Annotated in this window: 38 protein-coding genes and 3 riboswitches (1 of these 41 running past the window's edge); of the genes, 17 read left to right on the top strand and 21 right to left on the bottom strand. The window is 56.0% G+C overall.

Annotated features, from left to right (window positions below):
• Positions 1 to 264, top strand: a 264-nt coding sequence (locus ACE6ED_RS06715; protein WP_410826329.1) for a hypothetical protein, incomplete at its 5' end; no start/stop codon positions are given.
• A gap of 338 nt (positions 265 to 602) precedes the next feature.
• Here ACE6ED_RS06715 and ACE6ED_RS06710 read toward each other — a convergent pair.
• From ACE6ED_RS06710 to ACE6ED_RS06675, 8 genes are all read right to left on the bottom strand, one after another.
• A complete protein-coding gene (locus tag ACE6ED_RS06710) occupies positions 603 to 1205 on the bottom strand; it encodes a response regulator transcription factor (RefSeq protein WP_410826328.1) in 603 nt (200 codons plus the stop codon).
• Positions 1202 to 2368 (bottom strand): sensor histidine kinase, encoded by a 1167-nt coding sequence (locus ACE6ED_RS06705; protein ID WP_410826327.1) that lies wholly within the window; start codon positions 2366 to 2368, stop codon positions 1202 to 1204. Before ACE6ED_RS06705 ends, ACE6ED_RS06710 begins: the two co-directional genes overlap by 4 nt.
• A 3-nt stretch (positions 2369 to 2371) precedes the next feature.
• Positions 2372 to 3112 (bottom strand): ABC transporter permease, encoded by a 741-nt coding sequence (locus tag ACE6ED_RS06700; protein ID WP_410826326.1) that lies wholly within the window; start codon positions 3110 to 3112, stop codon positions 2372 to 2374.
• A 1-nt stretch (position 3113) separates the two neighbouring features.
• Positions 3114 to 4019 carry an ABC transporter ATP-binding protein gene (locus ACE6ED_RS06695; protein WP_410826325.1) on the bottom strand — a complete coding sequence of 302 codons (906 nt, stop codon included), beginning with the start codon at positions 4017 to 4019 and terminating at the stop codon, positions 3114 to 3116.
• 425 nt (positions 4020 to 4444) lie between these two features.
• Positions 4445 to 6457, bottom strand: coding sequence for a methyl-accepting chemotaxis protein (locus ACE6ED_RS06690; RefSeq protein WP_410826324.1), 2013 nt, complete (start codon positions 6455 to 6457; stop codon positions 4445 to 4447).
• A gap of 248 nt (positions 6458 to 6705) precedes the next feature.
• Positions 6706 to 9171, bottom strand: a complete 2466-nt coding sequence (locus ACE6ED_RS06685) for a heavy metal translocating P-type ATPase (RefSeq protein ID WP_410826323.1) — start codon at positions 9169 to 9171, stop codon at positions 6706 to 6708.
• Between the two features lie 113 nt (positions 9172 to 9284).
• Positions 9285 to 9485, bottom strand: coding sequence for a copper chaperone CopZ (copZ, locus tag ACE6ED_RS06680; RefSeq protein ID WP_410826322.1), 201 nt, complete (start codon positions 9483 to 9485; stop codon positions 9285 to 9287).
• Between the two features lie 41 nt (positions 9486 to 9526).
• Positions 9527 to 9868 carry a metal-sensitive transcriptional regulator gene (locus ACE6ED_RS06675; protein ID WP_410826321.1) on the bottom strand — a complete coding sequence of 114 codons (342 nt, stop codon included), beginning with the start codon at positions 9866 to 9868 and terminating at the stop codon, positions 9527 to 9529.
• A gap of 261 nt (positions 9869 to 10129) precedes the next feature.
• Here ACE6ED_RS06675 and ACE6ED_RS06670 point away from each other — a divergent pair, with 261 nt between their 5' ends.
• From ACE6ED_RS06670 to ACE6ED_RS06630, 9 genes are all read left to right on the top strand, one after another.
• A complete protein-coding gene (locus ACE6ED_RS06670) occupies positions 10130 to 10717 on the top strand; it encodes a DUF5317 domain-containing protein (RefSeq protein ID WP_410826336.1) in 588 nt (195 codons plus the stop codon).
• Between the two features lie 364 nt (positions 10718 to 11081).
• Complete coding sequence (locus ACE6ED_RS06665) at positions 11082 to 12953, top strand: bifunctional diguanylate cyclase/phosphohydrolase (protein WP_410826320.1); 1872 nt, start codon at positions 11082 to 11084, stop codon at positions 12951 to 12953.
• Between the two features lie 257 nt (positions 12954 to 13210).
• Positions 13211 to 14734: an MDR family MFS transporter gene (locus ACE6ED_RS06660; protein ID WP_410826319.1), complete on the top strand. Its 1524-nt coding sequence runs from the start codon at positions 13211 to 13213 to the stop codon at positions 14732 to 14734.
• 3 nt (positions 14735 to 14737) lie between these two features.
• Positions 14738 to 15298, top strand: a complete 561-nt coding sequence (locus tag ACE6ED_RS06655) for a PadR family transcriptional regulator (protein WP_410826318.1) — start codon at positions 14738 to 14740, stop codon at positions 15296 to 15298.
• Positions 15299 to 15413: 115 nt separating this feature from the next.
• Positions 15414 to 15629: a hypothetical protein gene (locus tag ACE6ED_RS06650; protein WP_410826317.1), complete on the top strand. Its 216-nt coding sequence runs from the start codon at positions 15414 to 15416 to the stop codon at positions 15627 to 15629.
• A gap of 363 nt (positions 15630 to 15992) precedes the next feature.
• Complete coding sequence (locus ACE6ED_RS06645) at positions 15993 to 17564, top strand: hypothetical protein (RefSeq protein ID WP_410826316.1); 1572 nt, start codon at positions 15993 to 15995, stop codon at positions 17562 to 17564.
• A complete protein-coding gene (sipW, locus tag ACE6ED_RS06640; RefSeq protein ID WP_410826315.1) occupies positions 17564 to 18148 on the top strand; it encodes a signal peptidase I SipW in 585 nt (194 codons plus the stop codon). Before ACE6ED_RS06645 ends, sipW begins: the two co-directional genes overlap by 1 nt.
• Before the next feature lie 96 nt (positions 18149 to 18244).
• Positions 18245 to 18862 carry a TasA family protein gene (locus ACE6ED_RS06635; protein WP_410826314.1) on the top strand — a complete coding sequence of 206 codons (618 nt, stop codon included), beginning with the start codon at positions 18245 to 18247 and terminating at the stop codon, positions 18860 to 18862.
• A gap of 191 nt (positions 18863 to 19053) precedes the next feature.
• A complete protein-coding gene (locus tag ACE6ED_RS06630) occupies positions 19054 to 19383 on the top strand; it encodes a helix-turn-helix domain-containing protein (protein ID WP_410826335.1) in 330 nt (109 codons plus the stop codon).
• Between the two features lie 113 nt (positions 19384 to 19496).
• Here ACE6ED_RS06630 and ACE6ED_RS06625 read toward each other — a convergent pair whose 3' ends face one another.
• Positions 19497 to 19649, bottom strand: coding sequence for an anti-repressor SinI family protein (locus ACE6ED_RS06625; RefSeq protein WP_410826313.1), 153 nt, complete (start codon positions 19647 to 19649; stop codon positions 19497 to 19499).
• Between the two features lie 27 nt (positions 19650 to 19676).
• Positions 19677 to 19762: riboswitch (cyclic di-GMP riboswitch) on the bottom strand.
• A 516-nt stretch (positions 19763 to 20278) separates the two neighbouring features.
• On the opposite strand from ACE6ED_RS06625, the gene ACE6ED_RS06620 reads away from it, so the two are divergent.
• Both ACE6ED_RS06620 and odhB read left to right on the top strand, forming a co-directional pair.
• A complete protein-coding gene (locus ACE6ED_RS06620) occupies positions 20279 to 23152 on the top strand; it encodes a 2-oxoglutarate dehydrogenase E1 component (RefSeq protein WP_410826312.1) in 2874 nt (957 codons plus the stop codon).
• Between the two features lie 54 nt (positions 23153 to 23206).
• Positions 23207 to 24541 carry a 2-oxoglutarate dehydrogenase complex dihydrolipoyllysine-residue succinyltransferase gene (gene odhB, locus ACE6ED_RS06615; RefSeq protein WP_410826311.1) on the top strand — a complete coding sequence of 445 codons (1335 nt, stop codon included), beginning with the start codon at positions 23207 to 23209 and terminating at the stop codon, positions 24539 to 24541.
• 167 nt (positions 24542 to 24708) lie between these two features.
• Here the strand turns inward: odhB and ACE6ED_RS06610 are convergent, their stop codons facing one another.
• The gene (locus tag ACE6ED_RS06610) at positions 24709 to 25875 is read right to left on the bottom strand and encodes a GGDEF domain-containing protein (protein WP_410826310.1); all 1167 of its coding nucleotides are present in this window, start codon (positions 25873 to 25875) and stop codon (positions 24709 to 24711) included.
• A 98-nt stretch (positions 25876 to 25973) separates the two neighbouring features.
• Complete coding sequence (locus ACE6ED_RS06605; RefSeq protein ID WP_410826309.1) at positions 25974 to 27407, bottom strand: NAD(P)/FAD-dependent oxidoreductase; 1434 nt, start codon at positions 27405 to 27407, stop codon at positions 25974 to 25976.
• 59 nt (positions 27408 to 27466) lie between these two features.
• Positions 27467 to 27566, bottom strand: a riboswitch (purine riboswitch).
• 298 nt (positions 27567 to 27864) lie between these two features.
• Between ACE6ED_RS06605 and ACE6ED_RS06600 the strand changes: the two genes are divergently transcribed.
• Complete coding sequence (locus ACE6ED_RS06600) at positions 27865 to 28944, top strand: GGDEF domain-containing protein (protein ID WP_410826308.1); 1080 nt, start codon at positions 27865 to 27867, stop codon at positions 28942 to 28944.
• Between the two features lie 131 nt (positions 28945 to 29075).
• On the opposite strand, the gene ACE6ED_RS06595 is transcribed toward ACE6ED_RS06600, so the two are convergent.
• The gene (locus ACE6ED_RS06595; RefSeq protein WP_410826307.1) at positions 29076 to 31751 is read right to left on the bottom strand and encodes an EAL domain-containing protein; all 2676 of its coding nucleotides are present in this window, start codon (positions 31749 to 31751) and stop codon (positions 29076 to 29078) included.
• 279 nt (positions 31752 to 32030) lie between these two features.
• Between ACE6ED_RS06595 and ACE6ED_RS06590 the strand changes: the two genes are divergently transcribed.
• The 4 genes from ACE6ED_RS06590 (at position 32031) to ACE6ED_RS06575 (ending at position 36153) form a co-directional block, all read left to right on the top strand.
• On the top strand, positions 32031 to 32171 hold the full coding sequence (locus ACE6ED_RS06590; RefSeq protein WP_410826306.1) for a hypothetical protein: 141 nt from the start codon (positions 32031 to 32033) through the stop codon (positions 32169 to 32171).
• A gap of 242 nt (positions 32172 to 32413) precedes the next feature.
• A complete protein-coding gene (locus ACE6ED_RS06585; RefSeq protein ID WP_410826305.1) occupies positions 32414 to 34642 on the top strand; it encodes a septation ring formation regulator EzrA in 2229 nt (742 codons plus the stop codon).
• Positions 34643 to 34793: 151 nt separating this feature from the next.
• Positions 34794 to 35159: a PadR family transcriptional regulator gene (locus ACE6ED_RS06580; protein WP_410826304.1), complete on the top strand. Its 366-nt coding sequence runs from the start codon at positions 34794 to 34796 to the stop codon at positions 35157 to 35159.
• Positions 35143 to 36153, top strand: coding sequence for an HAAS signaling domain-containing protein (locus ACE6ED_RS06575; RefSeq protein WP_410826303.1), 1011 nt, complete (start codon positions 35143 to 35145; stop codon positions 36151 to 36153). Before ACE6ED_RS06580 ends, ACE6ED_RS06575 begins: the two co-directional genes overlap by 17 nt.
• 133 nt (positions 36154 to 36286) lie before the next feature.
• Here ACE6ED_RS06575 and ACE6ED_RS06570 read toward each other — a convergent pair whose 3' ends face one another.
• The 9 genes from ACE6ED_RS06570 to ACE6ED_RS06530 form a co-directional block, all read right to left on the bottom strand.
• Positions 36287 to 36838 (bottom strand): VUT family protein, encoded by a 552-nt coding sequence (locus ACE6ED_RS06570; protein ID WP_410826302.1) that lies wholly within the window; start codon positions 36836 to 36838, stop codon positions 36287 to 36289.
• 19 nt (positions 36839 to 36857) lie between these two features.
• A complete protein-coding gene (gene queF / locus ACE6ED_RS06565) occupies positions 36858 to 37358 on the bottom strand; it encodes a preQ(1) synthase (protein WP_410826301.1) in 501 nt (166 codons plus the stop codon).
• A gap of 114 nt (positions 37359 to 37472) precedes the next feature.
• A riboswitch (PreQ1 riboswitch) is annotated at positions 37473 to 37516 on the bottom strand.
• A 211-nt stretch (positions 37517 to 37727) separates the two neighbouring features.
• Positions 37728 to 38516: a formate/nitrite transporter family protein gene (locus tag ACE6ED_RS06560; RefSeq protein ID WP_410826300.1), complete on the bottom strand. Its 789-nt coding sequence runs from the start codon at positions 38514 to 38516 to the stop codon at positions 37728 to 37730.
• 120 nt (positions 38517 to 38636) lie between these two features.
• Positions 38637 to 39728: a toxic anion resistance protein gene (locus ACE6ED_RS06555; RefSeq protein ID WP_410826299.1), complete on the bottom strand. Its 1092-nt coding sequence runs from the start codon at positions 39726 to 39728 to the stop codon at positions 38637 to 38639.
• Between the two features lie 13 nt (positions 39729 to 39741).
• Positions 39742 to 40419, bottom strand: coding sequence for a hypothetical protein (locus ACE6ED_RS06550; protein WP_410826334.1), 678 nt, complete (start codon positions 40417 to 40419; stop codon positions 39742 to 39744).
• A 79-nt stretch (positions 40420 to 40498) separates the two neighbouring features.
• Positions 40499 to 41539, bottom strand: a complete 1041-nt coding sequence (locus tag ACE6ED_RS06545; protein ID WP_410826298.1) for an ATP-grasp domain-containing protein — start codon at positions 41537 to 41539, stop codon at positions 40499 to 40501.
• A complete protein-coding gene (locus tag ACE6ED_RS06540) occupies positions 41536 to 42384 on the bottom strand; it encodes an HAD family hydrolase (RefSeq protein ID WP_410826297.1) in 849 nt (282 codons plus the stop codon). The genes ACE6ED_RS06545 and ACE6ED_RS06540 overlap by 4 nt, the downstream gene beginning before the upstream one ends.
• Positions 42381 to 43532 (bottom strand): cysteine protease StiP family protein, encoded by a 1152-nt coding sequence (locus ACE6ED_RS06535; protein WP_410826296.1) that lies wholly within the window; start codon positions 43530 to 43532, stop codon positions 42381 to 42383. Before ACE6ED_RS06535 ends, ACE6ED_RS06540 begins: the two co-directional genes overlap by 4 nt.
• Positions 43529 to 43772 carry the final stretch of a phosphoribosyltransferase family protein gene (locus ACE6ED_RS06530; protein ID WP_410826295.1) on the bottom strand. It continues 1226 nt past the right edge of the window, so only the last 244 of its 1470 coding nucleotides appear in the window; the start codon falls outside the window, past its right edge; the stop codon is at positions 43529 to 43531. Before ACE6ED_RS06530 ends, ACE6ED_RS06535 begins: the two co-directional genes overlap by 4 nt.

Below are 43772 nucleotides of genomic sequence, written 5' to 3'. Positions count from 1 at the left end.
ATAACGGATCTGGAGTCCGCAAGGCAACCGAAAAGCCCAGGAATTTCAGAAATAAAGTCCTCTGGGTCCGGAAAGACCTACGTATCGCGTACTGCGGTAATCCGCTGCGGGTCTGTTACAGGAGAGGGTTCGTTCCAGTTCGTTCAACGACAACAGCGGCAGTCCAAGACATTGGTTATCAAGTCTTGGTTCACGCTGCTTTTATTAACTCAACTTTCGCAGCCTGAGCGGCAGCGCAACCTGAGATCGGCGGATACGCCTTGAGATCACTGGACAAACCGGAGATCCAGTGCTGGAGTTGACTTTGAATTAGGGTGGAGCATTTCTTCCCAACCTGAGTCGTAATTTCGTTCAGCCGTTCTATGAGTTGCGCCAAGGCAACTGCCCGGTCTAACGTGCTAACTTCATTGCACCGTAATATTAGCACGCCGAGCGTGCTAACTTCATCGCACCGTAAATAAAATAGCACACCGAGCGGTGCGTTCGCCGCGGGCGAAGCGGTGTTCTTCTATTTTTTCAAGACGCATTACTTTATTGCGGTTAAATCCGCGCCAGGACTGGAGCTAAGTTGATTTTCGCTCTGTGAAAGTTGAGTAAGGAAATTAAATCCAGCCCTTCTCCTCCGCCAGCCGCACCGCCTCGATCCGGCTCTTCACCTCAAGCTTCGCAAGGATCTCGGAGATATAATTCCGGACCGTCCCGTACGAAAGGTACAGCGCGCTGGCAATTTCGCCGGCGGTCATTCCGCCGCCCGCCAGTTTCAGAATCTCCCTTTCGCGTTCGCTCAGCGGGTTCTCCTCCCGCAGACTGCCGAAAGCCAGCTCCGGCGAAATTTCCCGATGCCCGGACATCACCCGGCGGATCGCGTCCGCCAGTTTGTCCACCGGCTCGTCCTTCAGCAGATAACCCTGGACGCCCGCTTTGGCGCCGCGCTCAAAATAACCCGGCCGCGCAAAGGTCGTCAAAATAATCACCCGGGTGCCGATCCCCTTGCTCCTAAGCGCCTCGGCAACCTCCAGTCCGCTCATGAGCGGCATTTCGATGTCCAGAAGGCACAGGTCGGGCTGCAGCGCTTCGATCAGCCGCAGCGCTTCTGCGCCGTCCCCGGCCTCCCCGACCACCTCCAGATCATCCTCCAGCCCCAGCAGCGATGCCATCGCATCGCGCAGCAGCCGCTGATCTTCCGCAATTACTATCCGGATCATGCCGTACCTTCCTTTCTGTCCTTGACGATGGACGGAACCCGGGCCGTCAGACGCGTTCCCCGCCCTGGAACGGTCTCAAACTCCAGCGAGCCGTCCATGAGAGAAAGGCGCTCCGCCATTCCTTTCAGGCCGTTGCCGCCCCGTCCCCGGTTTTCCTCCGGTTCCTGTTCCCGCTTCCGGGCCGGATTCGCCGTTCCGTCGTCCTCAACGATCAGGGCGACCTCGGAATCGGACAGCTGCACGCGAATGACGCAGCGCTGTCCTCCGCTGTGCTTCACAATATTGGTCGCCGCTTCGGTAATGCACAAACCCAAAATATTTTGAACCAATGCGGATACGCCCTCCAGCTGAATATCGCCCTCTACATCCAGCACAATATCCGCCGCGCGCAGCATTTCCCTTGCATCCGCAATCGCTTCGGCCACCGTCACCGCGCGCATGTCCGATACCAGCTCCCGGACCTGGCGCAGCGCCGCCCGGGAAATCCGCTGGATTTCCGCTGCTTCCTCCTGGGCACGGTCCGGCTTCACGGCGGCCATCCGCTCTACCAGCTGGCTTTTCAGCGTAATAAGCGACAAGGTATGCCCCAAGGTGTCGTGCAGATCTCTTGCGATCCGCATCCGTTCCTCCCGTTTGACCAGCTCCCGGATTTGGGCATGTGCCTGGTCCAGCTCCTTCTCAAGCTGCTGGCGCCGGGCAATGGACCTCACCCCGAAAGGACAAATCAGCATGATTACCGCAAATGGTACCATAAAAAAGATGCTTTCCAGATCCAAAAACAGCATGGCCCGGCCCAGCGGGAATGCAAGAGTGATCACAAAGACCGCGTATGCCCGCCGGAATTCCGTCCGGCTTTTGTACCAGCCAATGAAGTTGCCGGCAAAAAAGCCCATATAGATGTTAAAGGGATTGTAAAACAAGCTGAGCACCGTAATAATGGTGAGCTGGGTACCCAGCCATACGTGGTAAGCCTGGTCGCCGGACCAATACATCTGACGGTAGGCTACCACAAACACCGCCAGCATCAGATAACCCGCGGCCAGCTTCCAACCCGTTTCGGATTGGAGATTGGCCACGGGCATAATCAGATAGAGCATCCACATGTAGGGAAAAATCCCAAGGTTGTGCGGAAACATCCGAAACCGCCGCTTGTCTTGCTGCATGCTTTACACCGCTTCCTGCTTCTTTCGAATATAGCTGGATAATACCATAAACATCAGCAGATAGCCCAGCAGGATCAGCACATTGGTCCAGTCAGGCGAAGCGCCCCGGGCGATTTCCCACGCCCCGTTTCCATAGTTATAGGATGGGAGCCATTCCCCGATACGCTGCATCAGCTTCGGCATGACTTCCAGCGGCATCCACAATCCCCCGCTTACTGCCAGCGCCATATACAGCACATTGCTCACGCCGCTCGCCGTGTCGACCCGTTTCATAGTTCCCACCAGCGTACCGATCGCCAGGAAAGGAAGCGAACCCGCAATAATCCACAAACCGCACAATATCCACTGGAACGCGCTTAAGTGTACCCCGTTAATCAGATAACCCGCTATAAAAATCAGAATGACTGAAAACAAATGCATCATCGTTTGGCCGAACATTTTACCCGCAAAATAAACCGGCCCGCTCACCGGCGTCAGCCGCATAAACGTTGACCACCCGTTTCGGCGCTCCTCTACCATCCGGATGCCGAAGGTCATGATCGCCGAGCCCATAACACTGAACGAAGCCATCGACATCAGGTAATGCGCCTGCCATTCCGCTTCATTGGCCGCCCCCGTGTTAACCACTTTGGTAAAGATGAAGTAGAACAGAATCGGCATCATCAAAGACCAGAACACATAATAGGGATTCCGGAAAATGCGGAGCAGCTCCGCTTTGCACTGCGCTTTTAACATATTGCTCATCTTACGCACCCTCCTGCTCGCTAATTAGTTGCTCAAACGCTTCTTCCAGCCGTCCTTGATGGGTCTGCACATCCCGGACCTTGTACCCTCCGGCAAGCAGCGCCGCCAGCGTCTTGTCCGTATCGTCGGACATAATGTAGGCCCGGCCGTCCTTTAGCTCACACTGCGTTACCCCCGGAAGTCCGCCAAGCCGGCTGCGCAGCGCGTCGAAGCCCTCCAGCGGGATACACGAGACCGACCGCTTGAGAAGACGCGCCTTGATTTGCTCCGGCGAGCCGTCGGCAGCCAGAGCGCCGCGGTTGAACAGCAGCACCCGGTCCGCAATATCCTCCGCTTCCTGCAGATAATGGGTGGTGAAGACAACCGTTTTGCCTTGGGCAGCCAGTTGCCGGACCTGATCCCAAAACCTTTTGCGTGCGGTTACGTCCAGGCCGACAGTCGGTTCGTCGAAAAACAGCAGCTCCGGGTCTCCAGCCAGCGCCAGCGCAAATCCGAGGCTGCGCTTTTGTCCGCCGGACAGCTTTTCGGCGTAGCGGTTCAGGTCTCCGGCTGCAAGGCCTGTGAGCGCATAAAGCTTGTCTTCCGCCATCGGGTTCGGGTAGTAGCTGCGGAACAAAGCAATGATTTCCTTTACCTTCAGCTTATCCATGACGCTGACTTCCTGCAGCATCGCTCCGGTCTTGACACGGGTCTCCGGGCTCGCCGGCCGTTGTCCGAACAGCAACACGCTTCCGTTTGTAGGTTCCATCAATCCAAGCATCATCGACAGCGAGGTGGTTTTTCCGGCTCCGTTAGGGCCCAGAATCGCGGTGATCGAGCCTTTGGCGATCCGGAAGCTGACGTCGTCCACCGCCCTTTTATCCTTAAATACTTTGCTGACCTGTTTCATTTCCACGATATATTCCATTGCAGGTTCCCTCCGCATGTGTTCTTGTTTCTTGTTGAATCAAGCATACACCCGGGAGAAGAGGTGACATCAGTAAGGACTGTCATCCCTCGCGCATGACAACTGTCACCTTACAGCAAAAAAAGCCGGCTCTCCGGAGTTCCCGGAAAGCCAGCCTGTTTGTTATCGCGGTAAAAGTCCATTGCGGGCGCGGCAGAAGCCGGATGCGTTCCCGCGTCCTGCGTTCCTGTGCTTCTAAAATACCTCCTGCAATAGGAATAGGGATAAGGCGGCGTATTCTCCGCCGTTTAAAGAAGTCTGGAGAACGCGCGCCGGGGCATGCTGCTCAAAAAGAGGCCCAGCCTCCCGGCCGGACCTCCGCTGTGTATTCAAGTATACTATGCCCGCTGTTCCCGCTCCAAATCCTTGTCCTGCCTTCGGCTGATTTAGACCTTGAACCGGGAGACCATCTGCTGCAGGTCTGCCGCCATCCCGGCAAGATCCTGGGAAGAAGTTGCGATCTCTTCCATCGCGGCCAACTGCTGCTGCGCCGCAGCCGATGTCGATTCCGCGCCTTCCGCGGACTGCTTGGAGGCATTCGCCAGCTCCGAGACGGTAGCCGCCACTTCCTCCGTGCTTGCTGAAATCTGCTCCGCAACGGCGGAGATTCCCTGGATCTGGTCCACAATCTGAGCCGTTGACCGCTCGATATTGTCAAATGCCGCAGACGCTTCCTGGCTGGTGCGCATGCCTTCGTCCACCCGCCCCTGAACCTCTGTGGTCATAAATTCCGCAGTCCGCGCGATAAGCTTCAGCATCTGCTCAATTGCCCCGCCGATGTCTTCAGCCGTTTGCTTTGACTGCTCGGACAGCTTGCGCACCTCGCCGGCGACTACCGCAAACCCCCGGCCGTGTTCACCCGCCCGCGACGCTTCAATGGCGGCGTTAAGCGACAGCAGATTCGTCTGTTTGGCAATTTCCGCAATCGCGCTGTTCATCCGTGCCGCATCATCCGATAGCCGCGTCAGCTCGCTCATCAGCTGGCCCGATTCCGCAACCGATTCGAGGATGCGTTCCATCTGGCTTTGCACCCTCCGGATGGTCTGGCTTCCTTTTGCTACGTCCTGCTCCGTGCGGCCCGCCGAGTCGACGATCGTACCTGCGGATTCCGCAATGGACGACACGCCGCGCGCCATCTCTTCCATTGCCGTGGCCGCCTGCTCGGAAGAGGCGGCGCCTGCTGCAGCCGCTTCGGCCGTCATCTGCGTCGTCTCCGCTACATGCTTGACCGATTCGGCAGTTTGCTCGGTGCTTACCTTTATGACTTCCGAAAACTCGGTCAGCTGTTTGGACGTCGAGCCGATGCCCGACACCATGGTATGCAGCGAGGCGGTCATCTGGTTGAAGTCCTCGGCCAGAACACCAAATTCGTCTTTTGAATCGTGCTCCACCCGGGTAGCAAGGTTGCCTTCGCGGATGCTCCGTGTGCCCCGGGCCAGATTAGCGAGGGCCCGCAGGAACTGGGTCAGGATCAGAACGACGAGGGCTCCCGCCAGAAGTACCGTAATGCCGACCACGATCAGGCTTTTCCGGAGGATCGGAACGGACGCATCATCATAATCCTGGACACCAATCATCCCGAACATCTTCCATCCGGTAATCGGTTCGGCGCCCATATACAGCTCAATCTCCGTACCGCCCACATTAATAATATGAGATTCGAGCTGCTCCGCTTCGGCTGCAGCTTCTTTTCCGGGTTCGCCGGAAGCCGGTTGGCCCTGAGCAGGAACGGATTGAATATCCGGCAGCCCTTCCACTACCTGGCCGATCTGAAATTTAAGATCCTCGAACACACTAGCCGAACCGGCGATCACCTTATTGGACGCGTCCACAATCACCAGACTGCCGTGTTCGCTGATTTTTACATTGCGCATGCTGTTGATCAGACGTTCCAGATTAATGGTAGTCGTCATGCTGCCTTTACCGTCAGGCAGGGACTTGGACACGGTAATCACAAAATTCCCTGTCGAAGCACTCTCCGTGGGCTCGCCGATGATCAGCTGGCCGGGACTGGCCGTCGTTTTCTTGAACCAGTCCCGCTCGCGCGGGTCGTAGTCAGAGCTTTCGACAAACGGCGCACGGATATACTCCCCGTTTTGATTTCCGATCACAATCCCGTCAAGCTCGGGATGCGTGCGCAGCATATCGTCAAGCCGCTTCTGCATACCTGGCTGCTTCGGCGCATCTGAGGTTATATCGGTGAGATACATCTCCAAATTGTTGATGACCGGGGTTATGTATTGTCCGATGTTCATCCGGACCAGATTCAGGTTGGCAAAAGCCGCTTCCCGAATCTGGCTGCGCACTTCCTTTTTTGCACTTTCATAAGAGAAATAAGTAATGAGAAAGCTGGGAATCAGCAGCACGGCCAAAAAGGCGGCAATAAACTTTGTTCTCATGCTTCGGGCTCCGTGTACCGCTTTACGCGCCCATGAAATTGTCTGTTTGTCTGGTATGTTCGTCAAATGTTCCACTCCCCCATAAAAAATACTGCTCCTTATTGTTTCGACATTTTTCACAGCAACTGTTAGAGGAATTTTCATGTTTTTTCATTATTTTTTAAGATTCTACCTCCTTTGGGATTTCGCAGAAACGCAAAAAATCCGACCAACGTCCCTCGTTGATCGGATCCATTACTTTCATCTATTTAAAGTTTGATGCGCTGCAGCCGGAGTGCGTTCAGCACCACCGACACCGAGCTGAACGCCATCGCCGCGCCGGCCAGCCAGGGTGCCAGAAAGCCCAGCGCCGCCACAGGAATGCCAATGCTGTTATAAGCAAGCGCCCAAAACAAGTTCTGCTTGATGTTCCGCATCGTCTTCCGGCTCATCACGATGGCATCCGGAATGCTGCGCAGATCCCCGCGCATCAGCGTAACGTCGGCCGCTTCCATCGCCACGTCCGTTCCGGTACCGATGGCCATCCCGGTATCGGCCGTTGCCAGCGCCGGAGCGTCGTTGATTCCGTCGCCCACCATGGCAACCTTCGCTCCATCAGCCTGCAGCTTCCGGACCTCCTCTGCCTTGCCTTCGGGCAGCACCTCGGCGAGCACTTCTTCGATTCCGGCCTGTGCGGCGATCGCTGCGGCCGTCCGCTTGTTGTCGCCGGTAATCATCACGACACGGATGCCCATCTCGCGCAGCCGGGCTACCGCCTCGCGGGAGGTGTCCTTAATCGTGTCGGCCACCGCCGTCACTCCCGCAATCCTGCCGTCCGCGGCCACCAGCATCGCCGTCTTGCCTTCCTCCTCCAGCCGGCTCATCACCGGCTCCCAGTCTGCGGCCGCGATGCCGTTCTCTTCCATCATCCGGCGAGTCCCCACCAGCACGGCGGCGCCATTCACTTCCGCCGCGATCCCGCGTCCCGTAATGCTCCGGAACGCGCGGGCCATCGGCAGCGTCAGCCCTTTGGCGGCCGCGCCGGCTACAATCGCTTCGGCGAGCGGATGCTCGGACAGCTTCTCCGCAGCTGCGGCCAGCGCCAGCAGCCGGTCTGCCGCCGGTACGCCGCCCTCAGCCGGGAAATCGCCGGCCGGGAGCACATCCGTCAGCGCGGGCTTGCCGTTTGTGACCGTGCCGGTTTTGTCCAGCACAACAACCTGCACGCTCTGCGCGGCCTCCAGATGCTCCCCGCCCTTAAACAGGATGCCCATCTCCGCCGCCCGGCCCGATCCGGCCATAATAGAGGTCGGCGTAGCAAGACCGAGGGCGCACGGGCAGGCGATAACGAGCACCGCAATCGCTTTTTCCAGCGCTTCGGCGAACTGGCCGGGCGCCGCCCAGAAAAACCAGATCACAAACGTAAGCAACGCAATCCCGACTACCACCGGAACAAAAATACCGGAAATCCGGTCGGCGACCCGCTGGATCGGCGCTTTGGAGCCCTGCGCCTCCTCAACTACGCGGATAATCTGCGCCAACGCTGTTTCGCGGCCGACCTTGGTCGCCCGGATCGTCAGCGCTCCGTTTGCGTTCAGCGTGGCGCCGATTACGGTATCGCCCGGCTGCTTATCGACCGGGATGCTTTCCCCGGTCAGCATCGATTCGTCTACGGAAGACACGCCTTCGACTACCACCCCGTCAACCGGAACCTTGGTCCCCGGTTTGACTAGAAGCAGATCCCCGACGGCCACCTGCTCGATGGGCACCGGCGTTTCCGCTCCGTCCCGGATAACGATTGCCGTCTTGGCCTGCAGGCCCATCAGACTTTTAATCGCATCAGACGAGCGGCCTTTTGCCAGCGCCTCAAACCATTTGCCGACCAGGATCAGCGTGATCAGCACTGAACTCGTTTCGTAATACAGGCTGGGGGTATGCCCCATTCCTTCCATCCCGATGTAGTCAATGGTCAGATACAGACTGTAAAAGTAGGCGGCCGATGTTCCGAGCGCAACCAGCACGTCCATGTTTGCACTGCCGTTGCGCAGCGCTTTGTAGGCACCCGTATAAAACTGCCAGCCGATGATAAACTGAACGGGAGTGGCAAGCGCCAGCTGGAACCAGGGATTCATGAACAACTCCGGCACCGGCAGCCAGGATGTAAACGAGAAGTGCCCGCCCATCGCCCACAGCAGCGGCAGCGACAGCAGCGCGGAAATCATCCATTTGCGGCGTTTGCGCAGCGTTTCCCGCTCCCGCACATCAAGCGCTCCCTCCGCCGCTTCGTCTTTTTTGGGCATCGCCTTATAGCCGATCTGGGCCACCTTGGCCATAATATCCTCCGGCGATACCGCCCCGGGGGTATATTCCACATGCGCCGTTTCCAGCGCCAGATTGACGTTGGCCGAAGCGACACCGGGCATGCGGTTCAGCGTTTTTTCAATCCGGGCCGAGCACGCGGCGCAGGTCATGCCGGTAATATCAAAATCCGCCGACTCCCGCACCGTCCCGTATCCAAGCTCTCCGATCCGGGCTTCGATCCCGGCCAAATCGACCTGCTTCGGGTCATAATCGACCGCAGCCTGCTCCAGAGCAAAATTGACGTTTGCCCGGGAAACTCCATCCATACGTGACAGTCCTTTTTCAATCCGGGAGGCGCAGGCCGAACAGGTCATCCCCGTAATCTGTAAAGTCGCCTGCCGTCCGCCTGACGCCGATGCTGCAGTGTTCTCCATGTCGTTCACACCTCTTCTTTCGATACCCCCAAGGGGTATATTTTTACTCGAAAGGGGCGGGCCGGCTAATTGCTGCCGGTCCCGCTTCCTCCTGCTAATTATGTTCTGAGCGTTTAGACCACGTCGTACCCTTGGTCCTCAATCGCTTCCTTGATTGCGTCTACGGTTACTTTGTTCTCGTCGTATTCTACGGTAACCTTCTTGGCCTGCAAATCCACGTTGGCCGAAGCCCCCAGGTTGCCTACCGCCTTCTCTACTGCACTGACGCAGTGTCCGCAGGACATGCCTTCTACATTCAATGTAACGTTAGTCATCTTCATTCTCTCCTTTTAGGTTTATGTTTAGGCATTGCGCCTTATTTCATCAGCTTGTTCACCGTAATCATCAGCTCGTCGATTACTTCATGTTCTCCGGCTTCGATCCGTTCAATCACGCAGCTCTTCATATGCTCCTGAAGCAGCAGCCTGCCGACACTGTTCAGCGCCGATTGGACCGCGGCCAGCTGATTGAGCACGTCATCGCAATACGTGTCCCGCTCAATCATCCCCTTAATGCCGCGGATCTGACCCTCAATCCGGTTCAGGCGCGAGGTCAGGCCGTTCTTCACTTCCTGCGTATGATGGCTGCGACGGGCTCCCTCGCTATGGCAGCCTTGTTCGCAGGATTCCACCGGAGGTTTGTTCTCACTGGCGGCCACCGCATCCCCCTCCTCTTTTGAAGCAACAATTGTTGTTCTGTAATCACTATAATATACCCCCATGGGGTATGTCAAGCGCGTCCAACCACTTATTTTCCCTCTGTTTGACCTTCCCGGCAAACTCTGCCGTAATCACCTCGCAATCTCTGCCCCAAAATCGGATCATTATGCAGAATAAAACGGCAGGAAAATCACCCCAATATGAAGAATTACGAAGAACGGCACGCTTGGCCGACCTTACAAGGAACGGAGTCCTCGCCTATGGTTTACGACGGAATACTGATCGGCTTGGCGGTCGGACTGCTCCGCGGCGGTATCCGCTACGGCTTAAAGCAGTTCAGCAGCCTGCATATCCGGGGAGGGCTTGTTTTCCCCCTGCTGCTGGTGCTGCAGTTCGTCATGTTTGGACTTACAGAACGTTCGTCTGCCGCGGCCGCACTCAGCGGGAGCTTTTTTCTCGCGGTTTATGCGGCGGGGCTTTATGTCCTCTGGTTGAACCGGAGGCTTTACGGGTTTCCGTTTATTTTTGCCGGTGTACTGCTGAACTTTCTCGTCATGGCGGTCAATGGCGGAAGAATGCCCGTCTCCTTGGAAGCCGCAAATGTATTGGGCCCTTATTATGTGGATCTGCTGAAGACCGGGAGTGCAGTAACGAAGCATTACCTGATGGATTCAGCCACCCGGCTTCCTTTCCTTGGCGACATCATTCCGCTATCCAGCCCGTATCCGCGCACCCAGGTAATCAGCGCCGGAGACATTGTGATGAATGCGGGGATTTTTCTTTATCTCCAGCACCTGCTTGTTCCGGACAAAAGAAACGGAAAAACCCTTGAGGCTGAAGCTAAATGACCCCGAATTGGGCCTTGAAGCCGCCCGCGCAGACGTTAAAATAAGCGAAAGGAGGAGACGGGATGAAAAAGAGACGGGAAGGTCTGTCCTACTCGCGGATCATAGTGAATGCCGTGATTGTTGCATCCGCTGTTGTTGCTTTAACTTCCGGCTTCCGGTTAATCGGCGGGGGCTGAACGGAGGAACCGGAACAGGCTGAACCCTCAGCCTGTTTTTTTGTACACATAACCCGCCTTCCGAGTAAGTATACCCAAAACCTCCGGATTCCCTTAAAATAAGCAGATATACAGGCTGAACCATGGAAATGCAGGATAACGGATCAGCCAGTATAATGATGTTTCTAAATAAGAAGGAGGGAACTCCGGTGCCCGGCTTAACCCGCGCTTCAAAATGGAACTCCGGCCATTGGTACACCTTGGCACTGTGCACCCTGGGAATCGCCCTGTTTCTTCTGAACAATCCCGGACATTTTGTCGGTTACGCCCCTTCTGTCTGGGTATGGGTTTTCGCCATGTCCGCCGCGGCGGTCCTGCTGACCGTCTTCACCTTTCAGCTTCCCCCGCAGGGTAACGGGCTGTCGCTCGACTCCTCGGTGTACTTAGCCTGTATCTTTGTCTTCGGCTCTTCCTTTACGCTAACGGTACTGCTGTTATCGGCTTTTATTTTATTTTTGATCGAACGCGGTACAATCTGGTGGAAGCATCTCGCTAATTTTGCTATCTACTCTATTATGATCGTCGCCGCTTCAACGGTTTATTCCGCGCTTGGCGGACTCTCCGGACCGCTGCTGAGCGACCGTTTGGGAGCTTATGCGCTTGGTATGGCGGTTTATTTTCTCCTGAATTCGCTGCTGATTGGTCTGTTCCATTACGTGCTTTACAAGCAAAATCTGTTTCAGGTCCTCAAAGGCATGCTCACCGACACAGTGCTTGCTTATATCAGCACGCTTGTACTCTCGCTTGTACTGACGATTCTCGTCTATCATAACCGGATGACCGGCCTCGCTCTTTTCCTGTGTCTGAGCCTGCTGCTGTCCTACTCGTTCAAGCAGATGTTTGCCATGTACCGGAGCATTGAAGAACGCGCGAACCGCGACCAGCGGACCGGGCTGTTTAACCACAGCTACTTTGAAGCCGCCCTTGAGGAAGAGATTCGCAAAGCGCGGCTGAACCGCACGGAGCTGTCGCTGGGCATGGTCGATATTGATGATTTTAAAAAATATAATGATCATTTCGGCCACCTGCAGGGAGACCGGCTGCTCGTCTTTTTGGCGAATCTGCTTAAGGAAGCCGCGGAAGGGACAAATATTCTCGTCTCCCGGTACGGCGGCGAGGAATTTACGATGCTGCTGCCCGGATACGATGCCTCCCGCGCTTTGGTCTTTATTGAACAGTTGAGAAGACGGGTGAACCGGTCCCCGTTTGAGGGAATGGAGATTTTCCCGCAGGGCTGCCTGTCGTTTTCGGCCGGGATCGCCAGCTTCCAGCCCGACATCCACGACAAATCCGAGCTGGTGGAGCACGCCGACCAGGCGCTGTACTACGCGAAAAAACAGGGCAAAAACCTCGTGCACCTGTTTGGCCACAAGTCGCCGCTCGAACAGGACATCGACTTCAGCCAGGATGTGCGCGACATCGAGCAGCAGCTTAATCTTTTGATGTACAAGGATCTGGAGACATTCAAGCATTCCAAACGCGTCTTCCGCTATGCGATCGAAATCGGCGAGCTGCTGCAGCTTGACACGCTTTCCCGGCGGCAGTTCACACTTGGGGCGCTGATTCATGACATCGGCAAACTCGAAATCCCCTGGAGCATTTTGAACAAAAAAGAAAAGCTCTCCGCAGAGGAGTGGGAAATGGTCAAGTGGCATGTGACCTGGGGCAAGCAGATGGCGCTGACCAACGACAAGTTCCGCGATTTGGCGCCGTATATCGAGCTGCATCACGAACGTTATGACGGGAAAGGTTATCCCCACGGCTTCAAAGGCGAAGAGATTCCAAAGCTGTGCCGGATGCTGACCATCATCGACTCGTTTGACGCAATGACGACCGAACGGCCTTATCAGCCCACCAAAACAGTTCAGGAGGCGATCACGGAGCTGCGGGCCTGCGCGGGCACACAGTTTGACCCGGAGCTGACCGAGCTGTTCATTGGTTACATTGAAGCCCGGCAAGCTGGGATTGGGGCCGGGATTGAGGCTGAGACCGGCGGTGAGATGCCTGCTTCCGGGAGCTAGGCGCCATAGTGAATAATAGCGTAAGGCGGGTAAGACCGCCCGGCCGTATACCGAACCTTTTTGTCCGGCAGTTCTGCGGGCTTGGCGTTCGGCTTGGAGGCCGGGACGGTTTTTTTTTGCGCAAAAATTACAAGCTGTTACCTGCTGCCGCAGACACCTTGCCTCCCTGTTTACCGCAAACTGCTTGCCTCCCTATTCAAATTTGAATATAATTAGGCTGTTTCTCTACCTTACCTGTGAAGGAGCGGCTGTTAAGCATGCATACCAAAGAAAGCAATATGAAACTGGTCGTTGTTGGCCTTCTGCTCGGCATTTTGATGTCAGCGATGGACAACACGATTGTCGCAGCCGCGCTGGGGACGATTGTCTCCGAACTGGGCGGGCTAGACAAAATCGTCTGGGTTACCTCCGCCTACATGGTCATGGTGATGGCGGGAACTCCGATTTTCGGGAAGCTGTCCGATATGTACGGACGGAAACGGTTTTACTTGTTTGGGCTGCTGGTCTTTATCGCCGGCTCCGCATTGTGCGGCACCGCGGACAGCATTATCCAGCTCAGTATTTACCGGGCGATTCAAGGGATCGGCGGCGGTGCCCTGATGCCAATCGCATTTACGATCGTGTTCGATATTTTCCCTGTGGAGAAGCGCGGGAAGATGACCGGATTGTTCGGCGCCGTGTTCGGCATTTCCAGCGTGCTCGGCCCCTTGCTCGGGGCATATATCACGGAATACGCCGGCTGGCAGTGGATATTCTACATCAACCTGCCGCTGGGCGTGGCGGCGCTGTTCCTGGTTCTGTTTTTTTATAAGGAATCGGTTGTCCATTCTCCGCAAAAAATAGACTGGGCAGGCGCATTCACCCTCGTCGGGGCGGTGATCTGCCTGATGTTCGCCCTGGAGCTTGGAGGACAGCAGTACGCCTGGGATTCCGCGGTTATTCTCGGCCTGTTCGCCGGATTCGCCGTGCTGCTGATCGTTTTTCTGCTGGTGGAGCGCAAGGCGTCCGAGCCGGTGATCGCCTTTTCGATGTTCCGGGAGCGGCTGTTCGCCACCAGTTCGCTGATCGGACTGTTTTACGGCTCGGCTTTTATCGTGGCCACCATCTATATTCCCATCTTTGTGCAGGGCGTATTCGGCGGCTCCGCATCCAACTCGGGCCTAATCCTTATGCCGATGATGATCGGAACCGTATTTGGCAGCCAGACGGGCGGGATGCTTACGGTAAAAATGAGCTTCCGCCGCATCATGATCCTGTCCGCCGTCTGCTTTGTGGCAGGAATCGCCACGCTGTCGACCCTGTCGCCGGATACATCCCGGCTGCTGCTGAATGTCTTTATGGCATTGACCGGATTTGGCGTCGGCTTCTCTTTTTCCGTGCTTGGCATGTCGTCGATCCATCATTTCGAGATGCGCCAACGGGGATCGGCCACCTCGACCAGTACCTTCATGCGTTCACTTGGCATGACGCTGGGGATTACCATCTTCGGCATCATTCAGCGCAACAGCTTCAGCGCAGGTCTGACGGAAGCCTTCGGGGGAACGGGACAACCCGCCTCCGATTTCGGCGATTTGCGCACAGCGCTTGGGCCTGAGGCCAGAGCCAAAATTCCGGCTCCGGTGCTGGAAAAGCTGACCGGTTCCATGGCGGCCTCCATCGCCGACACCTTTTTGTGGGCGCTTGTGCCGGCCGTGCTTGGCTTTGTATTTGTGCTGCTGATGCCGAATGACCGGCTGACCGCAAGCAAAACGAAGCAGGCGGGCGCCGGAGAGCGGGGCTAACCCATGTCCATGAAGCTCTCCATTCTCGGACTGCTGCTCGAGCGCAACATGCATCCGTACGAGATGATGCTGATCATGCGCGACCGTGCCATGGACCGGGTAACGAAGCTGCAGATGGGCTCGCTTTATTACGCGGTTGACCAGCTTGCCAAAGCGGGCCAGATCGAACCGGTCCAGGTTATCCGCAGTACCGACAGGCCCGACAAAACGATTTACGGGATTACCGATAAAGGCCGGCAGCTGTTTGATCAGCTTATTTTTCAGCAGTTCCGCAAAAGCGAACCGGTCTACCATTCCTTTCATCTCGCGCTGGTGTATTCGCGCCATGCCGATCAGCAGAAGCTGGCCCGCGTGCTGGAGGAGCGGATTCGTGATACCGAACACGAGCTTAATCTTGCTTACCAGGTGTATGAGGAGCATATCGAAACGGTTCCCCGCGCGGCGCTGCATCTGATGTACGGCCGGTATGAGCATCTGGCGACGGAGTTAAAATGGCTGCGGCGCCTGCATGCGGACATGGCCGCGGGCAGAATGGGTGAACGCGGGCGTCCGCTGGAGGAGTAGGCTGCATGCTTGAAACACGCCGCAGGCTGTTTAGAACCGGCTCCTTTGGTTAATAAAGGCCTATCTAGGGATCTCCCCTGCCGGGATTCCATGCCATGAAAAGGGAGGATGTACGATGACGGAACCTAAACGCAAGGCAACGGACGACACGCGCGATCATCCCGAACAGTACCCTACGGATAAGGAAAGCCTGTTCGACCGGTTCGAAAGCGAACAGAACGTCGATTCGCTGCCGGTTGAAGACCTGACGCTTGAGCAGCAGGAAGAGCGGGATAAAGACCAGACAAAACACCGTTCCTCCAGTGACGCCAAATACCATACCGGCTTTTAGCAGCCTGCTAAGGCCATCCGCCCCCGCTGGGATCAGCGGGGTTTTTTTCGCCCCTCTTGTTCACTATAAAGAATAAAAATGTGATTTCCAGCGAAAAAGGCAGCAATTTAGAGTATCCCCTATCCTTTCGTTCTTAATAACGCACAAAATCCCTGAAATCGGCGGTTTTCTTTTCCTGAAGGCCCGTGTATGATTTGTTCATAGGATTTGTTCTTAATAAAGAACGACGCAGCGAACAATCAGGAGTTTAAGCGTAAGAGAGGGGGAATCGGTCTGCGCCCCAGATCAGCAAGAAGCAGAAGCGCCAAAAGGCGGCTTAAACAATGGCAGGGAAAAACCCTTAAATCGGGGATGGCATTGTCTGTGCTGTTCCTTTATGCCTCCCATCAAGTCGGAACAACTTACGGCAGCTTCAATACCAGGCAGGAAATTAGCGGCACTATCGGGCTGTGCGAGGTATTTCCGAGCCGCATTCAAGAACTGCTTACCCAGCTGGACAGCAGCTTGAAGGAAGCGGAGGCGCTGCAGCTGCAGCTCCGGAGCCTGGAGCCAGCGGCACCTTTGTCCGCAGTTCTGGCCCCGCTCCCAGCCGGGTCCTTCGAGGAACTGGACACCGGAGAGCAGCTCGCCGTGCAGCGGTTAACCGAGCTTGATCATGAACGGACGCGGCTTACGGACGGTCTTGCCGCCAACGCCGCGGTCTGGAACGAACTGAACGCCAAACTGGTTCAGGCGGGCGAACTGCTGACCTTGATTGGGACCCAGCTGAACCAGCTCCATCCCAACTGTGCGGAAATCCGGAACGCCGGATTTATCGAAAGCATGCGAAGCCAGCCGGCAAGCGGCATTTTGTCGGAGCCGTTCCAGGCAGCCCTGCGCGGGATACTGGATTACCTTGCGCAAATCCATCGGATTGGCAGCGAAATCCCCGACGGTGATCCGGAAGAGACCCTGCGGCGGCTTCAGGCGCTGCAGGCCGACCCCGCTGCGGGGAGCGCTCTCCCCGTCCCCTTTGCCATCCAGGCGGCAGGGCCTGATACAGTGCTTTCTCCGCAGGCAGCCGGCCACTATGAGCGCATGACCGCCGGAGCAGCTGATTCCGTTCAGGAGATCGAGCGGCAGATAGCCGCCCAGCAGGCGGAGCTGGACCGCTTCACCGAAGAACGGCTGCGGCTGACGAAAGAGCTGGAAGAGACCAAACGCAAGGAAGAGGAGCGGCTCCGGGAAGAACAGGCCCGGCTCAAAGAAGAGGAACGGCTGCGGCTGGAGAAGGAGCAGGCCGGACCGCATCCGGCGGAAGAAAAAGCCGGAGAAAAATCCGGAGAAGCCGGTCAAGGCGGAGACGGCAAAGACGGCAAGCCCGCGGATGACGCCGGCAAAGCGGATGACCGCGGAGGAACGGAGAAACCCGGCGGGCATGACGGCTCAGGCGATCACACCGGCGGCGGAGATGCCGGGGGCAATCAGCCTGGCGGCGAAACCGGCAAGGCTGATGCAAGCAAAGGCGCGGAAAGCGGGCAGTCTGCTGGCGGCCCGGATACAGCGGGGTCCGGCAAAGATGCCGGCACGGAGAAGCCTCCGAAGTCTTCCCCTTCCCCGTCTCCTTCGCCTTCACCTTCTTCTTCACCTGCGGTTGACGACAGCCCCGCCGCTTCCTCCGGCCATTCTCCATCCGGCCCGGGCGATCCAGCCGCACCCGAAGCAAAATCTCAGGAAGCTGATTCTCATAACAACGTAACTAAGCCAACCGATGCTTCCGGTAATATCAGCCAAGAGCCAGCCGCCGCGGGTCAGGCCCCGGCGAAGCAGCCCCTGGCGGAGCATCCATCCGGGAACAGCCCGTCGTCTGCGGCCGTGCCTGCCGCGGCAGGCGCTCCGGATGAAGCTCAGCCGAAGCAATCCGATACCGCCCAATCCAAGGAGGCAACCCCCTAATGGCACAAGTCAAACTATGGTCCGGCCGCATTTTGACCGCGCTGCTGTCGCTGATTTTTTTCATCACCGTCGTCGCTGTCGTGATTTCCAAGGCATCCGGCGGAGAGCCGTCCTTCTTCGGCTATCAGATCAAAACCGTCCTATCCGGCTCCATGGAGCCGGGCATTCACACCGGTTCAATTGTGGCGCTGGAGCCTGGAGGGGATATGACCCGGTTTCAGCCTGGTGATGTCATCACCTTTCTTAACGAAGAGAACCTGCTGGTCACCCACCGCGTGATCGAAGCGGAACGAAATGAAGCCACAGGCGAAGCAGTCTACCGCACCAAAGGCGACAACAACGACGCCCCTGATGTAGCGCCGGTCAGCTCCAGAAATGTCGTTGCCGAATACAAAGGCATCACGATTCCTTATGTCGGCTATGCGATGAATTTTGCGGCATCCAAAACAGGCAGCGTGCTGCTGATGATCGTCCCCGGGGCGATGCTGTTAATCTACGCCCTGTATACGTCCTGGAAGGCCGTCTCCGAACTAGAGAAAAAACACGCGGATTTGTCCCAGCCTTCTCCCGAAGGACTGAAGTAACTTACCAGCCGATTGTCCCTCCCGCCGCTTACCGGACGAGGAGCACAATATAAAGCTTCATCCATCCAACCACATATTCAAGGAGGAATTTTACAAATGGGTATCAAAAAAACACTGGGTCTTAGCATCGCATCCGCAGCACTGGGTCTTTCCCTCATCGGAGGAGGAACTTACGCTTACTTTAGCGACACCGCCACCAGCACGGCGACTTTCGCGGCCGGTACGCTTGACCTTACGTCCGATCCCTCCGTCTTGATCAACTTAAACAACCTGAAACCGGGCGATATCGTGCTCAAGAAGTTCAAGCTGAACAACTCCGGCACGCTGGACATCGGCAGCATCCTGCTCCGCACCAAAACTGTGGTAACCGACGAAGGCAACAATAACAACGGCGCGGACCTGAACCAATTCATCAAAGTTAAATTCCTGAAAAATAACGATAAAGGCACAATCATTACGCCCGAGCTGGTGGTATATGAAACAACGCTGGCCGAGCTCAAGAACCTGACGCCGGACCTGGTCAAAAATACCGGCCTGGATCAAATCTGGACCGAACGCAGCGGCATCAAGGCCGGAACGTCCGACAGCTTTGCAGTAGCCTTCGAATTCGTGGAGAACAACCAGGACCAAAACCACTTCCAGAAAGACAAACTGGAACTGACTTGGGACTTCGAAGCCAAACAAGGCGAAGGAAAAATTTACAACGAGAACTAATCTGCCCGTTTATCCCAGCGGCAGCACCACACATCCCGGCTTCCGGCATACGGACCGGGATGTTTTTTTCCTCCGGGCATACCCGGGAATAACCGGTATAGGCCGGCCGGCACCGTTTCTATTACCTCGTGAAATTTGATATAATGAGATCAAATTTTTTACGGAGGGGCGTAATCATCTTGCCAGATAACATGGGCCAGCGCATCCACCAGCTTCGGCTGGAAAAGGGCTTGTCCTTGTCCGAGCTTGCGGACAGGGCGGATGTGGCCAAATCCTACCTAAGCAACGTTGAACGGAACATCCAGTCCAACCCCTCTATCCAGTTTATAGAGAAAATCGCCGAAGCGCTGCAGGTATCCATTCACACGCTGCTGTACGGAGAGGCTCCGGACACCGAGGAAGAACCGCTGGACGCGGATTGGTTCAGGCTTGTGCAGGAGGCGATGGCTTCCGGAGTCAGCAAGCGGGAATTCAAGGAGTTTCTGGAGTATCAGAAGTGGAAGCTGGAGCAAAAGGATTGAATTTACGAACCTTATGCGGATGGACGATTCCGCCGCAGGGATCCGGACCCGCACCAAAGAGGCAGAGCGCCGCGCCGCTCTGCCTCTTTGGTGTATGTAGCTCCCCGTCAGCCTTACAACAATCTCGGTCCCTTATCGAGGAAGAACCTCCGGATCTCTTCGGCGCGGATTCCCGCGCGTTTGGCTGTCAGCAGCAGCTGCACCCATTCGAGATCCAGATCCGCCGTCTGGAACTCTCCGACTTTACCCTGGTTGGACTTGTTCAAAAAATCTCCTCCTAAGATTTTATGTCCCCAGGCAGTCCGGCCGTCATAGTAGATTCTACCTTAGACCCGAGACTTTGTGCCCCTGCCTTTCGGCAGGTTTACCCTTTTACTGGACCCTTGAGCGCAAGGATCTGCATGCCGTCTTGATGCAATTCAATTATAGCGGACGCAAGCGGCAAAGTATGTCGCTTCCTGTTCGCCGTACTTTGGCATATTCGCGCGGGAAAAGCAGGATGAGCGGGGAATATGGGAATCGCCGGCCGCTCTGCTATGCCTAAAGTCATATCAATCTTTTATAGGTTTGTATTTTTCTAGGAGTCTAATCTTACTATAAAAACTTAAAGACCCATTTTCAAGCATCAACTGCATTTTTTTCGTAAAATTGGGTAAATGGTTATGATGGGACATGACAGCGGTCTGTCCCGGGATGCTGTACTGAACCATGCCGTTTTGCGATTGGTCCTTACGAAAGTATGAATTGATTCCCTTCCTTGAAAAGAGCACAATGAAGGAGACATCAGCAAGCGAATTTTCACCGATGTGCGACAACGAATGTAAACGCAAACATTGACGTCCGGACAACCCGCCTGTCAGCGGACTCCGGGCCATTCCCTAGGAGGATGCATTCAATGGCAGCCAAGGAACCCTTCTCTCCATCCGCATGGAGCCACTATTACGGACCCAATCTGGGGTACATTCAGGAAAAATATGAGCAATACGTAAACGATCCGTCGTCCGTCGAGAGCAACTACCGTGAGCTATTCGAACGCTCAGGCCCACCTCCGATGACACCGTCCGCCGTCCAGCCGGCCGGCACGGCAGGCACCGCGTCGCCCGACCCCGGGCTGCTGCGCAAAGCCGTCCGCGCCTCCAAGCTGATGGCGAACATCCGCATCTACGGCCATCTGACCGCGGACATCGATCCGCTCGGCAAGCCGGACAGCTCCATGGCCAAATATCTGGATCCGGCCACCTACGAGCTGACGCGGGAGGATCTCGAAGCGCTGCCCGCTTCGCTGATCTGGGAGAACGCGCCGGAGAATATCAAGACCGGCTGGGACGCCGTCAACCTGATGAAACGGAGCTACACCCGGACCATCGCCTACGAGTTCGGCCATATACGCGACGAACAGGAGCTTCGCTGGCTGAACCAGCAGGCGGAGACCACCGAACCGCAGGCCGTGCTGACCCTGGAAGAACGCAAGGCCCTGCTGAAGCGGCTGGTTGAGGTGGAGCAGTTCGAAACGTTCCTGCACCGGACCTTCGTCGGCCAGAAGCGGTTTAGCATCGAAGGCAACGACTGCCTTGTACCGATGCTGGATGAGGTGGTGCGCGCCGCAGCGGACGACGGAGCGGAGCATATACTAATGGGCATGGCGCACCGCGGGCGCCTGAACGTGCTGGCCCATATTTTGGGCAAACCATATGAAATCATTTTCTCCGAATTCCACCATTCGCCGAACAAGGACCTGTTCCCTTCCGAAGGATCCATGGGCATTAACTACGGATGGAGCGGAGACGTAAAATATCATCTGGGCGCTGACCGTTCCGTAAATCACAATAAGACGGTACAGACCCGCATTACACTGGCCAACAACCCAAGCCACTTGGAGTTTGTTAACCCTGTGGTGGAAGGCTTCACGCGTGCGGCACAGGAAGACCGCTCGGCGAGCGGCATGCCGAAGCTCGACACCAACAAAGCCATGGCGGTGCTGATGCACGGCGACGCCGCTTTCCCTGGCGAAGGCATTGTTGCAGAGACGTTGAATATCAGCAAGCTGAAAGGCTACCAGAACGGCGGAACGATCCACGTGATCGTTAACAACCGGATCGGCTTCACAACCGAAAGCGAAGATTCCCGGTCCACCCATTATGCGAGCGACCTTGCAAAGGGCTATGAAATTCCTGTCGTGCATGTCAACGCCGATGATCCCGAGGCCTGCATCGCGGCCGTGCGGATCGCCTGCGCCTACCGGCAGAAGTTTAAAAAAGACTTCCTGATCGACCTGATCGGCTACCGCCGCCACGGCCATAATGAAATGGACGATCCCGAAACGACCCAGCCGCTGATTTACAGCAAAATCCGCAATCATCCTACCGTCTACAACCTGTACGCGGAGCGGCTGAAACGCGAGCAGCTGGTTTCGGACGAAGACGTAAAGCGGATCTCCGCCGAAGTCGACGCTGTCCTACAGCAGGCTTATGACAAAATGAAAGACGGCGGGCACAAGACGGGCGAGACCAAAAACGCGGTGGCGCTCCCGGCAGATTCGTCCGGAACCGAGCCGGCTCCCGTGCCGATCGACACCTTGCGCAGCATCAACCGCCAGCTGCTGAACGTACCGGACGGCTTCCGGATGTATCCGAAGCTGCAGCGTATTTTGCAGCGCCGGGGCGACATGCTGGACGGCGGCCCGAAGGTCGACTGGGCGCTGGCCGAGACGCTGGCGTTTGCGACGATCCTGCAGAACGGCACGCCGATTCGCTTGAGCGGCCAGGATGCGCAGCGCGGAACCTTTGCGCACCGGCATCTTGTTCTGCACGACAGCGAAAACGGCGCGCTGTACACTCCGCTGCATCAGCTTGAAGGAACCCAAGCTTCCTTTGGCGTGTATAACAGCCCGCTGTCCGAAGCATCAGTTCTCGGCTACGAATACGGCTATAACGTATTTGCGCCGGAGACCTTTGTGCTGTGGGAAGCCCAATACGGTGACTTCGCCAATGCCGCGCAGGTCATCATCGACCAGTTCATTTCCGCCGGACGGGCAAAATGGACCCAGCGCAGCAACCTGGCCATCCTGCTGCCTCACGGCTACGAAGGCCAGGGGCCGGAGCATTCCAGCGGCCGTCTCGAACGGTATCTGCAGCTGTCGGCTGAAGAGAACTGGACGGTGGCGAACCTCACCACCGCCGCGCAGTATTACCATCTGCTGCGCCGCCAGGCCGCCCTTTGCGGTCAGCCTTCGGCCCGTCCGCTGGTCATCATGACGCCGAAAAGCCTGATCCGCAACCCGCGCAGCGCTTCGGAAGGCACCGAGCTTGCGGAGGGACGCTTCCAGCCGGTGCTTGCAGAGCCGCTGCTTGGCGCGAAGCCGGCTAAGGTGAAGCGGGTCATCGTCTGCAGCGGAAAGGTTGCCGTCGATCTCCAGAACGAGCTCGAAGCGGACAAAAACCGCGACTGGTCGTGGCTGCACATCCTCCGTATGGAGCAGCTGTATCCTTTCCCTGAGAAGGAGCTGACGGCCCACTTCAGCCGGATGTCCGCCCTGGAGGAAATCGTCTGGGTACAGGAAGAGCCTAAGAACATGGGCGCCTGGAGTTACGCCGAACCCCGTCTGCGCGCTATTGCGCCGGGCGCGGTGAAGGTCTCCTACATCGGACGGCCGGAACGCTCCAGCCCGGCGAGCGGTTACGCCGATGTGCATGCTTTTGAACAGAAACGAATTGTTACGGAAGCCCTGAAGCTTAACAGCCAAGTACAAGCAGCTGTGCCGTCCTCCTAAGCGGGGACGGCGTTACAATAACGGAAACCATTATATTTGGGGAGGTAGCGGCCTGTGTCAGAAATTAAGGTACCGGACTTAGGCGAATCGATTTCGGAAGGAACGATATTCAAATGGCTGGTCAATGAAGGCGACAAGGTCAGCCAGGGCGATGCGCTGGCCGAACTGGAGACCGATAAGGTCAATCTGGAGATCAGCGCGGAGGAAGACGGGGTCATCGCTTCGATCCTGCGCGGCGCCGGCGAGACCGTGCAGGTGGGCGAGACAATCGGGATGATCGGCAGCGCCGGAGCAGCCGGCGGCGGCTCCCCTGCTCCTGCAGCGGAAGCGGGCGGCTCGGCGCAAAACGCGGCCCCTGCGGCCCCTGCAGCCGCAGCTGCACAGCCGGCGGTTGCCACCCCGCCCGCGGCGGATACCGCTCCGCAGGCGCCGGCAGCGCCAAGCGCGGACAGCGCCGCACTGCTGGCGACGCCGGGCGCACGCAAGCTGGCGCGGGAACGCGGCATCGACCTGTCCGAGGTTGGCGCACGTGATCCGATCGGCCGGATCGGCCAGGCCGACGTGAAGGATCACGGATCGGCGCCTGCGGCTGCATCTGCAGCGCCGGCAGCGTCCGCGCCAGCGGCAGCTTCTGCGGGCGCGTCCGCAGGCAAGCCGGAAGCCGCCAAACCGGCGGGCGACTCGGGCAAAGCCATCGAACGGCAGCGCATGTCCCGCAGACGCCAGACGATTGCGAACCGTCTGGTGGAAGCGCAGCAGACGGCCGCCATGCTGACCACCTTCAACGAGGTCGACATGACCGCCATTTTGGATATCCGCAAACGCCGCAAAGACAACTTTAAAGAGAAGCATGACATTGGACTTGGCTTCATGTCTTTCTTCACCAAGGCGGTAATCGGCGCCCTGAAAGCCTACCCGCTGCTGAACGCCGAAATTGACGGCGAAGATCTGCTGATCAAAAAGTTTTACGACATCGGCATCGCGGTAGCGGCCAAGGAAGGCCTCGTCGTTCCGGTCGTCCGGGACGCGGACCGTCTGAGCTTCCCCGAAATTGAACGCCGGATCGCCGAACTGGCCGGCAAAGCCCGCTCCAACACGCTGAGCCTGTCCGAGCTGCAGGGCGGCACCTTTACGATCACCAACGGCGGCGTTTTTGGTTCCCTGCTGTCGACGCCGATTCTGAATGCGCCGCAGGTCGGTATTCTGGGGATGCACAAAATCCAGCTCCGGCCGATCGCCATCGACGAAGAAACGACCGTCAACCGGCCGATGATGTATATCGCGCTTTCTTACGATCACCGGATCGTGGACGGCGCCGAAGCTGTAAGCTTCCTTGTTAAAGTGAAAGAGCTGCTGGAAGATCCGGAAGCCCTGCTGCTGGAAGGATAAAATCCGGCAGCGGCATGACCAATAGCGGCACGGCAAAGAGGATGCCCTCGTCTAACCAACGGGGACATCCTCTTTGTTTTAACAGCGGCAGCAGTTTCCCCGCTATCCACGCCACGCACAGCGAACGCGCCACTCACACTCACGGGGCCAATGGGCGTCCCCCTCCATCAGGAGAGTGCAATTACCCGGTTGCCGCCTTCCTTTTTGGCAAGGTAAAGCGCCTTGTCTCCTTCCTGATAAGCCCACTCCACCGGATCGGGCAGCTCGGCCGGCACCGGGGCCACCCCGAAGCTTGCAGTCACTTGGAACGGCCTCCCTTCGCTGCGGAACGGGTGCCGCCGGATGGCCGCGCACAGCGAATGCGCTACTCCTTCCGCCTGCTTGGCGTCCAGTCCCGGCAGCAGAATGGCGAATTCTTCGCCGCCCAGCCTTGCCGTAATATGCGTCTTCTCCAGGCCTGTGCGAATCAGTTCGGCCACCACGGTCAAGACGCGGTCCCCAACCGGGTGACCATAGGTATCGTTAATTTGTTTGAACCGGTCGATATCCAGGATGATAAGTGCTGTATCGCCGCCTGTCCGGCGCAGCCGGTCCACTTCCCCCTCCGCCGCCTTCTCAAACTGCATCCGGTTATACAGCCCCGTTAAAGGATCATGAGCCGCCAGCTTATACAGCTCCCGGTTCTTAAGCATCAACCGGTTGTGCCGTACCGTCGTAACCCTGCGGTGGTAAGCTGCTTCGACCAGCCGGTGCCACGAAGCAATGGACACTACCATACCAAGCAAAGTAAGAAACAAAGCGTTTACCTGCAGCGACAGCGACACTTCAGGATAAGGCTGTACATTTTTTACACTCATCCCAAACAAAACAGAAACACCGGTAAACAAAACAACGGCCATAAACGGGTGCAGGCGCAGCACCGCTGCCACAGCCAGCATCGCCAAAATAAAGGCGGTGATGCCCGAACCGATCTGCTGATCAAGCAGGGCCAGGTAAACGCCAAACAGCAGATAGGCCAATCCCGCTGTTACAGTGACCACCCGGGCCGCCGTCCGCCGCTGCGGCCGATTGACGAGCTGCCGGGCGGTTAAGCCAAGCAGCACGGTCACCCCGGTCATGCACAGGTGGGCCAGCATAATGCCGGCCCGCCACTCCTCGATTTTCGTTCCCCCGGAATTCAGACCGGCAAAAATCAAGATATAGAATAGATGAAGAGGAATCAGCAGACGCACGCCCCACCGGATGCGGCGGAGGTTAACAGCGTTAATTTCCTCGATGATATCCGAATCGGGTAGCAGGTGCAGGAGCTTGAACCAGCGGGTCAGATTCGCCATGGGTGCTCGCCTTCTTATCTGAAGTTTCATCTACATATAGTAGCACACCCGGGTTCCGCTTGTCACAGACACACAGCTCGACCCTTAGGCGGATAGGCCTACTCCGCTTTCTCCAACATACATCTGGCGACCCAGACACCCGCCGCTCCCGCCTGGGCGAGCCCTCTCGTCACGCCGGCACCGTCTCCGCCGCAGTAAAGGCCGGCAATCTCTGTTTCCAGTCCCGAGGTCAGCTTCGGGCGGGCGGAATAGAACTTCGCTTCCACACCATAAAACAGCGTGTGCTCCGAAGCGATACCCGGCGTTACTTGATCGAGCGCTTCAACCATTTCAGTCAGGCTGCGCATCGTGTTGTAAGGCAGCACCAGCCCCAAATCGCCCGGTACGGCTTCCCGCAGGGTAGGCTCAAGGAAACCTTCGCGGATCCGGGTTTCAGTCGAACGTCTGCCGCGCAAAATATCGCCGTACTTCTGCACGATCACTCCGCCGCTGGACAAATCGTTGGCCCGCTTGCAGATTTCCCGGGCATATTCATTGGGCTTGTCGAACGGTTCGGTGAATTTATGGGATACAAGCAGCGCGAAGTTCGTATTGCTGGAACCAAGCGCCGGGTCTTTATAAGAGTGCCCGTTGGCCGCCATGACGCCGCTGTGATTTTCCACGACCACGTGGCCGGACGGATTGCTGCAGAAGGTGCGGACACGGGTGCCCACAGACGTGTTGAAAATAAATTTCCCCTCATACAGATGCTCATTGATTTCCCGCATCACGACATCCGACGTTTCCACGCGCACACCGACATCCACCTGATTGTTGTGCATCTTCAGCCGGCGTTTTTTCAGGATGTCCGTCAGCCAGGCGGAGCCGTCCCGGCCCGGAGCGACCAGCACCCGCTCGGCTTCATGGGACTCGCCGTTTTTGAGGAGAATGCCGGTTACCCGGTGCCCTCCGTCCGCTTTGACGGTCTGGATATCCTCTACCTCCGTCTTGAACACCATATCGACACGCGTACGCAAATATTCATAAATGGATTTTAAAATCTCCAGGTTTTGCTCCGTACCCAAGTGGCGGACCTGTGCGCGCAGCAGCTTCAGTCCGGCCGCATACCCCCGCTGCTCAATGCCGCGGATCGTTTCGGTCGTCGGATCGGTGATCGCCTCCGTCGCGCCATGCTCCAGGTTGATTGCATCGACGTAGCGGATCAATTCCAGCACGCGCGACGGCGCCAGGTAATCGGTCAGCCATCCGCCAAATTCAGTGGTGATGTTAAACTTTCCGTCACTGTATGCGCCCGCGCCTCCAAATCCTGCCGTGATCGAGCAGGCCGGCAGACAGCCTGCAAATTCCTTCCGGCCGATGGCAGGCGGACACAGCTGAATTTTTTCCTCCAGAATCGGGCAACTGCGGCGGTAAATATCATGTCCTTTATCAACAAGCAGCACTTTCCAGTGCGGCGCTTTCAGCGTCAGCTCATAACAAGCGAAAATTCCGGCTGGGCCGGCCCCCACTACAATTACATCATATTTGCTCATTTTCGTATGACCTCCCTTGGAATAAGAACAACAAAAAACCCGGCTCTCTCATAGGTATGCAAAAACAGCATCCTATTCGTAGCCAGGAATTTACGGTCCCCTGTAGAGACCCCCGGACCTTATTTCCGGGGATATACGAATGGCTTAATATTGGCTTGGATTAATGAAGCCCAAAGGAAGTTTATCCTACAAACACCGTACGTGTCAACTATATTCTGATTTAATGTTCGTATTTTGCATATTGATAACTCTTTTCATCCGCGCTACGATCGTGTTGTATCCATAAAAAACGAACATTATTCCTCCACTTCACTCGGGCAGGATTCCGGACCAGCGGTGTCGAATATATTGCCCGATGCATGAATCACGGTCCAGCCGCATTGTTGCGGTGTTTTTGAGGCAGCGGCGGATGATAAATCCGGTGACCGCCTATTTTTTGCGAAAAGAGGAACATCTTATGTCTGCATCATCGCACCCTCCTCGCCATCTTTTCTGGAACCGCATGATGCTCAATGCATTTTGGGTAATGCTGATTGCGAAGATCGTGTGCAAGGCCATATTATACCGCCCTCCTGTACACCAGTTGGCGGAGATTATAACGTCGCTGTATATGCCGGATCTGCTGATTCTGTGTCTGATGCTTGGGCTCGAAACCGTAAACCGGCTGTTTCCCGAACGCTCCAAGCTGTTTATTATTGCCGGAAGCTATTTATGGGCCATACTGGCAGTTGATTCCATTTCCCATACCATCCATATCCGATTGCTTGTTATGCTGGTACCGCTGCTCGTGTCAATGATCTATTTGAATATCCGTTATCTGGTTGCTGCCACTCTGGTCAGTATTCTGGTAGTTGTGTACTGGTATGCGGGACCTGCGCATCTGCCCTCGTCCGCATATGCGGCGGAGGGGATTATCGTTGCGTTTATTTTTGCAGGGGTGGCGCTTACGGGGTTCGGTGTCATCTCACGCGGCACGTCTCTGCTGCGCTCGCTTGAGCATTCCTTGGAATCGGAGCAGAACTTGCGTATTCAGAACATCATTATGGACCGCTTGTCCAAAATCGACCCGTTAACCGACCTTTATAACCATAAAACCTTCCATGAGTATTTGGGCTGGCTGATCGATCACCAGCAGTCGAATCCGTTTCCTATGCATCTGGCCATTTTGGACATCGACAATTTCAAACAAGTAAACGACAGCTACGGCCACTGGGTCGGGGATATTGCTCTGAAACAGGTGGCCGCCGAACTGCTGCGGCAGATCGGGACGGATGACTTCGCCGCCCGGTACGGCGGAGAAGAATTTGCGGTGATTTTGACCGCCAAATCGGCGGAAGAGGCCCGGGACACGATGGAACGGATCCGGGAAAGCATCGCGCAGACGTCCATTGCGGAAATGGGCGGGAACACCGTGACCGTCAGTATCGGCATGCATGAATACTGCGGCACCGATACAAAAAGCCAGGTCTTTCAAAGCGCGGATGATGCGCTGTATGAGGCCAAAAAAAGCGGCAAAAACAAAGTGGTCGTTCATTAATCCAAGCCGCGTGAAGCTGTGAGCGCTCTGAAAAAACAATCAAGCCGGCGGATCGGGAATCTCTTCCCTTAACCCGCCAGCTCGACTGAACCTGCTTATGTCTGCTATGACTAGGACTCCAAGCGCCGGAATTAGACGAAAAAAGTTTTTTGTTCCCGCATCAGCGCCTCAGTCTCCCGCTCTGGCAGCGGCCTGCCGGTCAGGTAACCTTGGATTTTGTCGCAGTTAGAGCTTCGCAGGTAGTTCAGCTGCTCGGTGTTCTCCACCCCCTCGGCCACCACCTCAAGTTCCCTGTTATGGCCCAGCTCCACAATGGTCCGGATAAGATCCTGGCTCTGCGTGTTATCCGAAAGGGAATCGATAAACGTCTTGTCCATTTTCAGCGTGGTGATCGGCAGCTGCTGCAGATAGCTGAGTGAAGAATAGCCGGTGCCGAAATCGTCAAGCGCCACATAAATGCCGCGGGACCTGAAATATTCCAGTTTGCTGATAATGCTGCCGAACGATTCCATGAAAATAGATTCGGTAATTTCCAGCTCCAGATGCGCGGGCTCCAGCCCCGACTCCTCAAGTGTATCCATCACAAGCGGCACAAAATCCTCCTGAAGCAGCTGAATGACTGACAAATTGACGGAGATCCGGTACGGCCCCAGCCCCTTGTCGTGCATGCTCCGCATGAAACGGCACGCCTGTCTGAGCACCCACTCGCCGATCGGTACAATCAACCGCGAATCTTCGGCAATCTTGATAAAAGAAAGGGGCGATACGCTGCCAAGCACCGGATTGTTCCAGCGGACAAGGGCCTCGAAGCCGGAAATGCGTCCGGTCCGGATATCCACCTGCGGCTGATAGTACAGTGACAGCTCGTTATTCTCCACCGCTCCCCTTAAATGCTTTTCAATCGTTACCCGTTCGTTGAAGGAGGTGTGCATCGATTTATCGTAAACCACCGCTTTGGCTTTTCCGGACTCCTTGGCCCGGTAGTTGGCCACATCCGCGTTCTTGAGGATCTCTTCTGTCGTTGTTCCGTCTTCCGGGTAAAAGGAGATCCCAATGCTGACCGAGATATGCAGGTCGCTTTCGCCGATCCGGAACGGTTCCCGGAATTTGCGCAAAATCCGCTCCGCCAGCTCCTGCACCTGCTCCCGGCGGAAAACATTCCGGTAGAACAAAATGAACTCGTCGCCCCCAAAACGGGACAGCAGCACATCTTCGCCCGTGACCCGCTGAAGTCTGGCACTGGCCTGGCGGATCAGTTCGTCGCCGAATTTATGCCCAAGCGTATCGTTGATATATTTAAAATTGTCTGCATCAACAAACAGCAGCGCGGCGCTGCCGCCGGGCTGCCGGAAGTAGGTTTCCATGGCCTCCAGCAAATTCAACCGGTTGGGCAGCCCGCTAAGCGAGTCATAATAAGCCAGATGGTGCATTTTCTGCTGATTTTCCACCAGCAGGTCATATTGCCCAACCAGTTCACGCTGAGCAGCGGTTAGCTGCTCGTAAGTCGCCTCCAGCTCCTGGTAGCTGTTGTGCAGCTTACGTTCCACCTGCTTCCGGTTGCTGATATCGATCAGCGATCCAAGGAACAGCATCACCTGCTCTTCCGGGTCCGAGACGGCTTTTCCCCGAACCTCATACCAAATGTAGGCTCCGTCTTTTGTACGCATCCGGTATTCGGTTTCATACACCGGCGTTTTGCCCAATAAATGGTCGTTCCGTGCCCGGTCCGCCCGCTCTCTGTCCTCCGGATGAATCAGGTCCAATACCCCGTCCGTCATTGCGTTAATTTCCTCGGCACTGTACCCCATCACTTCATACCAGCGTTCCGAAAGCTTATAGACGCCGTTCTTCCAATCCAGCTCCCACAAATAAGCGCCTGAGCCATCCGAGGCAAGCCGAAACCGCTGCTCGCTGACACTCAACCTGCGCAGCTGCTGCTGCAGTTCTTCTTCGGCGGCTGACAGCTCCTCAAATGTGGCCTCAAGCTGTTCATAACTGTTTTGCAGCTTAATTTCGTTTTCCCGCCGTTCATGAATATCGAGTCCAATTAATACATACAGCCCGTCCTGCTTCTTGCCTGTGGGTGGAATGTAGGAAGTCCGAAACTGAAGATAACGGCCGTTCCCGCAGCCGCCAGGCAGCTGCATCTCTACGTTGGCCGCCGCTTCCCCCCGCAAAAAGCCGGACAACATCAGCCGGAGCCGCTCCATGGATTCGCCGCCTGTGAGGCCATCCAGCGGTGTGCCGAGCAGCTCGCGGGCTTTCCAGCCGGTCAGCTGCTCCGCTGTCCGGTTGAATCTTACAGTAACCCCGGTCCGGTCAACTGCCCACACAAACACTCCCGTGTGCTCGACCACATCTTCAAAAAAACGCTGCTCCCTGTGAATGGCTCTCCGCAAATGAGCGATGTAAGCTTTGACTGCGCAGATTCCAACAATCAGCAGGGCTAAAGACAATCCGAATCCCCAGAGCAGCCTGTCCCCGACCATGCCGCTGTAGTAATCGGAATGACCAAACGCCTCCCCGGTAACCGCCATGAGCCCTGTCGTATCGATGGTTCCGCGGATCAGCTTCTCGTGAACCTCCTTCCACGGCCCCGTGCCGTAATGCACCAGATAGTCCTGCTTCTCAAAAATCAGATTGGTAAGGTCAACGTCGAATCCTGTCAGATACCCGTTCTGCATATATTGGAACGGCGGATAATTCAGTTCAGATTCATAGCGGATCACGTCCCGATCTGCGAAAGCGGCGGAAGGCGCAGGGAGAAGCATCAAAACTATCAACAGGCTGATTGTGAACCGCTTCATCGCAATGTTCCCTTCTAATCCTTTATAACCAGTCTATTCGACAAAAAATGGGAGACTTCCTGCTTAGTATAAGTCTATAAGCTCATAAATTGTGTAATTGTACCTCCTTGTTTAAGAGTGTTCAAAAATTATCGGGTTCTTTAGAAAAATGATGGACTTCCGCTTGATTTTTAACTAAAAATTGTGGATAATGATTGTAGTACTTGATAATGATTATCATTATTGCAAAGCATCCGCTTCCTTAAATAGACATTCCCAAAGGCAAAGGAGACGCATCGTATGAACGTAGCGAATACCCGTACTTCCCTGAAACTGGACGATTACCTGGATCTGCTGAATCTTGCAGTGAAGGTCGGCGATCTGAAGTGGCAGAAGGAGATCAAATCCAAGCTCCAGCACCTGCTTTGTGTGCAGGCTTAAGCGCACAGCCGCTGCAAACCGGCCCCTATACACATAGTACAAAAGGCACTGTCTGTCCTCTCCCATCCGGAGCAGAACAGCCTATGCTTACCGATAGAACCGCCTCCGGAGCGTCGCTGCTCCGGGGGCGGTTTGTGTATTGGGGAAGATGCGGGTCTTAGCGGCGGGCGGCGTTTATAATATACTATAAGTTAGTCATACTATTGGAAATTACAGCCACCACGGAAATGGAGCGATTTGTCTTGAAAAAATACGTATTGCCGCTTGTCCTGATCGTGCTGTGGATCACGGGAGGCATTTTGCCCGCTGCGGCTTCCGGTTCGACCGTTTCATCCATTCAGGTCAGGGATGAAGCCGGATTGCTGTCCTCCGCTGACATCCAGGCCATCGAACAAACCTCCGCCCAAGAGAAGTACCCCCTTCACGTTCTTACCGTGAGTTCCCTGAACGGAGCCAACCCCGGTGATTACGCAGGAAAGGTGTATAAACAGTGGGGGCTAAGCGGCCGCGATACGCTGCTGCTGATTGCCGAGCAGGAAACCCATGCCGAGCTGTATATGATGAGCGGCGATTTGCGGTCGGAAATCGACGCCTGGTCCGCCCGCAGGGGCGGCGGATCCGGAGCCCAAGCCATCAGCCGGCTGTTAGACGTTTATTTTATTCCGCATGCTAAGGAAGGCAATTTCGGGCAAGGCGTGCTGTCACTTAGGGACGGAATACAAACGATCAGCAGCGGAAACGCTGCTGCCGAAGACAAGCCTGCCGCCCGTTCCCTTTTGCCTTTGGCGGGGATTGCCGCCGCTGCGGCAGTTGTCATTCTGCTGGGCTGGATGCTGTGGAAAGGCTCACGTTTGCGCAAGGAAGCCGAGGCGGGGCGGGAAGCTTTATCCGATCTGCCTGTCCGCGCGAACCGGGCGCTGGATTCGCTGCAGTCTTTTCAGGGGATTGCGCAGGGAACGACGGGCGAGATGGTGGAGAGCATTTCCCGCAATTTGTCCGACAGCCTGATCCGCTTATCTGAACTTCAAACGGAACACAGCGGCAAGCTGCCTTCCGTCTTTCAGCTGTCGGCGCTGAAGGCGGAAATCGCCCAGCTGGCAGAGCTTAGACAGACTTACGAAACCATGCTGGAGAACGAGGAACGCAAAATTGCGGAAATCACGGAAGCGGACCGGCATGTAAAGCAGCAGATCGGGGAGCTAAAGGAAGATACGCCCGAGCTGCATGAACAGCTCAAGCAGGCGGTACAGGAAAGCGGTTTTGAGCTGAAGGAGCTGGCGGATGATTTAAAGGAATTGGAGACGGCCACCGCCAAAGCGGATGAGCTGGAGCTGTTTGATCCAATCGCCGCAAAAGAGGTAACGGAGAAAGCCCGCAGCCGGCGGGATCAAATCGCCGCGGACATCGAAGCTGTCGACAGCTATCAAGACAAAGTTTCGGGCTTTCCCAATACGCTGGCGGCAGTCCGGGGAAGGCTTGACCGCCTGGTTGCCGAGCATTCCCTCCGGAATATGAAGGTTCAGCCCTACGCCAACCTTGACCAGGCGGAAGCAGAGATGGCACGTCTTGAGCAGGAGCTGCAGTCAGGCGATCTGGACGAGGTCCGTACGATTGGCGCCGCTGTGGATTCCCTGCTCCAGGAGGCGGTGGAGATGACGGAACGGCAGGCTGAATACCGGGCGGCCAACCGACGGGATATTGACGCCGTCCGCAGCGGCTGGGGTCGGCTCCAGCAGGACGGCGAGCGGCTCGAACGCGCAATCGGCGCGGCATCGGGCCGGTATGCAGAACGGCATCTGTCCGCTCCAAGGGATACGCTGGCGTCCTGGACACAACGTCTGCGGGATGCCTCCAGCGAACTGCCCGCTATAGAGCTGCTGACAAGCGACGAACGCGGCGAATATGAGCAGGCCCGCGGCAAGCTTGACCAGCTGCTGTCGCTTCAGGAAGAGGCCGGCCGCCGGTTTGCGGAAGAACTCCAGTCCGTGCAATCACTGGATGGCCGGGTGGAGCGGGTCCATTCGCTGCTCCGCGAGCAGGAGGGACGGGCAGCCGATGCCGAGCGGCTGCTTGCTGCCAGAGGAATGCCGGCCCCTCTGCGGAGGCAGGCTGCGTCGCTGCCCGAACTGCAGGAGCTGAGCCGGCTTCTCTCTTCAGCGCCCTATGATGTGGACCAATTGGAAACGCTGGCCCGGGGATATAGCGAACGGATTTCCTCCATTGTGGAAGAGGCACATCTTCTCATCCGCCGCAAGGAAGAGGAAGAAGAACGCATCCGCATGGCGATGGTTCTGGAAGCGCAGCGCCGCGAAGCGGAGCGGCAGCGGCGGTCCGGCCCTCCTTTTGGAGGAGGCGGGATGGGCGGCGGCCGGTCGGGCGGCTCTTCTTGGGGCGGGTCCGGCCGGTCCTCCGGCGGTTCTTCCTGGGGCGGAGGCAAGTCGGGGGGCAATTCCGGAGGATCCAAGTGGTGACCTCCCCTGCTTACATTGATCTTGAAGGTTCCCCTTCTGCGCTGACAGGCGTGAAAGGGGAACTTTTTTTGCGAAAGGGAACTTTATTCATTATTGTGTCATTTACAATAGTGTGTATCGTACACTATAATGTGATCAGGAGTTGAGGCGTATGAATGAGGCAAAAGAACAGATCGACAAGCTGATACAAGAGCTCCGGCGCGGAACCATTACCATTGGAGTGCTCAGTCAGCTATCAGAGCCGCAATACGGCTATTCGCTGGTGAAGGTGCTTGAAGACAACGGCGTGCCTGTCGAGCCGGGAACGCTCTATCCGCTCCTAAGACGGCTGGAGAAGCAGGGACTGCTGGAGAGCCAGTGGGACACCAACGAAACCCGGCCCCGCAAGTACTATTTGTTAAGTCCAAACGGCAGGCAGGTATTCGAAGAGTTAATCAAGGAATGGGACAGCATGGTTAATAGTCTGGATCGATTAATCAAACACCCGGGAGGGGACAGAAATGGCGGATTGGATTGAGAGGTACATTCATGCGGTAACCCAGCGGCTGCCGCAGTCGCAGCGCGGCGATATCGCCGAAGAGCTGCACGGACTGATCGATGATATGCTCGAAGAACGAACAGACGGCCAGGAGCCGGACAATACGGATATCCAGGAGGTGCTGCTGGAGCTTGGACCGCCGGCAAAGCTTGCGGAGCGCTATCGCGGTACGCCGCGTTGGCTGATCGGCCCCGCCTTATACGATCATTGGCTGAGCGTACTGAAAATTGTTACGATCTCGATTGTCTTCTCCCTAAGCGCTACCTTTGCTGTTCAAACGACGCTGAATCCGCTCGAGATTTTGGACCACTTTGTAGATTACATTGTCGGACTTATCACCGTACCGGTCCAGGGAGCCGGGTGGGTCACTCTGACATTCGCCTTGATCGAACGTTATGGCGGGCGTCATGCAGAGAAGGCCTCGGCCGCATGGAAGCCGTCGGACCTCCCTCCCATTCCGGCTAAGGCAAGACGGATCCGCCGGACCGATCCGCTAGTCAGTATTTTTTTCCTTGTCCTGCTCGGAGTAGCGATAACAAGTCAATTTTTTGGCGTATATATGTTCAAAGACGGACAGTTTGTAGCGGTGGTTAACTTCCTCAATCCCGGTCAGACTGGCGCATACCTGCCCCTGATATTCGTTTTGCTTGGACTTTTCATCCTGAAGGAGCTTCTGAAACTGACCGCAGGGGTCTGGAGCATGAAACTGGCCGTTTCCGTTGCGGCAATCAATGTGCTGGCTCTTGTCATCATCGGTGTCATAATATTGGGCCAGACGTTCTGGAATCCGTACTTTATGGAGGGTTTGGTTCAGGGAGGAATGGTGGAGCCGGGGACGGAGGCTTATGTAACAGTCAGTAAAGTGTGGGCAGCGGTAACGCGCAATTTTGTCATTTTGCTTATCCTTCTCCTGATTTGGGATTCGGTGGACGGCTTCCTCAGGCTGCGCAGAGGCAGGATAACTGAGAAATAAACTGGAAGCACCCCTATAGTTTTCATCGGTTCAGCACTAGAGTGTTTGTCCTATGTCCACTATAAGGGGTGCACTTCAGCGTACCGCAGGTCCAATCCGGCGAACGTGAACTGTCCTTAAAAGCTTAGTGCTATCAAGTTTCCAGCTTATTGCCGAATGCGTTCATCCGCAGCAGAATGTGGATTCCGAGCGCGCCAAGCAGTTGAATGATGGTTTTGACCAAAACCTGACCCAAAATAGCGTACCCAACCGCTCCCCAGGGAAGGAAGCCCGCCCCCAGGGGCGACAGGCCGACAACTACGAACAAGGCACTGTCGAGCGCCCCGCCAACAACACCGCTGTACATTACCCGGAAGGCCATCGGCATTTTTAGCCTCGAATAAATTTCGGTATCAGTCGTTTCTGACACAAGGAAGGAAACGGCTGAAGCGAAAACAATCCAGAGCGTATCCCCAAGCAGGTAGGAGATGACGGCAGACAGCGCCATGGCAGCGCCGATAGTCATATAGGTTCTTCGCCGGCCTACCGCATTTTGCACCAGGTCTCTCAGAATAAAGGTGGCCCCGATCAAAAAGGAACCTGCCGGAACAAGCAGGACTCCAAAGCTTAAAGGCGCGATCGATGCGGTAGCCACGTTAGCTCCGGCAATGACCAGAATATAAAGGGCAACAATCCATTTTTTCATCGTTTATCCCTCCCGGCCATTAGCGGTTATCCACTTTTTCGGGATATAAATCATGATTCATCAAACGGTAATCCGCCATGGATTCGTATTTGGTACCGGGACGTCCCCAGTTACAGTACGGATCAATGGAGATGCCGCCTCTTGGGGTGAACTTCCCCCAAACCTCGATATACCGGGGCTCCATCAGGGCAATCAGGTCGTTCATGATAATGTTCATGCAATCCTCGTGAAAGTCACCGTGGTTCCGGAAGCTGAACAAATAAAGCTTAAGCGACTTGCTCTCTACCATTTTTTGATCGGGAATATAGGAAATATAGAGAGTGGCGAAATCCGGCTGTCCGGTTATAGGGCATAGGCTTGTGAACTCCGGGCAGTTGAATTTTACAAAATAATCGCGGCCGGGATGTTTGTTGTCGAACACCTCCAGCAGCTTTGGATCATAGTCGAACACATATTGTGTTCCCTGGCTCCCGAGATGAGTGACACTCTGGAGTTCATCGTTTTGTCTACCTGACGGCATAAAAAAATCTCCTCTCTTTTTCAGGCTGAGCCAACAACGAAAAAGAAGTGAGATTCAAGAACCCTATAGCAATCTAAAAAAACAACGAGAAACAAAGACGCTCTGGCGCCTTGCTTGTTCTTAGTTTTTTATAGAGGGAGTTCGCGAACCTCTCCTAGGCAGCAGCGTGCCTAGATTTGTTGTTTGGTTTCATATAGTAGAATACCACGAAAGAAACTGTGGCGCATCGGGAAAAAATGACAGACGGTACACTGGCTTCATTCTTGTTAAACTCGGCTATAATTAAAAAAGCCCCGTCCGGCGGGGCTGTAGCTGGTGTTGCGTGGTTCTCACGTTCCGGTTGCTCCAAGAACTGGACGATTCCATCTCTCAGTGTGAATCCTGGTCGAGAAACGGCTTATTCACATAATAATACATGACGCCCATCAGCACGCCGCCGCCGATCAGGTTTCCAATCGTCACCGGAACCAGATTGTGCACTACGCCGCCCCAAGAAATCGTACCCGGATGGTCCAGCACAAGGGCGATGGCGAACGTACACATGTTAGCGATACTGTGCTCGTAGCCGGAAATGAAGAAGCAGAAGACGAACAGCATCATGGCGAACATTTTGGCCCCGTCATGCTTCATCGACATGGGAACGAAAAAGGCCAGGCAGACCAGCCAGTTACACAAAATCGCCCTAAAAAACAGCTGCAGCGCCGGTGCCTCCATCTTGTGGGCTACTACATTCAGCAAGAAGCTGTTTACGTTGGAGTCGTTATACAAACCGGTCAAAAAAATCAGCAGGGCAAACGCGGTTGCGCCAAGAATGTTGCCGCTGTAGCTGACCAGCCACATCCGGATCACTTCAGGCCAGCGCATTTTGCGGCGCAGGGCGGCGTAGCTGTAATAGAACGTATCTCCTGTAAACAGGTCGCCTCCGCCGTAAGAAATCAGAATAATCGCAGCGCCAAAGGTAATGGCCGCCATCGGGTAGGTTAACGGGGAATGCTCCATATAAAAATAATTCCCTGTTTTAAAAGCGACAATTACGCCGAACCCGATGAACATACTGGCGAGCATGGAACGCGCGATATAGCGCATGATGCTCTGGCGGTAAATTTTTTGTTTTTTCAAAGCCAGTTTCTCTACCTGCAGCAGGGCTTCGTTCTCCATAAGTCCTCCGGTTCTTGATAATGTTAGAGCGGTGGGGCGGCTTGCGCCCGGCTTATTATACCCAATAACCCGCTGGAAATTGCTTGAACCAGAAGCTGCGGCAGTGTCAGGGCGCGGGAATCAGCTCAAGAAGCTGCTTACCCCTTGATCCAGCGCCTTTGGTGCGGAACCCGAGCCTTCGGACAGCCCCAGACGGTTGTTCAGCTGAGTATTGATTGCGGTCATTTTAGAGGTATAATCCTGGCAGCTCTCGATAATGCGCCGGTTGGACTGCTCCGACAGATCCAGCGCAGCCATCAGGTCGCCGATTGCCTGGTTGACAGCTTCCATCGACATAGACGGTTTGGCCAAGAGGTCGGTTGTCTTCTCCGTTGTTGTGCGCAGCAGACGGGCGTTCTCTTTGAACTGGTCTTCAATGGTTTTGTTGGTTGCTTCAACCGCCGAGATGACTTTCTCTTGGTCAGCCAGCGACAAAGCGATCATAGCGGAGACTGTAATTAAATTGGAGGTTTTGTCGATCGCATTGTTGACCGAGTCGATCAGCTTGTCGTTGTTATCGTTAATGATATCCGTTGCAGCGATAGCCTGGTTATACAGCATGATCATTTCCGTCATCGACTGAATCCGGGTCACTACTTTGCGCAGGCCGCGTTCAAGGTAAATTTTGCGGTGTTCGTTCTCCGGTTTGGCAATTTCCGTCTCAAACAGCTCTTGCAGCCGGTTCCCAAACGCGATTTTGGTCTGGAGGTTGTAAATCTCCTCCATCGAAGTCCGCTTCAGCTGGCGCATATTCACGATGCTTTCCTCCAGCGTGTCTTTGCCGTCGCGCAGGCCGTTAATAATCGCGTCGATATTCGTACGCACGGACTGGTATTTATAGACGTAGTTTTTCAGCGGGCTTTTGCGGAGCATCTTGCCAAAAAAACTCACATTTTTGCTCTGCTGCAGCTCCTCGCATTCATTGCGGAGCTTCATAATCATATTCGACACCTCGGCCCGGTTGCCGGACATTAGATCGTTGACGGGCCGGTCAAGCAGCTTCAGGGTCTGTCCGGCTTTTTCCTGGGTTTTTACCCCAAGCTTCCCGATCTCGTCCATCAGCGGGTCAAGTCCCATCGTATCGGTGTTGGCCACCTTCTCGATCAGGCTTGAGGCCTCCTGAACTACCTTCTGCTCATCTTCCTGCTTCAGTTGAACCAGTTGTGTGGACATGTGTCCGCCCTCCTTATAGTTCGGAGCTGTTGTAACGCTGGTGAATCAGCTCCGCTTTATTTTGAAGTTCCAGCAAATCCTTGTGCTCAATCGTGGAAGCAATATCCGTTATTTTGGTGTCGATATCACGCAGACCGTTCAACAGCATCCGGCGGTTCTGGCTTTTTGCCTCTCCGCTAAGCCGCAGGAACGGGTTGATCAGCCCATTCAAATCCTTCATAATCAGACGCCGGACCGTATGGTTGATGTCTCCGTTATTCAGCTCCTCCAAAAGCGGAAGTACCCGCTGCAGCCGGGCGAACAGCGCCAGCGACTTTTCTACAATCTCATGGTCAAGTGTGTTCTTTTGCCCTTCGGAGATCATCATATCTTCCAGCAGCACCAGATATTCGACAACCGGCGCAAAAGCAGAGCCTGGTGCAATGCCCTGGCGGCCGCGGCTGTCACCCGGCAGAGCCGCAGGAGCTGCGGAACTTCCCTGCGGAGACAGGGCAGGCGTCCCCCCCGTTTCGGGGCCGGCGGGAATCATTTCTCTCGGCAGATTACTCGAACGGGTTTTGCCCATAAGTCCAATCGCTGCGCCAAGCACGGGCAGAAGCAGCGAGACTGCCTCCGGCACCCAGCCGCTCGTCAGTAAGGCGACGGCGTAACCGGCGGCAGCTAACAGAAGCGCTTTCCACTTAGTATTGATGGGTCTCACCTCTTGCTCAAAAGTCTGAAGCAGTGCGGACGTTCTTTAGGTAGGAACGTACCATGTTCCCGGGGCAGTGTCAACGCTCCGGGACCGGCTCGGCCGTCCGCAGCACCACCGGCTGTTCGATATGGCTGGCGAGCACGCCGTACTGCGGCTGCAGCGGCCCGATCTCCCCGCCGAGCGCGCTTTTGACCGCCAGATACGGGAAATTAACGCCTGACAGACAGGACAAATGCAGCCCGCCGGACATACGCGGATTGATCTCCAGCAGCTTGGGGGTCTCCCCGCTGTATTTGACTTGAATGTTGAAGTTGTACGGAATCCGGTAGGCGACCGCCACCTTGCCGGCAATCTCCAGCAGCCGGGCGTTGTTCTCCAGCATGCGCACTCTTCCGCCGATTTTGCGGCGGGGAACGGCGGCCCGGAGTTCACCTGACGCATCAGCCAGACAGTCAATGCTGTACTCCCGCCCCTCCAGCAGCTCCATCACCATCAGATCGGGGAACCGCTCCGCCCGGGACAGCCTGCGGCGGATGTCCTCAAACGGCAGAAGCGGCGTAACATAACCGTATAGGTCAGCCAGCGGATCCGCCGGTTCGCCGACGATCCGAAAACCCAGTCCGCCTTCCGATTCGGCGGGTTTTATGCAGACACGATGGCCTTTGCCCGTCAGCTCGCTGTAAGCCTGCTCAAACTGTTCCACCGTGTTCACGACCCGGTAATCGGGAATATCAACGACCCCTTTAGCCATGGCATTTTCATAAAATTTATCTTTGCGCAGCATATCTTCCAGCAGATCGGCATCCCTGCAGGCCAGGATTTTGGTGCCGATTTGATCAAACAAACCCGCGTGCTGCACGATGTCCAGCATATGCAGCCGGGGGATAAACACATCAATCGCATGCTTGCGGCAGTATTCCGCGCAGTATTCCGCATACGCTTGTCCTTCCAGGACCGGCTCCGTCACCGCTTTGTCCGCCCCCTGGAGCGACATATGCCCGGGATCGGGGTGGCTCGCATGAATCTCGAACACGGCGCCGTCTTCGTTCTCCCGGATCGCATTCATATAATGATATACCGTCGAAAACCAGCGGTTAAAATAAATTTTAGTCATCATGCAGGCCCCGCTTCCACTGTCTTCGCTATTTGAAGATCATGAAGATTGTATTGCTCCCATACATAGGCCAAAATTTCATCCGCGGCAAAAACGCCGCCGGTCCGCGTAAAAGGGTATCCGGCCGCCGTTCCCGTCTCCCCGCATCTGCGGTATAGTTCTCCATGACAGGGAGCAATCGCATAATCGGCACTCTCAAGCAGCGGCCCGTCAAGCAGCGAATCGCCGGAAGCCACCATCAGGTCCTCGCTTTCACGGTCCCGGATGTGCCTGATCGCATCACGTTTGTTGACGGCTGCAGGTACCGCATACAGCTTACGCCCCTGGACCGATACCGACCAGCCTACCTTCAGCAGATTCGCAGTCAGTTCCGCAATTTCCGCCTTGGGGAGCAGATCCCGGTAAACGGTCAACGAATAAAACAGCTCGTCACAGTAATACTCGCCGATGACCCACTCGCTGCGAACGACACTCCGAATGGTTTCCAGCACCTCCCCGGCACCTGCGGATTCCTTGGCCACCTGTCTCCCGATGTGCCGCCTCCACTGCAGATCAACTTCGCCGTTCACCAGAATATTGCCGCCGTTGCTCGTTACGGCATAGTCCGGAATCACTGTATCCCGAAAAAGATGAATTCGCCGGTACTGTTCCACTGTCCGCGTGGTAACCGGCATAAAGACCGCCTGCCCCGCAAACCGGATCAGCAGCTCCAGCGCCTGCTCCGAGATGTAAGAGATCACGCGTCCTTCCTTTGTTTCGGCCGGGCGGATGCCCGGGGAAGTCTCGGGAATGCCGAGCGCCGCTGCCGAATAAATCAGCGTCCGGTCCAAATCGCTGGCAAAAATCATTCGTCGTCCCCCTTAAGCGGCTTGATGATGCCGCAGCATGAATAAGCCATGCCGGGGAACACTTCAACCGGCACGTTTCTTTCTTCGGCCAGCAGCAGCAGATGCCGCACGTTGGGATTGTCCAACCGGTCGACAAGAAGCTTCCACGGGACTCTGCGCAGCAGCACCCGGGTGGCCTCTCCCACGCCGGGTTTAACAAAATGGGGGTTGTCAATCCCAAACTTCTCCTGAATGCTGCGGACATCGTCCAGTCCGCGCCAGGTGACTTCGGGCGGGGAGATTAGCCGGGCTTCCGCTTCCTGGACGGCCTGCTCACTCACTACGGGAAAACAGGCGGACACCGTATCAAGGAACGCATTGGATTCATCATGCTCCAGCCATCCGGAGTAGAACTTGGCTCCATGGAACTCATCGGGACCTATACAATCGCTGCGGAGTACGGTCCGGCTGATCAATCCCGATACCGTAGCATTCAGGCAAGCGCTTGGCACCAGAAAATCCTCCCGCGTCCCATATCCTTCCGCACAATGCCCCGGATCGGCAAGAACGGTTAAACTGTCATCTAGCGGAACACCGTATTTCCCGGAGAAGGTGCTGCAAGCCTCCGTCAAAACCTTTCGGATCGCCCCTTTTCCCGTCCAGCCGTCCACAAACTGCAGCTTCGCTTCTTCTCCATGCCTCTGTCTAATGTACAGGAGTGCGTTTTCATCTATGCCCCTACCGCGGAGAATAGAGATGCTGTAATGAGGCACATCCAGATGATAGCGGTACGAAATATACCGTTTCATCAAAATACCGGCGGGCGTTCCGCCCCGGGCCAGCGAAACCAGCACAAGATCCGTTCCGCAGCGCCGGATCAGCCATTCGGCCGCCACGGCTGCGGCGTAAGCCACTTTGTCTGCCGTCCGGCTCAGCGTCTCCCGGTACAGTTCCATATATTCCGGACCCGGCAGCTGTTCCGACGGAAGCATCTCGGAATAATGTACGCCGGATTGGATCGCCCGCTCCCTTTCTTCGGTGGAACGTTCCAGGGAGACGGCGCTTATATCTTTTAGCAGAAAAATGACGTCCGAAGGCGAGTAGCTGCCTATGGAAGGCGGCGGTGCGATCTCCTTGGACCACAACGCTTCAGTCCCCAGGCTGTTCATACGCTAGCGCCCCCTTCCTCGGACGGAAACACCAAATGTGTCTTCCGTCCCGCCAGCCGGCCCAGCCGTTCAGCCATCGGCCGGAGCCGGTCCGCATCGGCCGGCCGCTCGAACACAACAAAGATGTCTTCATATTGGCCTGGCTCCACATTGTAAATATAATTTACGATCGCCGGATCGGCGGGCGACGGATAGGGTTCCGCGCAGCGAACCCCGTAATCCTCCCGCCGGACGGCATGA

Origin of the sequence: Paenibacillus nanchangensis (assembly GCF_046543445.1) — a bacterium.
GTDB classification, from domain to species: Bacteria; Bacillota; Bacilli; order Paenibacillales; family Paenibacillaceae; genus Paenibacillus_AQ; species Paenibacillus_AQ nanchangensis.
Note: the sequence above shows the minus strand (reverse complement) of the source record. Positions and strands in the feature narration are given on the sequence as shown.

Bases quoted from the DNA above. Each gene is read 5' to 3' on its own strand.
- ACE6ED_RS06595 (WP_410826307.1), bottom strand. From the start codon at position 31,751: ATGAAGCGGTTCACAATCAGCCTGTTGATAGTTTTGATGCTTCTCCCT.
- ACE6ED_RS06535 (WP_410826296.1), bottom strand. From the start codon at position 43,532: ATGAACAGCCTGGGGACTGAAGCGTTGTGGTCCAAGGAGATCGCACCG.
- ACE6ED_RS06575 (WP_410826303.1), top strand. From the start codon at position 35,143: ATGGCGGATTGGATTGAGAGGTACATTCATGCGGTAACCCAGCGGCTG.
- ACE6ED_RS06700 (WP_410826326.1), bottom strand. From the start codon at position 3,112: ATGAGCAATATGTTAAAAGCGCAGTGCAAAGCGGAGCTGCTCCGCATT.
- ACE6ED_RS06570 (WP_410826302.1), bottom strand. From the start codon at position 36,838: ATGAAAAAATGGATTGTTGCCCTTTATATTCTGGTCATTGCCGGAGCT.
- ACE6ED_RS06670 (WP_410826336.1), top strand. From the start codon at position 10,130: ATGGTTTACGACGGAATACTGATCGGCTTGGCGGTCGGACTGCTCCGC.
- ACE6ED_RS06610 (WP_410826310.1), bottom strand. From the start codon at position 25,875: ATGGCGAATCTGACCCGCTGGTTCAAGCTCCTGCACCTGCTACCCGAT.
- ACE6ED_RS06590 (WP_410826306.1), top strand. From the start codon at position 32,031: ATGAACGTAGCGAATACCCGTACTTCCCTGAAACTGGACGATTACCTG.
- ACE6ED_RS06710 (WP_410826328.1), bottom strand. From the start codon at position 1,205: ATGATCCGGATAGTAATTGCGGAAGATCAGCGGCTGCTGCGCGATGCG.
- queF (WP_410826301.1), bottom strand. From the start codon at position 37,358: ATGCCGTCAGGTAGACAAAACGATGAACTCCAGAGTGTCACTCATCTC.
- ACE6ED_RS06620 (WP_410826312.1), top strand. From the start codon at position 20,279: ATGGCAGCCAAGGAACCCTTCTCTCCATCCGCATGGAGCCACTATTAC.
- copZ (WP_410826322.1), bottom strand. From the start codon at position 9,485: ATGACTAACGTTACATTGAATGTAGAAGGCATGTCCTGCGGACACTGC.
- ACE6ED_RS06600 (WP_410826308.1), top strand. From the start codon at position 27,865: ATGTCTGCATCATCGCACCCTCCTCGCCATCTTTTCTGGAACCGCATG.
- ACE6ED_RS06560 (WP_410826300.1), bottom strand. From the start codon at position 38,516: ATGGAGAACGAAGCCCTGCTGCAGGTAGAGAAACTGGCTTTGAAAAAA.
- ACE6ED_RS06580 (WP_410826304.1), top strand. From the start codon at position 34,794: ATGAATGAGGCAAAAGAACAGATCGACAAGCTGATACAAGAGCTCCGG.
- ACE6ED_RS06655 (WP_410826318.1), top strand. From the start codon at position 14,738: ATGTCCATGAAGCTCTCCATTCTCGGACTGCTGCTCGAGCGCAACATG.
- ACE6ED_RS06690 (WP_410826324.1), bottom strand. From the start codon at position 6,457: ATGAGAACAAAGTTTATTGCCGCCTTTTTGGCCGTGCTGCTGATTCCC.
- ACE6ED_RS06630 (WP_410826335.1), top strand. From the start codon at position 19,054: ATGGGCCAGCGCATCCACCAGCTTCGGCTGGAAAAGGGCTTGTCCTTG.
- ACE6ED_RS06695 (WP_410826325.1), bottom strand. From the start codon at position 4,019: ATGGAATATATCGTGGAAATGAAACAGGTCAGCAAAGTATTTAAGGAT.
- ACE6ED_RS06555 (WP_410826299.1), bottom strand. From the start codon at position 39,728: ATGTCCACACAACTGGTTCAACTGAAGCAGGAAGATGAGCAGAAGGTA.
- ACE6ED_RS06540 (WP_410826297.1), bottom strand. From the start codon at position 42,384: ATGATTTTTGCCAGCGATTTGGACCGGACGCTGATTTATTCGGCAGCG.
- ACE6ED_RS06705 (WP_410826327.1), bottom strand. From the start codon at position 2,368: ATGCAGCAAGACAAGCGGCGGTTTCGGATGTTTCCGCACAACCTTGGG.
- ACE6ED_RS06545 (WP_410826298.1), bottom strand. From the start codon at position 41,539: ATGATGACTAAAATTTATTTTAACCGCTGGTTTTCGACGGTATATCAT.
- ACE6ED_RS06605 (WP_410826309.1), bottom strand. From the start codon at position 27,407: ATGAGCAAATATGATGTAATTGTAGTGGGGGCCGGCCCAGCCGGAATT.
- ACE6ED_RS06660 (WP_410826319.1), top strand. From the start codon at position 13,211: ATGCATACCAAAGAAAGCAATATGAAACTGGTCGTTGTTGGCCTTCTG.
- sipW (WP_410826315.1), top strand. From the start codon at position 17,564: ATGGCACAAGTCAAACTATGGTCCGGCCGCATTTTGACCGCGCTGCTG.
- ACE6ED_RS06685 (WP_410826323.1), bottom strand. From the start codon at position 9,171: ATGGAGAACACTGCAGCATCGGCGTCAGGCGGACGGCAGGCGACTTTA.
- ACE6ED_RS06650 (WP_410826317.1), top strand. From the start codon at position 15,414: ATGACGGAACCTAAACGCAAGGCAACGGACGACACGCGCGATCATCCC.
- ACE6ED_RS06635 (WP_410826314.1), top strand. From the start codon at position 18,245: ATGGGTATCAAAAAAACACTGGGTCTTAGCATCGCATCCGCAGCACTG.